This window comes from Chitinophagales bacterium, assembly GCA_020636495.1.
GTDB lineage: Bacteria > Bacteroidota > Bacteroidia > Chitinophagales > Chitinophagaceae > UBA5543.
Genome location: JACJXQ010000008.1, coordinates 807401 through 865071, shown reverse-complemented (window position 1 = coordinate 865071; position 57671 = coordinate 807401). Strand labels below are relative to the sequence as shown.

The 57671-nt window shown below is 43.8% G+C and carries 47 protein-coding genes (1 of these 47 cut by a window edge); 25 read left to right on the top strand and 22 right to left on the bottom strand.

Annotated features, from left to right (window positions below; translation table 11 throughout):
* The 3 genes in view from H6550_03810 to H6550_03800 are tightly spaced (at most 6 nt apart) and all read left to right on the top strand, a layout consistent with a single transcriptional unit that may run on beyond the window.
* A protein-coding gene (locus H6550_03810) for a dehydrogenase (protein ID MCB9045248.1) crosses the window boundary here: on the top strand, positions 1 to 615 show its 3' portion. 405 nt of this gene lie to the left of the window's left edge; only the last 615 of its 1020 coding nucleotides appear in the window; its start codon lies off the left edge, out of view; its stop codon occupies positions 613 to 615.
* Positions 616 to 621: 6 nt separating this feature from the next.
* Positions 622 to 1314 (top strand): NTP transferase domain-containing protein, encoded by a 693-nt coding sequence (locus tag H6550_03805; protein ID MCB9045247.1) that lies wholly within the window; start codon positions 622 to 624, stop codon positions 1312 to 1314.
* Between the two features lie 3 nt (positions 1315 to 1317).
* Positions 1318 to 2448 carry a glycosyltransferase gene (locus H6550_03800; protein MCB9045246.1) on the top strand — a complete coding sequence of 377 codons (1131 nt, stop codon included), beginning with the start codon at positions 1318 to 1320 and terminating at the stop codon, positions 2446 to 2448.
* On the opposite strand, the gene ruvB is transcribed toward H6550_03800, so the two are convergent.
* Both ruvB and H6550_03790 read right to left on the bottom strand, forming a co-directional pair.
* A complete protein-coding gene (ruvB, locus tag H6550_03795; protein ID MCB9045245.1) occupies positions 2440 to 3459 on the bottom strand; it encodes a Holliday junction branch migration DNA helicase RuvB in 1020 nt (339 codons plus the stop codon). The genes H6550_03800 and ruvB overlap by 9 nt on opposite strands.
* A 41-nt stretch (positions 3460 to 3500) precedes the next feature.
* Positions 3501 to 5003 (bottom strand): glycosyltransferase family 39 protein, encoded by a 1503-nt coding sequence (locus H6550_03790; protein ID MCB9045244.1) that lies wholly within the window; start codon positions 5001 to 5003, stop codon positions 3501 to 3503.
* Positions 5004 to 5098: 95 nt separating this feature from the next.
* On the opposite strand from H6550_03790, the gene H6550_03785 reads away from it, so the two are divergent.
* Positions 5099 to 6253: a cystathionine gamma-synthase gene (locus tag H6550_03785; GenBank protein MCB9045243.1), complete on the top strand. Its 1155-nt coding sequence runs from the start codon at positions 5099 to 5101 to the stop codon at positions 6251 to 6253.
* 65 nt (positions 6254 to 6318) lie between these two features.
* Here the strand turns inward: H6550_03785 and H6550_03780 are convergent, their stop codons facing one another.
* From H6550_03780 to H6550_03770, 3 genes are all read right to left on the bottom strand, one after another.
* Positions 6319 to 7062, bottom strand: coding sequence for a GLPGLI family protein (locus H6550_03780; GenBank protein ID MCB9045242.1), 744 nt, complete (start codon positions 7060 to 7062; stop codon positions 6319 to 6321).
* Positions 7063 to 7073: 11 nt separating this feature from the next.
* Positions 7074 to 9890, bottom strand: a complete 2817-nt coding sequence (locus tag H6550_03775; protein ID MCB9045241.1) for an outer membrane beta-barrel protein — start codon at positions 9888 to 9890, stop codon at positions 7074 to 7076.
* Positions 9891 to 10009: 119 nt separating this feature from the next.
* The gene (locus tag H6550_03770; GenBank protein MCB9045240.1) at positions 10010 to 13021 is read right to left on the bottom strand and encodes a serine hydrolase; all 3012 of its coding nucleotides are present in this window, start codon (positions 13019 to 13021) and stop codon (positions 10010 to 10012) included.
* Between the two features lie 286 nt (positions 13022 to 13307).
* On the opposite strand from H6550_03770, the gene mutL reads away from it, so the two are divergent.
* The 3 genes from mutL to H6550_03755 all read left to right on the top strand — a co-directional run bounded on the left by mutL (position 13308) and on the right by H6550_03755 (position 17763).
* Positions 13308 to 15143 carry a DNA mismatch repair endonuclease MutL gene (mutL, locus tag H6550_03765; GenBank protein ID MCB9045239.1) on the top strand — a complete coding sequence of 612 codons (1836 nt, stop codon included), beginning with the start codon at positions 13308 to 13310 and terminating at the stop codon, positions 15141 to 15143.
* A gap of 68 nt (positions 15144 to 15211) precedes the next feature.
* Positions 15212 to 16297 (top strand): phenylacetate-CoA oxygenase/reductase subunit PaaK, encoded by a 1086-nt coding sequence (gene paaK, locus H6550_03760; protein MCB9045238.1) that lies wholly within the window; start codon positions 15212 to 15214, stop codon positions 16295 to 16297.
* 584 nt (positions 16298 to 16881) lie between these two features.
* Positions 16882 to 17763 carry a T9SS type A sorting domain-containing protein gene (locus H6550_03755; protein MCB9045237.1) on the top strand — a complete coding sequence of 294 codons (882 nt, stop codon included), beginning with the start codon at positions 16882 to 16884 and terminating at the stop codon, positions 17761 to 17763.
* A 20-nt stretch (positions 17764 to 17783) separates the two neighbouring features.
* On the opposite strand, the gene H6550_03750 is transcribed toward H6550_03755, so the two are convergent.
* Positions 17784 to 18257: a DinB family protein gene (locus H6550_03750; GenBank protein MCB9045236.1), complete on the bottom strand. Its 474-nt coding sequence runs from the start codon at positions 18255 to 18257 to the stop codon at positions 17784 to 17786.
* Between the two features lie 2 nt (positions 18258 to 18259).
* Positions 18260 to 19222, bottom strand: coding sequence for an AAA family ATPase (locus H6550_03745; protein ID MCB9045235.1), 963 nt, complete (start codon positions 19220 to 19222; stop codon positions 18260 to 18262).
* 216 nt (positions 19223 to 19438) lie between these two features.
* Between H6550_03745 and H6550_03740 the strand changes: the two genes are divergently transcribed.
* On the top strand, positions 19439 to 19765 hold the full coding sequence (locus H6550_03740) for a nucleotide pyrophosphohydrolase (protein ID MCB9045234.1): 327 nt from the start codon (positions 19439 to 19441) through the stop codon (positions 19763 to 19765).
* A 5-nt stretch (positions 19766 to 19770) separates the two neighbouring features.
* Here the strand turns inward: H6550_03740 and H6550_03735 are convergent, their stop codons facing one another.
* Positions 19771 to 22029 (bottom strand): gliding motility-associated C-terminal domain-containing protein, encoded by a 2259-nt coding sequence (locus tag H6550_03735; GenBank protein MCB9045233.1) that lies wholly within the window; start codon positions 22027 to 22029, stop codon positions 19771 to 19773.
* A gap of 235 nt (positions 22030 to 22264) precedes the next feature.
* Here H6550_03735 and H6550_03730 point away from each other — a divergent pair, with 235 nt between their 5' ends.
* The 7 genes from H6550_03730 (at position 22265) to hpt (ending at position 31266) form a co-directional block, all read left to right on the top strand.
* Entirely contained in the window at positions 22265 to 22861 is a 597-nt protein-coding gene (locus H6550_03730) for a sigma-70 family RNA polymerase sigma factor (protein ID MCB9045232.1), read from the top strand.
* Positions 22862 to 22865: 4 nt separating this feature from the next.
* Complete coding sequence (locus H6550_03725) at positions 22866 to 24692, top strand: hypothetical protein (GenBank protein MCB9045231.1); 1827 nt, start codon at positions 22866 to 22868, stop codon at positions 24690 to 24692.
* A gap of 60 nt (positions 24693 to 24752) precedes the next feature.
* A complete protein-coding gene (locus H6550_03720; GenBank protein ID MCB9045230.1) occupies positions 24753 to 26009 on the top strand; it encodes a T9SS type A sorting domain-containing protein in 1257 nt (418 codons plus the stop codon).
* Positions 26010 to 26075: 66 nt separating this feature from the next.
* Entirely contained in the window at positions 26076 to 27536 is a 1461-nt protein-coding gene (locus tag H6550_03715) for a sodium:solute symporter (protein ID MCB9045229.1), read from the top strand.
* A 52-nt stretch (positions 27537 to 27588) separates the two neighbouring features.
* A complete protein-coding gene (locus tag H6550_03710; GenBank protein MCB9045228.1) occupies positions 27589 to 28236 on the top strand; it encodes an O-methyltransferase in 648 nt (215 codons plus the stop codon).
* A 40-nt stretch (positions 28237 to 28276) separates the two neighbouring features.
* Positions 28277 to 30715, top strand: coding sequence for a glucosaminidase domain-containing protein (locus H6550_03705; GenBank protein MCB9045227.1), 2439 nt, complete (start codon positions 28277 to 28279; stop codon positions 30713 to 30715).
* A gap of 8 nt (positions 30716 to 30723) precedes the next feature.
* Positions 30724 to 31266 carry a hypoxanthine phosphoribosyltransferase gene (gene hpt / locus H6550_03700; GenBank protein MCB9045226.1) on the top strand — a complete coding sequence of 181 codons (543 nt, stop codon included), beginning with the start codon at positions 30724 to 30726 and terminating at the stop codon, positions 31264 to 31266.
* Position 31267: 1 nt separating this feature from the next.
* Here hpt and H6550_03695 read toward each other — a convergent pair whose 3' ends face one another.
* The 3 genes from H6550_03695 to H6550_03685 are packed head-to-tail and all read right to left on the bottom strand — an operon-like array spanning position 31268 to position 34355.
* On the bottom strand, positions 31268 to 32263 hold the full coding sequence (locus H6550_03695) for a carbohydrate kinase (GenBank protein MCB9045225.1): 996 nt from the start codon (positions 32261 to 32263) through the stop codon (positions 31268 to 31270).
* Complete coding sequence (locus tag H6550_03690; GenBank protein ID MCB9045224.1) at positions 32260 to 33684, bottom strand: amino acid permease; 1425 nt, start codon at positions 33682 to 33684, stop codon at positions 32260 to 32262. The genes H6550_03695 and H6550_03690 overlap by 4 nt, the downstream gene beginning before the upstream one ends.
* 26 nt (positions 33685 to 33710) lie before the next feature.
* Positions 33711 to 34355: an OmpH family outer membrane protein gene (locus H6550_03685; GenBank protein ID MCB9045223.1), complete on the bottom strand. Its 645-nt coding sequence runs from the start codon at positions 34353 to 34355 to the stop codon at positions 33711 to 33713.
* Between the two features lie 658 nt (positions 34356 to 35013).
* Here H6550_03685 and H6550_03680 point away from each other — a divergent pair.
* The 3 genes from H6550_03680 to H6550_03670 are packed head-to-tail and all read left to right on the top strand — an operon-like array spanning position 35014 to position 38104.
* Positions 35014 to 35973 (top strand): T9SS type A sorting domain-containing protein, encoded by a 960-nt coding sequence (locus tag H6550_03680; GenBank protein MCB9045222.1) that lies wholly within the window; start codon positions 35014 to 35016, stop codon positions 35971 to 35973.
* 6 nt (positions 35974 to 35979) lie between these two features.
* On the top strand, positions 35980 to 37020 hold the full coding sequence (locus H6550_03675) for a c-type cytochrome (protein ID MCB9045221.1): 1041 nt from the start codon (positions 35980 to 35982) through the stop codon (positions 37018 to 37020).
* Complete coding sequence (locus tag H6550_03670) at positions 37007 to 38104, top strand: c-type cytochrome (protein MCB9045220.1); 1098 nt, start codon at positions 37007 to 37009, stop codon at positions 38102 to 38104. Before H6550_03675 ends, H6550_03670 begins: the two co-directional genes overlap by 14 nt.
* A 78-nt stretch (positions 38105 to 38182) precedes the next feature.
* Here the strand turns inward: H6550_03670 and H6550_03665 are convergent, their stop codons facing one another.
* From H6550_03665 to H6550_03650, 4 genes are all read right to left on the bottom strand, one after another.
* Positions 38183 to 38983 (bottom strand): energy transducer TonB, encoded by an 801-nt coding sequence (locus H6550_03665; GenBank protein ID MCB9045219.1) that lies wholly within the window; start codon positions 38981 to 38983, stop codon positions 38183 to 38185.
* Positions 38984 to 39041: 58 nt separating this feature from the next.
* On the bottom strand, positions 39042 to 39632 hold the full coding sequence (locus H6550_03660) for a biopolymer transporter ExbD (protein MCB9045218.1): 591 nt from the start codon (positions 39630 to 39632) through the stop codon (positions 39042 to 39044).
* Between the two features lie 31 nt (positions 39633 to 39663).
* Positions 39664 to 40329, bottom strand: a complete 666-nt coding sequence (locus tag H6550_03655; GenBank protein MCB9045217.1) for a biopolymer transporter ExbD — start codon at positions 40327 to 40329, stop codon at positions 39664 to 39666.
* 94 nt (positions 40330 to 40423) lie between these two features.
* Positions 40424 to 41260 carry a MotA/TolQ/ExbB proton channel family protein gene (locus H6550_03650; protein ID MCB9045216.1) on the bottom strand — a complete coding sequence of 279 codons (837 nt, stop codon included), beginning with the start codon at positions 41258 to 41260 and terminating at the stop codon, positions 40424 to 40426.
* 271 nt (positions 41261 to 41531) lie between these two features.
* On the opposite strand from H6550_03650, the gene H6550_03645 reads away from it, so the two are divergent.
* The 4 genes from H6550_03645 to H6550_03630 are packed head-to-tail and all read left to right on the top strand — an operon-like array spanning position 41532 to position 44581.
* Positions 41532 to 42083 (top strand): inorganic diphosphatase, encoded by a 552-nt coding sequence (locus H6550_03645; protein ID MCB9045215.1) that lies wholly within the window; start codon positions 41532 to 41534, stop codon positions 42081 to 42083.
* A gap of 25 nt (positions 42084 to 42108) precedes the next feature.
* On the top strand, positions 42109 to 42474 hold the full coding sequence (locus tag H6550_03640) for a sulfite exporter TauE/SafE family protein (protein ID MCB9045214.1): 366 nt from the start codon (positions 42109 to 42111) through the stop codon (positions 42472 to 42474).
* A gap of 44 nt (positions 42475 to 42518) precedes the next feature.
* Entirely contained in the window at positions 42519 to 43952 is a 1434-nt protein-coding gene (asnS, locus tag H6550_03635; protein MCB9045213.1) for an asparagine--tRNA ligase, read from the top strand.
* 17 nt (positions 43953 to 43969) lie between these two features.
* Positions 43970 to 44581: a hypothetical protein gene (locus tag H6550_03630; protein MCB9045212.1), complete on the top strand. Its 612-nt coding sequence runs from the start codon at positions 43970 to 43972 to the stop codon at positions 44579 to 44581.
* A gap of 42 nt (positions 44582 to 44623) precedes the next feature.
* On the opposite strand, the gene H6550_03625 is transcribed toward H6550_03630, so the two are convergent.
* Positions 44624 to 46579 carry a gliding motility-associated C-terminal domain-containing protein gene (locus H6550_03625; GenBank protein MCB9045211.1) on the bottom strand — a complete coding sequence of 652 codons (1956 nt, stop codon included), beginning with the start codon at positions 46577 to 46579 and terminating at the stop codon, positions 44624 to 44626.
* Between the two features lie 89 nt (positions 46580 to 46668).
* Positions 46669 to 48084: a sodium:solute symporter family protein gene (locus H6550_03620; GenBank protein ID MCB9045210.1), complete on the bottom strand. Its 1416-nt coding sequence runs from the start codon at positions 48082 to 48084 to the stop codon at positions 46669 to 46671.
* 219 nt (positions 48085 to 48303) lie between these two features.
* Here H6550_03620 and H6550_03615 point away from each other — a divergent pair, with 219 nt between their 5' ends.
* Entirely contained in the window at positions 48304 to 48798 is a 495-nt protein-coding gene (locus H6550_03615) for a hypothetical protein (protein ID MCB9045209.1), read from the top strand.
* A 76-nt stretch (positions 48799 to 48874) separates the two neighbouring features.
* On the opposite strand, the gene H6550_03610 is transcribed toward H6550_03615, so the two are convergent.
* Positions 48875 to 49897 (bottom strand): hypothetical protein, encoded by a 1023-nt coding sequence (locus H6550_03610; protein ID MCB9045208.1) that lies wholly within the window; start codon positions 49895 to 49897, stop codon positions 48875 to 48877.
* A 118-nt stretch (positions 49898 to 50015) separates the two neighbouring features.
* On the opposite strand from H6550_03610, the gene H6550_03605 reads away from it, so the two are divergent.
* Complete coding sequence (locus H6550_03605; protein MCB9045207.1) at positions 50016 to 52061, top strand: tetratricopeptide repeat protein; 2046 nt, start codon at positions 50016 to 50018, stop codon at positions 52059 to 52061.
* A 14-nt stretch (positions 52062 to 52075) separates the two neighbouring features.
* Here the strand turns inward: H6550_03605 and H6550_03600 are convergent, their stop codons facing one another.
* Positions 52076 to 52798 (bottom strand): DUF4386 domain-containing protein, encoded by a 723-nt coding sequence (locus tag H6550_03600; GenBank protein ID MCB9045206.1) that lies wholly within the window; start codon positions 52796 to 52798, stop codon positions 52076 to 52078.
* A gap of 129 nt (positions 52799 to 52927) precedes the next feature.
* Here H6550_03600 and H6550_03595 point away from each other — a divergent pair, with 129 nt between their 5' ends.
* The gene (locus H6550_03595) at positions 52928 to 54142 is read left to right on the top strand and encodes a permease (protein ID MCB9045205.1); all 1215 of its coding nucleotides are present in this window, start codon (positions 52928 to 52930) and stop codon (positions 54140 to 54142) included.
* A 285-nt stretch (positions 54143 to 54427) separates the two neighbouring features.
* On the opposite strand, the gene H6550_03590 is transcribed toward H6550_03595, so the two are convergent.
* From H6550_03590 to H6550_03580, 3 genes are read right to left on the bottom strand one after another with little or no spacing between them, the layout of a single operon-like run.
* Positions 54428 to 56179, bottom strand: a complete 1752-nt coding sequence (locus H6550_03590; GenBank protein ID MCB9045204.1) for a hypothetical protein — start codon at positions 56177 to 56179, stop codon at positions 54428 to 54430.
* Between the two features lie 56 nt (positions 56180 to 56235).
* Complete coding sequence (locus H6550_03585; GenBank protein ID MCB9045203.1) at positions 56236 to 56619, bottom strand: hypothetical protein; 384 nt, start codon at positions 56617 to 56619, stop codon at positions 56236 to 56238.
* Positions 56620 to 56646: 27 nt separating this feature from the next.
* Positions 56647 to 56982, bottom strand: coding sequence for a hypothetical protein (locus H6550_03580; protein MCB9045202.1), 336 nt, complete (start codon positions 56980 to 56982; stop codon positions 56647 to 56649).
* Positions 56983 to 57671 lie beyond the last annotated feature (689 nt).

The window sequence follows — 57671 nt, the reverse complement described above, 5'->3', positions numbered from 1 at the left end:
TATGACATCGCACATATAGCATATGTTATAGAGCGCGAGGAACTATCTATGGCCGGCGGTAAACAGGACCAGTACTCAGCTACTTTCGGCGGTATCAACTTCATGGAATTTTACGCAGATAACAGGGTCATCGTAAATCCGCTACCTGTAAAAAAAGAGGTGTTATTCGAACTCAGCAACAACCTGGTATTATACTTTACATCAACCAGTCGATTATCATCTACCATCATTGAAGCACAAACACAAAACGTACATAATAACAATGAACGGTCAATCGAAGCAATGCACCAATTGAAAAAGCAGGCCGAAATGATGAAAGAGGCATTGCTGAAAGGCAAAGTGGATGAGATAGGCCCTATACTGGATTTCGGGTTTCGCTATAAAAAACAAATGGCCGAAGATATATCTAATAACCGTCTGGATGAGATCTATGACACTGCATTGCGCTACGGCGCTACCGGCGGCAAAATAAGTGGTGCCGGCGGAGGTGGGTTCATGATGTTCTATTGCCCGGGCAATGCACGTCATTCAGTGATCAATGCTTTACAAAAATACAATGGCGAATTCCGCCGGTACCAGGTAGCAGAACAGGGACTATTCAGCTGGAGTATATAAAAAACTATGGAGTGTATCATATTAGCAGGAGGAATGGGCACGCGACTACAACGTGTAGTTGCCGACCGGCCAAAGTGCATGGCCCCGGTCAATGGGTCGCCGTTCCTGCATTATATGTTTGACTACCTTGAACAGCAAGAGTGTACACGCGTTATTCTGTCTCTGGGCTATAAACATGAACTTGTTATTGAATGGCTGCAAACACAGAATCGCCCGTTCACAATAGACTATGTAATAGAACAAAAACCATTGGGCACAGGTGGTGGTATTATGCTCGCCCTACACAAAGCCACACACGAATATGTAATTGTATTGAATGGCGATACAATGTTCAGGGTAAACCTTACCCAGCTGGTAAAATTCCATAAATCGAAACACGCTGTTAATACACTGGCATTAAAACGAATGACAAATTTTGACCGTTATGGCGTTGTTCGGCTTGATGAAAACAGTCGGATAGTGGCGTTTGAAGAGAAGAGAGAATATGCCGAAGGGTTGATCAACGGAGGTGTATACGTGCTGAATAGAAATGGGCTACTAAAAAAAGAAAAGCCCGAAACATTTTCCCTGGAACGGGATTATTTTGAAGCTACAGTTGCAGAAGGAAATATGTACGGGTTTGAGTGTAATGAATATTTTATTGACATTGGCATACCTTCGGACTACGAACAGGCGCAAAAAGACTTTGAAAGCTTTTAGACAATGAACATTGTAATACTCGGGTCGGCACATCCGCTGCGTGGTGGCGGTATCTCAACCTTTAACGAAAGGTTGGCGGAGGTATTGCAAGAGCAAGGGCATAAAGTGATCATCTACTCATTTTCATTACAATATCCTTCGTTCCTGTTCCCCGGCAAATCGCAATTCACAGACGAGCCCGCACCGGCAGGATTAGTCATAAAAAGCGTTATCAACTCCATAAACCCGCTTAATTGGATAAGTGTTGGCAACAATATAAAAAAAGAAAAGCCTGACCTGGTCATTGTGCGTTTCTGGCTCCCGTTCATGGGGCCCTGTTTCGGTACTATACTCAGGCTGGTAAGAAAAAACAGGCATACTAAAGTGGTAGCTATTACTGACAATGTCATTCCACACGAACATCGCCCCGGCGATTTGCCTTTTACCAAATACTTCCTGAAAAGTGCCGATGCTTTCGTGGCCATGAGTAAAGATGTATTGAAAGACCTGTCAACACTAACGTCAAAACCATCAGTATTTAGTCCGCACCCGGTATATGATAATTACGGACCTGCTGTGAGTAAAGAAGAAGCCTGTAAACATTTAGGGCTCGATTCCGATAAAAAATACATACTCTTTTTTGGTTTTATTCGCAAATACAAGGGAATGGATATACTGCTTGATGCCATGAAAGATGAGCGCATCAGGCAGGCAGGTATCAGGCTTATTGTTGCGGGAGAGTTTTATGATGAAGAGGCCCCCTACCGGCAACAGATAGTTGACAATGACATTGCAGGCAGTATTCATTTATTCACCTCATTCATCCCAAACAACGAGATACGGTATTATTTCTCAGCAGCAGAGCTGGTAGTTCAGCCATACAGGAGTGCGACTCAAAGTGGCATAACGCAGGTAGCATACCATTTTGAAAAACCGATGGTGGTAACCAATGTTGGCGGACTGGCAGAAGTAGTACCTGATGGCAAAACAGGATTTGTGACTGCACCCGACCCTACAGACATAGCCGATGCGATACTGAAATTCTTTACCCCCGGCTCATTGCCTGACCTGCAACAAAACATAGCCCGCGAAAAAGAGAAATATAGCTGGGATACTTTTACAGGTAATCTTTTTGATATTGTTGGGTTAAAATAAACTACCGTCACCTCCCTGTTTCCTGTTCAGGTGCTTGTATGCTTTTTCAGTTGCTTCCCTACCTCTAGGCGTGCGCATAATAAAACCTTCCTGTATCAGGAATGGCTCATATACCTCCTCGATAGTACCCGCTTCTTCACCCACTGCCGTGGCTATATTGTTGATACCGGCAGGGCCCCCCTTGAATTTATCTATCAGCGTGATGAGTATCTTATTATCCATCTCATCCAGTCCGTGACTGTCTACATTAAGCGCACGCAGACCATGTTCTACTATTCCGAGGTCTATCACACCATTACCCAGCACCTGTGCAAAGTCGCGCATACGGCGCAGCAGACCGTTGGCAATACGTGGTGTTCCCCTGCTGCGGCCTGCTATCTCCATAGCGGCGTCAGAAGTTGTCTTAACACTTAACAAGGAAGAGGAGCGCAGTATGATCTGCTGCAGGATATCCTTGTTGTAGTACTCCAACCTTGACTTGATTCCAAAACGGCTGAGCAAAGGAGAGGTAAGCAATCCCGAGCGTGTAGTAGCACCTACCAGTGTAAAAGGATTGATGTTCAACTGAACAGAACGGGCTGCGGGACCTGTATCTATCATGATATCTATTTTGAAATCCTCCATGGCTGCATACAGGTATTCTTCTACCACGGTACTCAGCCTGTGTATCTCATCAATGAACAACACATCTCTTTCTTCAAGACTGGTAAGCAGACCTGCCAGGTCGCCCGGCTTTTCGATTACCGGCCCACTGGTCTCTTTGATGTTTACATTCAGCTCGTTGGCAACAATTCGCGACAAAGTGGTTTTTCCCAATCCCGGGGGGCCATGAAACAAAATATGATCCAGCGCCTCACCACGCAGATTAGCTGCTTTGATAAATATGCGCAGGTTCTCTATCAGTTGCGGCTGACCCGAAAAATCCTCGATTGACTGCGGCCGTATACTGTTCTCGTAATCCCTGTCCTGTGGACTCAGATTATCATCAGGCCGTATGTGAGTGTTGCTCATTGGCTAAAATTAGCTAAATATTTTGGTCTGTAAATTGGGTATTATGGCAAAGGCTTCAACCTAAGTACCGTATAAGTTCCATAAGTACATTCACCGGTTACTAACCCTTTGTTTTTAACCTCCTCAATTACTGATTTATACCCATCGGCATAACCGTCCGTTGAACATAGTAACATGTACTCTGTACTCTGCTTAGCAGCAAATTCATAAAATTGTTCGGGGTTTAATGACCACGGTGTATTCTCAACGTTACCGTTTGTCGCTTTACCCATCCTGTAATAATATTCATACAGAGTAGCAGGCGTTGTTACCAGCAGTTGCATATCCTGTGGTTGTGCATTGATATAAGCCAGGCATGGCCTTATATCGCGTCCGGTGTCTTTAAAATGAGAGATGGAAGACACAACCGTACAATACAGAACATACGCAATGGGTATCAATGAGAAAGCAAAAGGTATTCTTTTTCGTAACAGTTCAACAATTGCTGTAATACCAAACGACATTAGGATAATAAGCGCGGGCAACAAGTACAAGTAGAAACGGTAATATAATGGGTACAAATGCAGCATTGACAACACCAGGTGCAATACAACAGGTAATATAACCAATGCAACAACCTCTTTGTTTCGTTTTACTACAGCATATATCAATGCCAACACAAACAGACCCGCAAGGGCATAATAGAAATACCAGCCTTTACTGAACATGAGCATGGAATCAAAAAAAGCCTGGTCGTACAGACCGCTCATGAAATCAGCAAACGATGAGCTGAAAGGGTCGGATGGAAGAAAATGTTCCTGCCACAGCAACTTCATAGATGCTGAATATGGATGTTTGTATATGAACGTAAAGAAGTTCAACACAAATACAAATGCCCACGATCCAAACATGTAGGCGATATTAGTTATCACCTCTTTATCAAACTTTCCGTTTACCCTCTTCAGATACTTACCACTGACAAGAATATATATACCTACACACGCCAGCACAACATGCGAAGCATTAGCTGTAAGCATAGCCAGGCTACCTGTTAGCGCAAGCAGGGCATACCTGTTTCGTGTCACAAACCTGTGTGGCGACAACAGCACATATATCAGCAGTATATAAGATGACAGCTCTATGGTATATGGTTTCAGCTCTGATGAATACTGTATAACAACAGTGTTGAAAGTAAGTATGGAAAATGCGATGATTGCGCTGAGCCGGCTTTTAGTTAAATATTGTACCACATAATAAAACAGCGGGTAGGACAATAATGACACAAAGAATGGGAAACTCCTCAACACCACCTCGCTGAAACCGAAAATACGTGTAACCGTTTCGGTAATATATAGAAAGAGGATAGGTGCTACCTGGTAATGGTCTAACGGAATAGAGAGGTCTTTATAGCCAAAACAAATGAAATTCAAGGCCAGGTGGGCTTCATCCTCCCACAGTGGCCTGCCACAGAAATGCTGGTACAACCTTAGTGTAATACCCGCCACCGCAATCACGATGAACAGTATATTATACCATCTATCCGCCTTGTTGTATGCAGGATTCAAACTTTGGCCGTTTAGGCGGTAATGATACAAAAATCGGCTCTTTCATTATCCTGCGTGATAGAAATAGTTACCTTTGCTGCGTCAAAAAAAGTAATATGGATAGTAAAAATTATAAGATAGGTACCAAGATGATACATGCGGGTGTGGAGCCGGACCCGACAACCGGGGCTATTATGACACCCATTTATCAAACTTCAACATACGTACAGGCCGCGCCGGGCGACCATAAGGGTTATGAGTACTCACGTACACAAAACCCAACCCGCCATGCGCTTGAGAAATCGCTGGCTGCTATTGAGAATGGTAAGCACGGGCTTTGCTTTGGCAGTGGTATGGCGGCAACTGATGCGGTTATCAAATTACTGTCTCCCGGCGATGAGGTGATCGTTGCCAACGACCTGTATGGTGGTACATACCGCATCATGACCAAAATATTCGTCAACTACGGTATCAAGTTCCATTTCATTGACATGAGCAATGTTGACAATATCAATGCTTATATCAATGAGAACACAAAAATGATATGGTCGGAAACACCTACTAACCCGATGTTGAACATTGTGGATATAGCCGGCTGTGCAGCTATTGCTAAAAAGAACAACCTGCTGCTGGTAGTGGATAATACTTTCGCCACTCCTTATCTGCAAAACCCGCTCGACCTGGGTGCTGATATTGTTTTACACTCTGCTACCAAATACCTGGGCGGCCACTCAGATGTAGTATTAGGTGCGTTAATAGTAAATGATGACAACCTGCAGGAGCGCCTGGCATTTATACAAAACAGTTGCGGTGCCGTACCCGGTCCTCATGATAGCTGGCTGGTACTACGCGGCATAAAAACCCTGCACATACGCATGCAACGCCACTGTGAGAACGGTAAGGCTATTGCAGAATACCTCCGCTCGCACCCCAAAGTAGCTAAGGTGTTATGGTGTGGCTTTGAAGATCACCCTAACCACGAGATAGCGAAGAAACAAATGCGCGGTTTTGGTGGTATGATGTCATTCATTCTGAAAGATGATAACGTAGATGCAGCAACAGAGGTACTGAAGAAAACAAAACTATTCGCTCTGGCAGAGTCACTGGGTGGTGTAGAATCGCTATGTGGACATCCTGCCAGTATGACGCACGCTGCGATACCGCGCGAAGAACGTATCAAAAACGGCCTTGCCGATTCGCTGATTCGCCTGAGCGTAGGTATAGAAGATGCTGACGACCTGATAGAAGATCTGAAGAATGCAATAGGTTAATACACCTCACTGATATAGTAAAAAAGGCTGCCGATTGGCAGCCTTTTTATTTTAAGTTCAAACAACTATAATAACGACCACCACACTGCCCTGTCGGCAAACTTGCCCCAACGTTGTAAACTGGTACTGAGTGTGGATTGCATTTCCTTTTGTGTTGTTTCCTTGCCTTTTTTGGGAGGTACCAACTCTTTTTCATCCGGTTTTATGTACTCTACTTTAGATGCTATCCATGTAGTGTGCAGGCGAGGCACAGCCACTTCCATGATCATACCGGGTAACATTCCAAACATTTCCGGTCCTCCGCTGGCAGGTATGTCCTCCGTATAAAAAGCGATGACATATACACTGTCGTACATCACACCAACGGCCTTGCGACATTTATATTCAGCTATAGTGCGCACCTCATCTTTTATGGTCCACTTGATCTTGCGCATAGAATCTTTCACCAGGAACTTTTCTTCGTATACTTGTTTTTGTGCTGTTACATTGCCCGTAAGAAAATCAGTATATACTATATTCTCAGCAGCAGGAGTACGGGCAAACCAGAAATTGACCGTCTGCTCTGATTCTTTTCCCGGCTTGTACAAACTGTGCTTGGGAGTAAAGTACAAATCAAAATAATGTACGTTATGAACCGGTATCTGCGAGCGCATTTTGTTGATCCACTCTTTATCCTCGTCGTCCATCTGATCGATCATGCGATGCAGGTTAGTACTACGTACATACTCAATTTTCCCTTCCTGCGTATGCTGTGCTTTAACCTCTGTTACAGTCAGTAATACAAACAATATGATATATAGCTTTTTCATAGGGCAGTTATTTAATTCACGATGAAATTAGCGGCATTGTTCTCAGGAGTGGCCCCGGCAGACATTTTGGTAAAGTTCCATATCAGGCTTATCAATCCATACCGGCGTATTGTGTTATAGTTATTCTCTGTTATCTGGTTGCTGCTGGCATACCTGCTGAAGCCTTTGTTCTGGTTAAGTATATCATAAGCCGATGCGCGTAATTCCAATTGATCGTTCTTCAGGAATTTCTTTGACAGGTAGGCGTTCCAGCGTAGCACATTATTGTTCCTGTCGAAAACAACTGTTCGCTGCCTGACATACCAGTTCACATCAGTACCGATCTCAAATTTCAATGGTAATTCTACCGATATATTGAGGGTGTTCTCAATAGTCCAATAACTGGTAGCCTGTGTGCTGATAGTAGCCTTATTGTCGTTATAGGTATAGTCTGTATTGAATTCAATATCTATTTTCTCATCTTTCGATTCATAACCGCCATTCAGCCCTACAGAATACATATTGTAGTTACTGACGTTCTTCACACCGTTTACCATATTGTTGGTCCTGTTGATGCTGGTATTGAAGTTACCACCTATTCGGGCATTCAGTTTTGTTATCCTTTTCCCTATTCCGCCACCTGCATAGCCGCTATAGTTCCCATCTACGTTTATATATTGGTAGGTACGCCTGCCGAGATTGTCAATACTTTCCGAACGGGTTATGGAATTGTCAATGAGGTTAAAACTACTGTACAGGTATATCCAGCGCCCGCTCAGTACTTTATAATCATTCGCATTCAGGCTGAATGTATTCCTGAACTCCTGCTTCAGGTTCGAGTTACCTATAGCTACATTATTGGGGTTGGTATTATCCTTTAAAGGTTGCACCTGCTGTATGGTAGGCTGTCTTGTATTACCATAGTAGTTGAACCGGATACTTGTTTGCTTGCTGATCTTGTAACGTAGCATTGCTTTCGGAAATAGGTTGACAACACCATAGGAAAAAGCTGTATCTACCCTGAGGTCACGTTGTGTAAAGTTCGTATTGGCAGCTGAAAGCCCTGTTGAAAAGTCTACCTTCTTGTAGTCCCAGTTCAGGTTCGTTCCGCCTGTATGCGTTACAATATTATAAGCATAGTTGTTGCTGTATACAGAATCCAGTTCATTATACACATCAGCATTGGGATTGGCTTTGTTGTATGTAGCCCGTTCAGATGAACTATTGTTCACTGCAAGCTTATACTCTACTGATACTGCCATTGCTTTGGTTATCGGCTCTGTATAAACAGCGTTACCGCCCAGCGTAAGTGCTCCACTTGTGTTTTGCTTTTTCTGGTCAGTTGTTTCTACTACACCACCGTTTAACGCTGAGATATTAACCGAATTCAAAAATCCTGTACTTTCTGACTCTTCATACCTCTCTGACATGGTAACCAGGAATGTCCTCCTCTTTTTATTGAATTTCTTCTTCCATGTCAGCGAACTGAGTAACCGCTTTGTTGTGGCGTCATTGTTGGTCAGCCTCGTATTATCTAACGTAGTATCACCATCACCATTCATATTGTATTGGGTGAACTTAGATTCGTTGCGGGAGTTGGTATAGTTTACTGATGCAGTTAGCTTCAGGGTAGACAAGCTGTCGGTCTTCCATTCATATAATCCATCTACTTTATGTCGTTGCCCGGTTTTGAATTCATCTTCCGACTGATCACTGAATTGTTGCGAGTTGGGCAATATAACCTGTGCGAATGTATTGTCAATTGACTCTATGTTCTGTTTGGCATAGCGGTAATTACCTGACAGGTGATGTTTGTCTTCATTCCATTTATCAGAATAATGTAGACCTCCTGTCCATGCTTTGGGGAAACCGCGGCCGTTGTATTTACCGCTCCAGCTTTCAAATTCGTCATTTGAACTGGTAGTATACATTACACCATCTTCAAAACTAGTGTTGTCATCACCCCCTCCATATTTGTCCCTGTCTTCCCAACCAAGGCCTATTTTGCCTGTATTAGCCACAATACCAAAAGCCGATACTTTTTTCTTCCCTTTAAAATAGTTCATCATGGCCTGGTTCTCAAAATAATTCTGGTCGTCACCTGCTCCGCCGCCGGTAGCTACCTTACCAAAATAGCCCTTCTTCATGTTGTCCTTCAGTTGCAGGTTTACCGTTCGTGTCACTTCACCATCATCTATTCCTGTAAATTCAGCCTGCTCACTCTTTTTATCAAACACCTGTACCTTATCTACAGCTTTGGCCTGTAAACTTTTTGATACAACAGCAGGATCATCCGTAAAAAATTCTTCACCATCTACAAGCAGTTTTTCTACTTTCTGGCCATGTGCCTGGATATTACCATCTTTATCTACCTGCAGGCCCGGCAGTTTTTTCAGTAACTCCTCAACAGTAGCGTTATCTTTCACTTTAAAGCTATCTGCTACATATTCTACCGTGTCTCCTTTTATCTTTATCGCTGCAAACTGGTCGGTGAATACAAACTCCTTCATCAGGTGCGTACGCGACACCATAGGTATCTCTCCAAGGTCCAGTATTTGATCTCCTTTTACTTCTATTTTATCCACGTAGTCTGCAAAACCGGGAAATACGCTTAGCAGGATATACTTTCCCTTGCTGCCAACAGCCAAGGAAAACGAACCGTCGGGCTTTGTACGGGTAAAAGACTCTAAAACAGAATCTTCTGCATGTATCAGTGTAATGCTTGCATTGTTCAGGTTATTCATGTTTACGGTATCGGACACCACACCCTTTATCGTATAGGGTTGTGCAGTAGCTACGGTTGATAAGGCTACAGATAGAACAGAGAGTAGTAGTAAGCGTATATACATGGGTGTTGTTTAGGATATGTTGACTTTACCATGACAAATAAAGGCATATTCTATCTACTTCCATGAAATAAAATGTTAAATATCCTTAACTGTAAGGGGCAGATAAAGGGGTAATTATACTAATGAACCTTTGCCATTTGTTCTTTTTTCACATTCGCCCTGTTCCTGTTCACAGGAATACCTAATGCTTCGTAAATGTAGTCCTGTGCTACGGTACGGGTAGACTGGTGATTGATCTTTTTATTGTCTGCAGAAGGATTTACCCTGTTGGATAAGAACACGAATACTACGCCAGTTTCAGGGTCGGCCCATGCACATGTGCCTGTAAAACCCTGGTGCCCGAATGTATAACCGCTGCACCGCTCTCCCGCCGGTCCAGCATCATATGGATCTGCATCCGGTTTATCAAAGCCTAATCCCCTGCGGCTTAATCTTGAATTGTATGCTGTGAAATAGGCAACAGTCTCTTTTTTGAAGAAGCGCTTGCCATTGTAGGTGCCGCCCTGTACCAGCATCTGGAAAATCGCTGCCACATCATGTGCATTGGCAAAAATACCTGCATGTCCGGCCACCCCTCCAAACATAGATGCCCCCTGGTCGTGCACGTACCCCCTGATTGTCTGCATACGGAAGTACATATCGTTCTCAGTAGGTACGATAACAGAAGAAGAGAATTTGCTTAGTGGATTATAAGTAATCCTTTTCAGGCCCATTGGTTGATAGAAATGTTCATCAACATAAGCGTCCAGTGTTTTTCCTGTCAGCTTCTCAACCACTGCCGCAAGAAAGTAAAAGTCAAGGTCGCTATACACATACCTGCCTTTATTCTCCAGTGGTACAGTCAGTATGGTCTTCCATATCGTATCCCTGTAATCTTTACGTATATACAGGTCTCTTGCAACCGGTACTGAGAAATTGGCATCAGCCTTGTTGCTGTATATAGCTTTGTCAGGCTTACCATTACTATCCAGGGTCTCTGTATAGAATGGTATCCAGCTTTTCAGGCCTGCCTGGTGTAGCAGCAGGTCACGTATCTGCAGGCGTTCTTTATCTGTTCCCTTCACCCAGGGCAGGTAATAGCTTAATGTTTTATCCAGATCCAGTTTACCCTGGTCATACAATTCCATTACAGCAAGCGTAGTAGCCAGCACTTTGGTAAGAGACGCCACATCATAAATAGAGTTGGTATCTACCTTGATACTCTTGTATGCATCATAGTAGCCAAATGCCCTGTTGTAAAACACCTTACCGTTCTTAGCCGCCAGTACCTGGCAACCCGGGAATACACCGTCTACCACACTACGCTCAAGGAACAGGTTCAGCTTATCCAGCGCATCCCTGTTCACCACGCCCGCATCCTCTATAAAGTAGGTCGGCTCCAGCATGTCAACCACATTGTCTTTCGTTGCCTTAGGTTTTTCAGCCAGCAGTTTTGGTGCGGTTTCCATCACCATACCATCACAAGGAGTAACCGGCAGCTTGCCATTTGCAACGGTTACTCCCAGCATCACACTGGCCATTACCTTTTCAGACTGCTCATTATCTTCATAACCTGTAAATACTGTTCTGAAGCTACAGAAGTGCTGCAGCAGGTAAGGGTTACCCATCAGTACGAGTATCACATTCTTCCTTGCCTGCACCTGTTTCAGGAAAGACATCTGTTGCGCATCTAATCCATAACGGCCACCTGATGAAGGATAAAAACCCATATCGTGTACCGCAACAATACATATATCTGTAGCAGATGCAGCAGTAACTAATGCATTTACAGCAGCCGTTGAAGAACCTTTAGGCAGCCATTTTGCTTTGATACCCGTCAGTTCTGTTTTCAGTTCATTATACAAGTCGGTAGAACCACTGGCATTTACACCGATATAACTCACGGTACCCGACTTGCGAATGAGTTTATTTACCAACTGGTTCCTGTCGCGCACAAAAGTGGCTGATGCTTCTGACATCTGGTATATCAGTTCGTCGGTACTCCTGTTCAGGTCGGCAGTTGCATTCTCTACTTTTACATCTTTACGGTTGGCCAGTCCGGCCCTGTATTTGGCAGCCAATATCTTCTTAACCCGCAGTTCCAGCTCCATCCTCGATATCTTATCCTCATTAATAGCAGCCTGTATCTTGTTGATAGCTGTTGGTACATCCTGCGAGAAAAGCAATACATCATTACCTGCCATAAACGCCCTCAGGTCCACATCCCCCGGCTCAAAGTATTTGGCTACACCCTGCATGTTCAGCGCATCGGTAAACACCAACCCTTGAAAACCCATTTTGCTTTTCAGGTACACATTAATGGTATTACTTGAAAGTGTTGTAGGAATATGTGGTTCCTTTTCCAGTGCGGGTATATCCAGGTGCGCCACCATCATGCTCTGTACACCCGCGTCTATCATCCTGCGAAAAGGGTAAAACTCCAATGCTTCCAATTGTGCCAGGCTCTTATTAATAGTTGGCAGGTCTTTATGTGAATCTGTTTCTGTATCGCCGTGCCCGGGAAAGTGTTTGGCACAAGCCATTATACCATTATCCTGCAAGCCACGCATATAAGCTATACCCAGCTTAGCTACCCATTCTTTATCCTCACCAAACGACCGAGCATTGATGATGGGATTCTTTGGGTTGTTATTGACATCTACTACCGGTGCAAAGTTGATATGGACACCCAACCTTTTACACTGTGCAGCGATGGCTTCGCCCAACCTGTATGCCAATGCTGTATCCATAGTTGCACCTACCATCATCTGGCGCGGCATATCGCGCACGCCTGTAAGCCTCATACCCAGTCCCCATTCCGCATCCATACCTATCAGCAGGGGTACATTGGCCATCTGCTGGTATTTGTTGTTCTGTTTTGCCTGTGCTTCGGGCGTGCCCTGCATGAATATCAGTCCCCCTACCTGGTGATTGGCCACTAGTTCGGTAATAGCGTCTTCATTATAGTCTCTCCCCCCGGAGTATGCTGCCACCATGAACAACTGGCCTATACGCTCCGTTTCACTAAGAGCATTGTACACACTATCTACCCACCTGCTTTGGGCGGCAACTTTCGTCTGCGCCAAAGCAGTTCCATTAATAAGAAGTATCCATAAAGCAGCTAAACCTAATATACGTATCGGGGCAGTCATATCAACAAAGGTAACAGATTGTTTTACAAGCTATAAAGCTATGGAATTGTACTGTCTTTACATAAACGCCCCCATTACCGGGACGGGGGCAACTCACGCACCGTTTACCATCATAAGCAAAACAGCTTTACACCAACCATTGTCAGATCATTTTATACAAATTTCGTTTATTTACCTCCCTTCTTCAATCACCTGTATCAACTCAACCCATGATTTTCATCAGTTTGGTATAAGTTCTTAACTTGGCGGCTTTAGTTTTACCTTTGCTAAGATCAATACCTGAATCGTGCCGGATATCATCCACTTATTGTCTGACCATATTGCTAACCAGATAGCTGCGGGAGAAGTGATACAGCGCCCGGCGTCTGCTGTTAAGGAGATGCTGGAGAACGCCGTTGATGCGGGAGCTACTGATATTCAACTCATTATCAAAGATGCCGGTAAAGAGTTGATACAGGTGGTAGACAATGGTGCAGGCATGAGCCCCACCGACGCACGTATGAGTTTTGAACGTCATGCCACCTCCAAGATCAGGGATATCAATGATCTGTTCTCTATCCGTACTATGGGTTTCAGGGGCGAGGCGATGGCCTCTATTGCTGCGGTAGCGCAGGTAGAGATGAAGACCATGAAGAAGGATGCCGAGGTAGGCACACGCATAGTTGTAGAAGGTACCGAGGTGAAGCTACAGGAGCCCTGTGGTACCCCTCAAGGCACCAGCATCAGCGTGAAGAACCTGTTTTATAACGTGCCCGCGCGCAGGCATTTCCTTAAAAGCAATACGACGGAATTCAGGCATATCATAGATGAGTTCACACGTGTAGCTTTGGCGCATCCCGGCATAGGCTTCAGGCTGTTCCATAATGGTTCGGAGCAGTTTCATCTTAGTGGCGGCAACCTGAAAACAAGGGTGGTAGAGCTGCTGGGCAACTCATATACTAAAAACCTGGTACCTGTAGAAGAGCAGACTGAATTCCTGAATATATCCGGTTTTATAGGCAAGCCAGAGGCTGCAACTCGTACCCGCGGCAACCAATATTTCTTTATCAACAACAGGTTTATCAGGAGCCCCTACCTGCATCACGCGGTAGTGAATGCATATGAAGGCCTGATAGAAAAGGAATCATTCCCTTTCTATGTGCTATTCCTGGAAGTAGACCCTGCCCGCGTGGATGTGAACGTGCACCCTACAAAACAGGAGGTAAAGTTTGAAGATGACAGGATGATGTATGCCTACCTGAATGCCGCCGTGAAGCATGCACTGGCCAAATACAATATCGCCCCATCACTTGACTTTACGTTGAACCCCGAGATACAGCAATTATCATCAGTACAGCTACCATCTACTGACGCTATAAGAGCAAAGACAGAACAGGGCTACCTGAGCAATACTTTTTCCAACAAAGGGCAGGCACACATCGTAGAAAAGAATGACAGCCTTAAACGCTGGAAAGAGCTGTACGAGATAGCCAATACAACTCCTGAATCTCAACCGGAAACAACGCCGGAACAAGGCAGCTTACATGCAGATACCGCCATACCACGTATAGAAGGAGCTAACAATATCCTGTTTGTGCAGGGTAGTATGCTGGTTACAACTGTTAAGTCGGGCATGATGGTGATACATATACGCCGCGCACAGGAACGTATATGGTATGAGCGCCTGCTGGAGCAGTGGAACAATGGGGAAGCACCGTCTCAACAAGTGCTTTTCCCTGTATCATATGAATTGTCGCCACAGGACGCAATACTACTCACAGAGGCACTTACCGACCTGGCGCGTCTGGGTTTTGATATTTCGCCTTTTGGCAAGAATACCTTTGTGGTACAGGGCATACCATCAGGATTGCCTCCCGGTGAGGAAAAGAACGTGCTGGATGATGTTGTGGAACAACTCAAACACGAATCGACAGATATAGCAGGCAAGAGGACAGAAAAGCTATTATCTAATGTAGCCAAACGCCTGTCACGCAATATATCTGCCATATACCAGAAGGAAAACCAGCAGGCACTGATAGATGAACTATTCGCCTGCAGCCAGCCCGAATACACTACCGACGGTAAGAAGATATTCACCATGATGCGCAAAGAAGACCTTGATAAATTACTTGACGGGGCTTAAATGTCTTATATGACATTTTTTTGCTTACTTTTGCGCCACATTTTTAAAAACCATCGTAGATACGAGAGATGTCAGTGAAGTTTCATTCGTTAAAAGTGAAGGATATAAGGCCGGAAACGGCAGATTGTGTTTCTGTTGCTCTTGAAGTACCTGAAAACCTTGTAAACGATTTTGCATTTACACCGGGTCAATACCTGACCTTTCGCAAAGGTGAAGGTGCTGATGAGATTCGCCGTTCTTATTCAATATGCGCCGGCCCGAATGATAATGAATTGAGGGTAGCTATCAAGAAGGTAGAACAAGGTAAATTCTCTACCTATGCCAACGAAGAGCTGAAGGCCGGCGATGTGCTGGATGTAATGCCCCCTATGGGCAACTTCGTGGTGAAGGGCAAAGAAGTAAAGCATAAACATTACCTGGCCATTGCCGCCGGTAGTGGTATCACCCCTGTGCTGAGCATTATGAAGTCGTTGCTGGAGGGTGATAATGAAACACAATTCACGCTGGTATACGGTAACAAAAGCAGGGGCACCATCATCTTCAGGGAGGCTATTGAAGCGCTGAAGAATGAATATATGCAACGACTGCGTGTGTATCACGTATTGAGCAGGGAGAGCATGGATGTTCCGCTGTTCAATGGTCGTATTACCGCCGAAAAATGCAAGGACCTTTGCAATAAGCTGATAGATATCAATACTATTGATGAGGCTTTCATCTGCGGACCGGAAGAGATGATCTTATCCGTTCGCCAGCAGATGATAGACCTGGGCATGAATGCTTCACAGGTACATATGGAGCTATTCACATCGCCCGACCAACCTAAGGCTACACACAAGCAATGGGTGAAAGAACATACCGAAGATACCGGCAAGATGAGCAAAGTAAGCATCACGCTGGACGGTACCACCTTTGACCTGGACCTGCCGTACAACGGGGATAGTATACTGGATGCCGCACTGAAAGTAGGTGCCGACCTGCCTTTTGCGTGCAAGGGTGGTGTATGCTGCACCTGCCGTGCCAGGATAACCGAAGGTGAGGTAGAAATGGAAGTAAACTACGCACTGGAGCCTGACGAAGTAGAAAAAGGCTATGTGCTTACCTGCCAGTCGCACCCAAGAAGTGAGCGTGTGGTGGTAGACTTCGACCAGCGATAGTATTATCTTCGGAACATCTGCATTGAGGCTAATCAATACCACCTCACCTCTTCAGCTTTACTGAGCTTTCCGTTCATTTCTTTTGCCCCTCCAAAAGAAACGAACCAAAGAAAAAGAGGCCTAAACCATAAGCTTCAATGGTTTCGGAAGTCTCCCTGATGGTACCACATTACTACTGCGCTGCCCGACTTCAGAATTGCTACATTACACATTGTTATCACAACACACATCGTATGGGTTTGAATATCTGAAAATAAAGTAGTGTACCAGATAAAGAGTTCTTTTTTGTTCCTGAAAGACTGATTTTGTTTCCTGAACAGGGGATTTTGTTCCCAATGTGCCTACCGGTATAGCTGTATAAGAAACTGACTATCAGCCAATAGTGGTATTTTGTTTCCTTTTGTTTCCTAAAACAGAGAAAAATAAAAAACTGTTTTCATGATGTCAAAGAACTCTGTTCAAACGGACAATTTGAATAAGACAAATATACGTAAAATAAACGTAATTTACTAAGATTTATTCTTAAAAGAACACATGCCGATACATAATAAAATATCCTATCTTTATTATATAATGCATGGCCTGTGAAACACACTATTACATTCATTCTCTTTTTACTGTTTACACAAATCCTGTCTGCACAAAAGATCCGGTTTACTGACAGTGGAAATGTATGGCATGAAGGATTCAGTGATATGTATACTTGGGGAGTTGGAAAATTTGAGATTCAAAAGGACGTTACTATTAATGGCATAGTGTACAAATCATTCACGACGCCCGGCTTTTTCGTACGAAATGATACCACAACCCAACGTGTATACATGCTCAAAGGAGGTGTAGAATACCTGTTGTACGATTTTTCTTTACAGGTAGGAGATAGTATACACTACCCCAATGGTACACATTATGTAAGCCGTATCGACTCTGTGCGATTGGACTCAGTATGGTATAAAGTCTTCTATTTTAATGGTGTATCCGGTAGTGGTGGCTGGCCATATGCTGTTGTAGAAGGGATAGGGTGCATAGATGGCGTACTATTTCCGTTGGAAAATTACCATAATGTAGAGGGACATTCATGGCTTGTATGTTTCCACCACAATGGAAATAAAACAAATGTTACTCCGCCTATACCTTATGGCAATCCAGGTGGCTACAAATTTTTTACTAACACAGATTCCTGTTATGTAGGCGTAGCGACATTAAGCAAAACAAGTCACGGATCTGTGACCATATCACCTCACCCTGCAACCGTTATCAGTAAGATCATTCTTCCAGAAAACCTGCAAGAAGGTACCATTAGTATCTTCAATACGATCGGACAAGTTGTCAAAACGCTGTTCATCTATCATGCACAAGCCATACCTGTAAAAGAACTGCAATTGAATACGGGAATGTATTATTACAGGATTTCTGACAACAAAACAGGACAGGTATGGCAAGGAAAACTATTCTATAAAGGAGAGTAGCTATATGCTGAACAATGTTGTTACGAATTTTCCACCCCGAATTGTTTAAGGTGGTGCCAGCTATGTTTGTGTAACAGTTGCACCCACTCTTCAAAATTCAGGTGGCCGAAGAAAGGGTTGGTAACTTTCTTATCCGGGTGATTGGCGAATTCGTGGAAAAAGTTCTCTATCTCCGTTTTTAATGCTTCCAGTGCACGGGGAATGTCTTCGTATTCCAGTGGTTCAGGCTCATTGGGCAGCAACTGGTTGGGGGTGTTCTCCCTGAATGGTTTTTCACTCATCATAAAAGCATACATCTTTGGCAGGTGTTCTTCTGCCGTCAGTATGGTTCTGTCGTATTTGCCCGCCGCCTCCATAAAAGCGTAGCGCATATGCTCTATCATCTGCTGAGCATTCATTTTGCCCCAGCGCGCAGGCTCATTGGCCTTTATCGTACCCAACAGAGGTACCAGTTTATTACGAAGAAAAGATGCTTTCTCTATTATAGTGCTCATGACTAAAACAGTTGTTTGATGAGTTCTTCCTGCCCTATGCCTTCGGCCTCGGCCTTGTAGTTGCGCACTATACGGTGCCGCAGCACCTCCATAGCCATTGCCTGTACATCCTCAATATCAGGCGAGTATTTGCCATGCAACAGTGCATGGCATTTGGCACCCAGCACCAGGTATTGAGAGGCACGAGGCCCTGCGCCGTAGCCTATATACTTTTTAGCCACTTCGGGCGCTGTAGCACTGGCCGGGCGGGTTTTGTGTACTAAAGATACTGCATATTCCAATACATTATCAGGTACAGGAACACGCCTTATCAGCCCCTGGAAATACATGATCTCTTCCGCATTCAGCACCTTGGGCAGATCTATATCCTGCACACCCGTAGTGTTGCGCACTATGGCTACCTCCTCTGCATGGCTGGGGTAGTCCAGTGTTATGTGAAACATGAACCTGTCCAGCTGCGCTTCGGGCAGCGGGTAGGTACCTTCCTGTTCTATCGGGTTTTGCGTAGCCAGTACAAAGAAAGGCTGCGGCAGCTTATATATCTCACCCGCTACGGTTACATTACGTTCCTGCATGGCTTCCAGCAGCGCCGCCTGTGTTTTTGGGGGTGTACGGTTGATCTCATCTGCAAGGATAATATTAGCGAATATGGGGCCTTTCAGGAATTTAAAAGCCCTTTGCTCGTTGAGTATCTCCGCACCGATAATATCGCTGGGCATCAGGTCGGGGGTAAACTGGATGCGTTTAAAAGAAAGATCCAGCACATCGGCAACAGTCTTTACCAGCAGCGTTTTTGCCAGTCCCGGTACTCCCACAAGCAAGCTGTGGCCATTACAAAGTATGGAGATAACCAGTTTATCTACTACGTCATCCTGCCCTACTATTACTTTGGCGATGGATTTTTTTATGGTATCAAAATGTACTGTGAGTGCTTTTGCCGCTTCCGTATCTGATGTGTATGACATTCTTAGTTAATTCAAAATTTAAAAGTATCAACCCAAAACTTATAAGCTATAGCCCTGACAGATACTTTTTGATCATAAAGTAAGTTCTTCTTTTTTGTGTAAACTAACAAATTAGCTCTAAGCCAAACGTTAAAAATAACCCTATACGGGGAATATTTGACTATTATCGTGATAGTTACGACTTTTAACTAATCACTAATTACCAAGACAATGGAACTGACCATCCGCGAAGCACAGCAACAGGTAGATGAATGGATAAAAAACGTAGGTGTCCGCTACTTCAGCGAGCTGACCAACCTGGGCATATTAATGGAAGAGACCGGGGAACTGGCCCGGCTGATGGTACGCACTTATGGCGATCAATCGTTCAAAAAAAGCGATATGGGCAAAGAGCTGGCAGATGAAATGGCGGATGTGCTGTGGGTGCTGATATGCCTGGCCAACCAGACCGGGGTAGACCTGACCACAGCCCTGAAAAACAACATGGATAAAAAAACAAAACGCGATGCCGACAGGCATAAGAGTAATGAGAAGCTTAGCTGATCTTATTATCTCATCAGCACCACATCTCCTTTAAAGAATTCATCGGTATCGCTGGTGTTGTGCACTTTTATCATAAAGTAGTAGGTGCCCACATCACAGGGTTGTCCCTTATAGCTGCCATCCCACCTGTCGTGCAGTTGATTGGTTTTGAATACCACCTCGCCAAACCTGTTGACAATAATAAAGTTGAATGTCGCGGTTTTGCATTTCAGTATCGGTCCGAATTTATCATTCAGTCCGTCGTTGTTGGGGGTGAATGCAGTTGGTGTTATGGGGTTACAATCACACACTTTAAAATCTACAAGTGCTGTATCATGAAAAGTTCCACAGCGGTTCTGAACCGTAAGTGCATAAATACCCGGTTCGGTTGCAGTAACCAGTGAATCCATAGTTCCGGTAGGGCTCCAATAGTATTGGCTATTCAGTATTGACCCCATACCTATCGTGTATTCTTCACCATTGCACAGTGTTGAGTCCTTGCCTATATTAAAAGAAGACTCCGCATATTTCACATCAATGCTGTCTTTAAAACTACAGCCACCGCGTTCTATCTTCAATGAGTAAGTTCCTTTTTCTTTGATGGTAATAAAACTATCCAACGAGGTTGTACTCCACATAAAAGTATCAGCATCGTCGGGGGCTGTTAATATATATTCATCGCCTGTACAGAGTATGGTATCTTCTCCCAAGTTGAAAAATGCCTTTGTATTCAAAGACACTGATATAGTATCGCTGGCCAGGCATGCGCCCGAATGCACCGTTACGTAATACATACCGTCACGTATTACCGTAAGGCTATCAGCAGTTGTGCCGTCCTGCCAAAGGTAGGTTGTTGAGTCACCGCTTAATCCTGCTTTCAGCAACAATTTATCACCATAACAAATAGTTGTGTCCTTACCAATGTATAAGGGTAATGTGGTCATAGATACATTATAAGTATCTGTTTGCTCCAGGCAGGAGAAACTGGACGTTACCCAATAAGTACCCTTCCTGTCTACTTTGTAAACGTTTTGCGTGCTGTTGTCCTGCCACAGGTATTTAAGTGCCCCGGGCAAGCCCTGCAGATGCAACGTATCACCATAACAGAAAGTACGGTCAGACGTAGTATAAACCGTATCCAGGCTTTTAACTTCCGGGTAGGTTACAGCCGGTGGTAATGATTGTCTTGAAGAAGTTCCCGGTGCTAAAGTGACAATACCGGTGGCGTATACGCAACCGGGGAAAGCAGCATTGGTATTGCTGATACGGTCTATCGCTGTCAACCCGTTGTTGGCCACATAAATATTATTATCGGGGCCCATTTGCAATAATGATATCGATTTGCCGGAACCTGCTTTGTAAACCGTTTTGCGTGATGCCGTTATAGCTGCCAGGCTAGGTTGCGACAGGTCGTATTGCAACACCTCTCTATTCCTCAGGTCGCTTATATATACCTTGGTACCGTCTTCAGAAAATTCTCCGCTATAATAGTTGGCAACGGTAGAGGCGGCGTCCAGCAATTGTCCGTTGCTTATCACACCGGTCTTTTCATCAAAATCGTGCCATGTTATTATACTATAAGTGCTGCCGCTAAAAGGAAGAGACGTATATTCTGTGTACAATATCTTTTTTTCATCAGGCGAAGCCTTGATGCACGCGAGCGTATGTGCCACATAAGGATATGGCATTTGTGATATTACTGCATTGGTATCTATTCCTGACCCTGATATCCGGTAGGCGTAGAATTCGTTCTTTACTTTGGATGACAAAAGCAGCCAGTGTCCGTCGCAGGTAGGCACTGCCGCCATACCTTCTACAAAATCCTTACCAAGCTTAATTTTCTTTTTACCGGAAACAACATCGCCCAACCCACCGTTCAGCTTCATATCTACTACTGAATAAAACAATGCCCCTTCAGAAATATCCTCCGGATCCATTGCAAAAACATAATACTTGTTACTGTCATTTGTAACCGGAACGATGGCTACACCTCTCATAGCACTGGAAAAGATATCATTTCCGATAGCGTTACCGTTGGGCATCACATTATGTTGGCTATTCCATATCCTTACCCCATCAGTATAAAAAAGTAAAGCTCCCGACTGCCTGTCGCTCACGGTAGCACATGCCTCAAAAGCATTAACGGATGATTTGTATGATGCAGGGCTGCCACTATTAAAATCGATCGCTGCACCATTACCAAAACACCAGTTGTTGTTCTGCCGTTGAGCAAAAGCCGTGATATGCAGGAAAATAAGTATAACCGTTACAGGTAATTTTCTCATCACTCGAATTATAAGTCCGCGAAGATACCAACTTTAACAGGTGTTCTATGGACACACTACAAAAAAGCCAGATATCAACTGATAATATCAGGATACATGCCACACGCATACAACACTTTTTATATATACTTTATTGTATCAGAAAGCTTTTTCTGAATACTAACAAAAAGTTAGTTTTATACGTCTGTATATGTAAGGTAAGCCTGGCGCATATGACATAAAAGAAAAATAACATTTGACACTCTGGCTAAATAACAGGTCTCATTCGTCTGAAAAAGACGGGGATCAGTCGGTATGGGAAGACACCCAACTGCTGATACAGGAGTGTATTGCCCAGAACCGAGCCGCCCAGAAGGCGCTATACAACAAATACGCACCACAGGCATATGCCACTATAAAAAGATATACCAAACATGATGAACTGGCAGATGAAATGCTTAATGATGCCTTTTTTAAGGTGTTCACCAAAATAAGCAGCTATTCTGGCACCGGGTCGTTTGAAGGATGGATAAAAAAAGTGGTGACCAATACGGTGATGGACCATTTGCGCAAATATGTAAAAGACCAGCAAGTGTATCACGCTGCCGAGATACCTGAAGAGGTATATATGAGCGATGACATAGTAGGCAAGCTGTCTTACAAAGAGTTGCTGGCCATTGTGCAGGAACTACCGGACACGCAAAGAATAGTATTCAACTTATTTGTATTTGAAGATTATAAACATAAAGACATATCAGAAACACTGGGTATCAGTGAAGTAAATAGCAGGTGGCATCTGAATGATGCCCGCAAACGATTAAAGGACAAGATCAACTCAATAATGAAGCGATAACGTTATGGACGGACGTAAAATAAATATCGATGAGTTTTTCGACCGGGAGATGGGCAACCACGCCGAAACGCCGCCCCCTGCAATATGGGATGCGCTGGAAAAAAGGCTGGATGCACAGAACGGAAGAAAAAAGGTGTTCCCCATTTGGTGGTTCTGGGGAATAGGAGCGCTGATACTGGTATCAGCCACTGTAATTATGGCCGGTTATCTATATAACAGCGGCGGAAAACTTATGGCTGATAATCATGCTACACCACTTAATGATAAGACTTCTGCTGAAGATGCGGATGTTGCTCAATTCGTCCAAAATAATGAGCAGCAGGCAGGCAACAGTGTAAATGAAGATAATATACCATCACACACGGCCAACAAAAAAAATATCTCAGAACCACAAACAACAGGTAACACAACAAATAGTAAACAACGTACCGATAATAATAAACATACAGAGCAAAATACAGCCCCTGCCCTCAGCAGCAACGACGTTGCTGTAACTCACTCCTCCAACCATCAGAACAACTCCGGGCGCAACACTGCGCCTGATACCCGGGGCAGGCAGCAAGACATTATGTCTTTAATGCCACAACAGGCGATGAGCAGTATTGCTACGCCTGTTGCCGCCGTCACCCGTTCTATGCAGACCGTACCCCTGCCGGCAGTGCCATTGGCTACCGATAACAATACGGACCCAACACAGGAAGCAGGTACAAATAACAAAACAGGGCAGACAAAAAAGGCTAAACCGGCCATTATTCCACCGTCAGAAAGCATAATGGCCTCGGTAAACCCTGCAGATGCATTTTCGGCTACACAGCCACTAAACATTCCTGCAGCATCGGAAGTGATGGATATGCCTGCAATATCGCCGGAATCTATAACTGAACAGTACAGCTATACTGATACAGGCAAAAAGAAGAAGCTCTTTATCCCTGCAGACTCATCAGGGAACGAACTGAGCGAAACCGTAGCGCCTGTTATTACAAAGAAAAAGAAACCACTGCCGCTTGACTTTGGTATAAAAGCCGGGTATTCATTAGGCTTCAACCAGTCGTGGAGAGCCAATAAATGGGCAGTAGCTCCATATCTTGAATACAGGCTGCCTTCCAACTTCTCTGTCATACTGCAACCAACTTTCCATATGGGCAATGCCACTACCGGAACATTTGCCAATGGCATACATGACTATCATAAAATAACCAGCTCTACCTTCGACTCTACCAGCCGCCTGGTACGAGGGGCCGTAGACAGCAGTATATTAACCCCTAACCCGCCGGATACTATCTTCCGCACCTACACATACGGGCAGGTATACGATTCCATACATGTAGGCAAGAAAATAACCGGTAAACAAATGTGGGATATTGAATTGCCGTTGATGGTAAAATACCAGGTGAACAAGACTTTTGCCTTCATATTAGGCGGATCAGTGACATACAGTTCTGTACTACAGACAAAAGAGGAAATGAACCGTTTTACCAACCTGGGCAAGCAATACACTGAAAATATTGACCCTGCAACTTTCTATACCACAGTACAAGGGCAACCTGCACCTGACGGCCCTGCCCCTAAAAGCTTCAGCGACCTGTTTACTTATAATACTGATGAGTATACCGGTTATGACCTTGACAAAGAAACTACGTATAGTAATTTCTTCAGGTATGGGTTTATGATCGGAGCGTCAGCGTCGTTCGGAGAACGTTGGATGGTGGATGTTATGGTTCATAAAACGGGAGTAGATAAAAATTCTGTACCTGATAAAGAGTTACAAAAGCTATATACTCAACCTTATATGAGGATCACTATAGGGTACCGGTTGTCAAACAGGCCATAAACACTAACACATGCGCACGACAAGGCGTCTTATATAGTATGAAAGCATAATAACTGAACGATGAAGAATATATATATACTCATATTGTTACTGTTGGGTACGGGAGTAGTTTACGGGCAGAGGACTGTCATCTCAAAGGTTAAAAACACGAACGGCGACAGCCTGGTAGGGAAGGTAGTTTATATGTACCCGGACACCAACCAGTCAAATCCTCCGTTCCAGCTCATTCAGCAAAAGACAGATTCATTTGGAGTAGCCAGTTTTCAATTACCCTCAAATGTTTCAACAGGTACCGTTTTTTATGTATCTACGCTTGATTGCGATAGTGTATCCTATAAAATAAATACACACATCTACGCAGGCAATAACATCAACAGTCCCCTGATAGTATGTGTTACACCACCCACCAATTTTAGTGGCTATGTATACCTCGGTGATGCCAGTAAGCGACCCAAAGTAAAAGACGCACAGGTGTACCTGATAAGCAAATGCGGTACTATGCTGAATTATATTGACAGTGTTGAAACAGACACGAACGGGTACTATGCTGTAGATTCTTTTCCGATACAAAGTACAGGTTGCGAAGTGATCATGCGGGCAGCCTTAAAAAGTACCTCTGCCGACTACAAAAAATACCTGCCGGCTTATCATAAAAACAATAGTAACTACGACCTGAAATGGTCAGGAGCGAGAGACATCCCGTTGCAAGTGGCAAGACAAGGGATCAATATTATATTACCCGAAGCCATCAATCCAACAGGCGGGCCTTCCACTATTTCGGGATATGCCAAAGACAGTCTTACTAACAATCGCCTGCCCGATAAGATCATGTTTGTAACAGACATGCAGGATGTGACCGTAGATTATACGTTTACAGACGCGAGTGGCGAATATGCATTTACCAATCTGCCATTTGGTACTTATAAAGTATTTGGCGACGTATGGGGCAAAGACAATATTGATTTTATTGCTACGATAAATGCGAATAAAGTAAATATCCTGAACCTTGTATTTATTGAGAATTCAACAGAATATAAGGGATACATCGCAACTTCTGTTGCGGGGCGGAACGACCTGGTAAATACCATAAGCATCTTCCCTAACCCGGCACGTGACAGGATATACATCAAAGGTGCAGATAATATTCCGGGACAGAAGATCGTCGAGCTCACTGATATTACAGGTGCTAAAGTGTACAACTCAGTATACACTGCCGGCCAGCCGGTAACCGTTCCTGTTATGTCACTACCTGCAGGTGTCTACATTCTTAGGCTGAGTACTGAAACGGAAACAGCAGTGTTCAGGGTAGCCAAATAGTCAGCTGATACAAGGCAATAACTGTTACCTGTTTACTTGCTTTTTGCCTATTTTCACGGCATGAGTATGTCTGCAATATTACTGGTCATCATCTTATCTTATTTTGCCCTGTTGCTGGGCATAGCCTTTTATACTTCACGTGGTTCCAATAACGAGTCGTTTTTTATAGGTAACCGCAGCAGTAAATGGTGGGTGGTAGCCTTCGGTATGATAGGCACTTCCCTGTCCGGCATGACATTCATTTCGGTACCGGGCACAGTAGGCTCAGCAGGCTTCTCCTACTTCCAGGTAGTAATAGGCTACTGGCTGGGATACTTTGCCGTTGCATTTATCCTTTTGCCCATATACTATAAAATGCAACTTACCTCTATTTACAGTTACCTTGATGAACGACTGGGTACTGCATCCTACAAAACGGGAGCCTTGTTCTTTATCCTGTCGCGTACATTGGGGGCCACACTCAGGCTGTACCTGGTCATCAAAGTACTGGAGCTGTTCGTGCTGAAAGACATGGGTGTATCTTTTGAATTTACAGCTGTATTGATACTCGTCCTGATATTGCTGTACACATTCAAAGGTGGTGTAAAAACTATTGTATGGACCGATACACTGCAAACTACATTTATGATACTGGCACTACTGGTCTGTGTTATATACATCATGAATGATATGGGACTGAGTTTTTCAGGCACATGGGCAGCTATGACCGATAAAGGTTATACCAAAATGGTGAATACAGACATCATGTCGGGTGGCAGCTTCTGGAAAAGCGTACTGGGTGGTGCTTTCATTACCATAGGCATGACAGGACTGGACCAGGAAATGATGCAAAAGAATATCAGCGTAAGCAACCTGAAGGATTCGCAGAAGAATATGATCACCTTCTGTTTCATTCTACTGATAGCCAATTTCATATTCCTGTTGCTGGGCGGACTGCTCTATTTGTATGCAGACGTAAAAGGTATCAGTGCTGCCGGCGATAATATCTTCCCTTTCATTGCGTTGAAAAGTGGTTTGCCATTCTTCATCACCATATGTTTTATGATAGGTTTGATATCGGCACTCTTCCCCAGTGCCGACGGCGCTTTAACAGCGCTTACCTCATCGTATTGCATAGACATATTGGGCATGAAACGCCGTACTGACTGGGACGAAAAAAAGAAAAGCAGGGTAAGACTTATCGTACATAATACATTCGCACTCGTATTTCTTGGCTGTATATTCTTCTTCAGAGAAGTAGATAACGGTTCGCTTATCAGCACGCTGCTGGCTGTAGCAGGATATACTTACGGACCACTGCTGGCATTATTTGCATTCGGTATCTTCACAAAACGCAATGTCAATAATAAGCTGGTGCCTTTGGTTTGCATAGCAGCACCAATACTGTGCTATTTACTGAAACAGAATGAAGCCTACCTGTTAGGTAACTATAAGATAGGTTTGGAGTTGTTGCTCATCAATGCAGGAATTACTTACCTGTTCCTACTGGTTATATCAAAAAAACAACACTCTGTAGTCTCTGAATAGTTCCTTAATTTTGTGGTGATACATACAAATTCATCCAAAATCGAAGCATTTTATGGGGCGTTTTGAGCATTCACCAAACATTAACAATTACGTAGAAGCCTTCACTTCACCCGAAGATCCTGTTCTCGCAAAGCTGAACAGGGAGACCAATATGAAGGTACAGTTACCAATTATGCTCTCCGGGCATTTACAAGGTGCTGTGTTACAGGCAATTAGCTTTTTGCTAAAACCAAGGCGTATTTTGGAGGTAGGAACATATACAGGATATTCTGCCATATGTCTGGCCAAAGGATTGACAGAAGACGGCCACTTGCACACCATCGACGTGAACGAAGAGTTGAGAGACATGTGTTTTCGTTATATTTGTGAAGCAGGATTAGAGGAAAAAATCACACTGCATACAGGACAAGCTGAGAAAATTATACCGGGGTTGGACGAAATGTTCGACCTGGTGTTCATTGACGCAGACAAAGTGAACTACGGTCTTTATTACGACCAGGTGTTTGATAAAGTGCGCAAAGGCGGCTTTATACTGGCTGATAACGTACTGTACGATGGCGAAGTGGTATTGCCTGAAGCTGAACAAAGCAAGAATGGCAAAGCTATACACGCTTTCAACGAAAAGCTGCGCGATGACGACCGTATAGAGCAGGTGCTGCTACCTATACGCGATGGTATAATGATAGCACGAAAAAAGTAAAAAAATAAAAACGGAGTAAAAAACACAAAAAACCAAGTGTATGAAAAAAATGTTCGTAGTATACGCCCTGCTAACCCTGGTGTATACGATAAACACCGATGCACAAACAAGGAATAGTGACAACATTCAGCGTTATATAGAGCGTTACCGTAGCCTGGCCATGAGCGAGCAGCAACGCACAGGAATTCCTGCCGCCATAAAACTCGCGCAAGCTATACACGAATCAGGCGCAGGTACCAGCCCGTTGGCGGTACAAGCCAACAACCACTTCGGTTTAAAATGTAAATCTGACTGGACGGGTGCTACTTTTTTGCATACCGATGACAGGCGAGATGAGTGTTTCCGTAAATACAATATGGATTTTGAATCTTACCAGGACCAGTCTAATTATCTTAAGTCTAATCCGAGGTATGCTTCTTTGTTCCAACTATCTGTAACAGACTATGCTGCATGGGCCTTTGGCCTGCGTAAAGCCGGCTATGCAACAAACGCCCAGTATCCGCAGTTACTCATAAAACTTATAGAGGATTACCGCCTGCAGGAATATACTTATGCAGCCATGGGCAATACAGGGTTAGTAGACAACAATGTAGCTTCGAATAATAATTCGCGCAGGAACAACAGGTCACAACAACAATACACACAACCAGCAGAAAACAATTACTCCCGCGATACCCGCGATAGTTACAATCGCTACAACTACAGCAATAACAACAGCTACAACAACAACAGCAATAGCTATAACAACAATTACGGTAATACTCAGCCCGCTGCACAGAGTTATGGCTACAACCAACCTGCTTCTTCAGGCATGACTACTACCACATACGATAACAGTCAGCCCGAAAGAGTTTCTAAATACATCGACACAAGGCCAAGGGAAAGACACACTGTAACCCGCAGCAGGCAGAACGGCAGAGAAGTAGAAACAAGAGTGGATAATACACCAAGTACCGTTGTAAAGATCAACAACCTGAAAGCGATATATGGAAAGAAAGGTGATATGCCTTTGCAATATGCCGTACGCAATGGCATACGCTATGAAAAATTCCTGGAGATAAACGACCTGAAAGAAGAGCCCTTGCCGGCAGATATGCCGTTGTACCTGGAGCGTAAACACTTCTGGGGTATTAGGCCAATGCACCTGGTGAAATATGGTGAGGTAATGATAGAGATCGCACAGAAAGAAGGTATACAACTGAAATACCTGCGTGACCTGAACTACATGGAAGAGGATGAAGAACCTGTACCGGGTGTAACCCTGGAACTGCAGGCACAGGCAGGCAGCAAGCCTAATGTTATGAAGCGTGAAGAATCGCCCGTGTATGCGCAACTTTCCGGCAGCGACCAGGAACAATACCAGGGCGAACCGGACGAAACATACTCAAATAACCAGCAATATACACCACCGGTATCTACCTTCCCGAAAAATCCGGCTCCTGTATACACAGAGGAAAAGAACATCTTTGAAAAGATAAAGGAAAGGAGAGAAGAAAGAAAACTGGAGAAAGAGCGCGAGGAAGCTGCACAAAAGCAGCAGCAACCCGTAACACAACAGCAGCCACAGCAGCCCGTTCAGCAACAGCAGCAATCACAACAATCTAAATACATACAGAGAACACCTGCACAGCAGCAAACTCAATATGTACAAAGAACGCCTGCACAGCAGCCAGTAGAGGAACAATCCAAGTACCTGCAGGAAGAGCCCGTACAGCAACAGCCTGTGACACAACAACCTCAATACCAACAACCGGCTCCATCATACAACAGGCAGCAATATTCATACAGCAGCAATACAACCAACGTTAAACCCAACCCGGCAGCACAGCAGCCTGTAGAAGAAAAATCTGCACGCGAACTGAGAAAGGAAGAAAGAAGAAAAAAGAAGGAAGAAGAGGAACAGCAACCGGTAGCAGCTAAACCTGTGCAGCAACCCCAAAAACCTAAAACAGAACTGGATATGCTGAAGGAGCAGTTTGATAATGTTATATATGCTGACAACGGTAACGGCGGACGACAAAACACGCAGCGTTACCAGCAGCCGCAACAACAACAACCCCAATATCAACAACAGCAGCGCACACAACAATACCAGCAAAACAACTACAACAGGCAGCAACAATACCAACAGCCTGCGCAACAACAATATCAACAACCACAACAGCAATACCAGGCACAACAATCGCAATACCAACAGCCTGCGCAGCCGCAATATCAACAGCAATATCAGCTGCCGCAACAACAATACCAGGCACAGAACCAGTATCAGCAACCCGCATATCAGCAACAGGGCCAGCAATACCAGGCACAACAACCGCAACAGAATTATGATCCAAGCAAATATTACCTGGTAAAACGAGGCGATACTGCTTATACCATTGCCAAAAAACATGGTATTACTATCAGGCAATTGATGGACTGGAACGGGCTGGATTTTGACGCTATAAAAGAAGGGCAGAACCTGCGCGTGAAACAGTAAATTTGCGCATGGGTAGTATCATTCTCAATGATAAAACGTTCGAGCCATACATCAGCAAAGAACGCATTAATGAAAAAGTAGGCGAATTAGGCAAGCAGATAGAACAGGACTATACAAACAAGAATCCTTTATTTATCTGCTTGCTTAACGGCGCTTTCATCTTCTCCGCCGACCTTTTCCGGCAAATAAATATCCCTGCTGAAATTGCATTTATTCGTGTCAGTTCCTATGCCGGCACTCAGTCAACCGGCAATGTCACTATACAACACAACCTGGAAGCCGGTATTGAGCACAGGCATATCATACTGGTTGAAGATATCATAGACACGGGAAGAACATTACATGAATTGATACCGCATATTACTTCTGCCGGTCCTGCATCTGTAAAATTAGTATCGCTGTTGTCAAAGCCTTCGGCAAGAACACATCATGTACATATTGACTATACCGGCTTTGAGATACCTGATAAATTTGTGGTTGGATACGGAATGGATTATGACGAGCAGGGTCGCAACCTACCTGATATATATGTGCTGACCGGGGAAGAATAAGCTATTCTCCCAGCAATCTAACACATTCTTCCATCAACCGCTTTTTGTTGATCGGCACTACACCAACATCCTCGCACACCAGTCCACCTGCGATATTAGATACCTTAGCCATAACAGAAGGATCCTTTGTGAGTGCATAAACAATAGATGCGGTAGCAATAACGGTATCACCTGCTCCTGATACATCAGCAATACTCCTCAGGTGCGATGGTAACAGTTCAGAACCGGAATTGCCATAATATACCCCTTTTTCTGACAGGGTAACGAATGTGATATCATGATGCAATGCTGCCTGCAACTCTTTGTGCACCTTATCCATATTTGCCTTGTTTACATTGCTCAGCGGAATGTTCAGGCCTTCGCGTACTTCTTTCAGGTTAGGCTTAAAAATCGTCACTCCTTTATAGGAGAGGAAATTCTTTTTCTTCGGGTCTACCGCCACTACCATCCCAATTTCCCGGCAATGGTTGATCGTCCTTTCTATCACGTTCTCTTTCAGTACCCCTTTATTATAATCTTCAAATATGAGTACATCCGGTTTCTGCATTTGTAGGTACTTCAGCAGTTTGTCTATAAAAGGATGTTCATCTTTCGTGCTCAGCTCTTCGGTGGTCTCATCGTCCATACGCAGTATATGCTGGCTGCGGCTCATGATACGCGTCTTGGTAGTAGTGATACGGTCGTTGCCCAGCATCAGCAGCGAGGTATCTATCCCCTCATGCTCCGCCATATCTTTCAGTTGGTGTCCTTCATGATCTTTGCCCACTACACTGGCGAGGGTTACTTTTGCACCCAGCGCTTTGCAATTCATCGCCACGTTGGCTGCACCGCCCATCCGGCTCTCCCGTTTTTTCAGCATCACTACGGGTACAGGTGCTTCCGGCGAAACACGGTCTACATCACCCCACCAGTAGTTATCCAGCATCACGTCGCCCACCACCACTACGTGCAGGTCACTCATCTTCTTAAACAGCCTTGTCAGTTCTTCTTTCTTCATTTGGTTTTCAATCCACGCTTATTCAGGTAATAATATACCGGCACGCCCAATAGTACAATAAATAATCCCCAGCCTGCGGTGCTGGTCCTGTCTTTCAACAATACCAGGCATATAGCCGCAGCCATGATGATATACAATATCGGCACAACGGGATAACCGAATGCTTTATATGGCCTTGGCAGGTCGGGCTGTGTTTTGCGTAGCTTGAATATACCTGCAATGGTCATGATGTAGAAAAGCAATGCCGTGAATATCAGGTAGTCCAGCAACTGTCCGTAGGTACCGCTCAGGCACAATACCGATGCCCATATACATTGCATCCACAAGGCTTTGGCAGGTACGCCTTTACTGTTCAAGTGACCTGCTGATGGTATAAAGAAACCATCTTTGGCCATGGTATAATATACCCTGGCACCGGATAGTATCAGACCGTTGTTGCAACCGAAGGTTGATACCATGATAAGGCCGGCAATAATAGCCGCTCCCATACCCGAAAATATTTTTTCAGCCGCTGCTACTGCAATACGGTCGGCAGGAGCATTGGCTATTTCGCTTATGGTCAGTGTATTCAGGTACATGAAGTTCATTGATACATACAATATCGTTACCACAAGTGTGCCCAGGAAAAGACTGAGACCGATATTACGCTCAGGCTTTTTTATTTCACCGGCTATAAAGGTCACGTTATTCCATGCATCGCTGGAGAACAGCCCACCGACCATAGCTACACCCAGCCCCGCAACAAGCGCCATACCTGATAGACTTTGACGGGTGATCGCTTCAGGAGTGAAATCAAGTTTCATAGCAAACCACGGGTCACTCCAGTTGTCCTTCCACGCCGCACCATCTTTGAACAACAATAACCCGAATATGATCAACCCGATAAGAGCCACAACTTTGGCGAATGTAAAAAAGAACTGTATCCATTTACCATTCTCTACCCCACGGCTATTGATGTAGGTAAGCAGGAATATACTGGCTATACCCAGCATCTGGGCAGCAGAAATAGTAAATGAACCTATGGTCAGCAGGATATTATCTTCGCCCAGTGCGGGAATGAAGTAGCCTGTATATTTAGCAAAAGCCACACCTACCGCCGCAATAGTACCTGTTTGTATGACAGCAAAGAACGACCAGCCATACAGGAAACCATACAACTTGCCGAAAGCTTCGCGCAGGTATACATACTGCCCGCCAGCCTTGGGAAACATACCGCTCAACTCGCCGTAGCTAAGTGCAGCAGACAATGTGATGAAACCTGATATCAGCCATACGGCTATCAACCAGCCTGCACTACCTACATTGCGGGCTATATCGGCGCTTACAATAAAAATACCGGAACCTATCATTGAGCCTATGACGAGTAAAGTACCGTCGAGCAGGCTTAACGACCTGTGAAAATGTTCTTTATTATTTTCCAAAGCATGTAGTTTTGCTTAGAAAAATACTATTTATTTTTCTTCTTTGTGTCTTTATTCTCCTTTGTAGCCTCTTTGGCATACAGTTCATTCATTCCGGCCACTACTTCATCTGTTATATCAAGCTCCTCGTTTACCAGCATGATCAGGCCTACAGACTTACTGTAAGAAAGGATATAATCGTAATGCTTGTCCTTGTTATAGTCTGCCAGGAAATTATCTAATCGTTGCTGCAGGTCTTTGTTGAACTCGTCCTGCTCTGCCAATAGTTTCTCTGTCAGGGCAGCTTCTCTTGCTTCCAGGCTCTGTTTCATTTGCTGCAGCCTTTTAGCTGTCGACTGGTATTCAGCCTCGGTAAGCGTACCGGCCTGCGCTTTACGTTCTGCTGACTGGTAATCTTGTTGAAACTGTCTCTGAGAACGCTCCAGCTCATTGCTCATACCTTTCTTACGCTCTTCAAAATCAGCTTTCTTATTTTTCAGGTATTCATACCTGGCCTCCAGGCTGTCTATGTTTACATACGCTATGCGTCCCCTGGTATCCGTGTTGGTGCTTTGCTCTTTATCAGCAGCACCTTGTGTAGCTCCGCTCTTATGTTCAGACATTCTCAGCCCGAAAAGTGCCAGAACACCCACAAATGCCAAAGTGCTGAACAGTATTGATAAATTCTTCATGTACGTGTTATTAGTATGTGTTGTGTATTACAGTCAACAAAAGTAATATCTTATAGTTACCGTATGTATAATTGTTTCTTAAAACTTTTGAAAACGGCCATTATTTTCAGGTTATAGCCCGACGCGTAAATTATGTGTCGCAAAGACATTTATTTTATTATTTAGTATATTCGTATTGCATTAATGAAACATATACTTGTCATATTAGTAGCTTGCCTCTACCTCTTAGGACTTACGGAAATTTCTGTATCCTTTCATCATTGTGGCAAAAAGCTTAAATATGTTACTATTAACAATGGTAAGGACAAGGTTTGCTGCGGCAAAAAAGGGAAAAAATCACACTGTTGCTGCACTGATAAGGAGGTAAAGTACAACATTGACGACCAGTCAATTGCAAAAAAACTGGCGGTTTCGGCCAAATTTGTAGAAAAAGTACTCAATAATTCTTTTTCATATATACAACCTGGTCAGGTACTACAACGGCTCTTAAGAGTATTTCCTATACCGCACCCACCTCCTTTACTTTTCGGTAATCTCCGGAACCATCTTGTGAATTGTGTTTTTCTTATTTGATACTAAAGAATAGTATTCATCTTATGCATGCCTTTATTGATATAGGTATGCAATTCTGTTCATTATTCTTTAAAATCAATTAATTATGAAAAATATTAATATTTTACTACTGCTGCTATTGGCAGGATTTACATCCGCATTTGCTCAAACTCAAGTTGAATTACATATAACTCACAAACTTAGTGGAGGAACATTTGCGTTTAATAACAGCACAAAAAATAATCTTGGTAATGATTTCAATGTTACCCGGATAGAATACTACATATCCAAGATACAGATCAAACACGATGGCGGCATGACCACCGATGTGGCTAATCACTATATACTGGCAAATGGTAGCCAGGATGTAACTGACGCACTCGGCTCTTTCAATATTACCAATGTTGAAGAGATATCATTCTATATAGGTGTAGATACGCCTATCAATCATGCTGACCCGTCGTTACAATCAGGTCCGCTTGCTCCAAAATCACCGTCTATGCACTGGGGCTGGGCTTCAGGTTATCGTTTCGTAGCCATGGAAGGTAAATCAGGAAGCGGTATGAACCAGACATATGAGATACATGCATTGGGCGATCAGAATTATATGAAAACCAGCATTACTACTACCGGTGTAATGAAAGGTGGTAAGATCATCATTGCACTGAATGCTGATTATACAAATGCACTGAAAGGTATTGATGTATCTGCAGGATTGATAGCACACGGCGATGGCGCTGATGAGGTGAAGTTGTTGAATAACTTCAATACAGGTGTATTCTCACCAGGTTTCCCGGTTTCTGTTAACAATGTTGCAGCAGTTGGTGAGGAGGTTAGTATTTATCCTAATCCCTCTTATAACCACAATGTTTCGTTTGCCTTTAATAACCTGCAAAGCACAGCTGATGTATTAATTACAGATATACAAGGCCGTACTGTGCAACAACTGCATGTAGCTGCCGGTACTGATGTTGTCAATGTACAGCTGCAAAATAGCGGGTTGTATTTTGTAAAAGTCCTGTCTGCAGATGGCAGTACAATAAACAGGAAAGTACACATACTATAAGCTATTATGAGACAGGTTCGTCTTATAATACTATTATGTATTCCTTTTGTAACCTTGTTCTCTGCTTCTTGTTCTAAGAAGGAGAACAAGGTTACAGGGGTTGTTATGTCATCAAGTGACGTTCCTGCGTGGTTTCCTGCTATCCCGTTCCCGGAAGAGAATCAATACTCAACAGAGAAATGGGAATTGGGTAAACAATTGTTCTATGATAAGAGATTATCAAGGGACAATACAATAAGCTGCGCTTCCTGCCATAAAGCAGATATTGCATTCAGCGACAACATCGCCAAAAGCATAGGTGTCGGCGGGCTTCCAGGTAGACAAAACGCCCCAACTCTTGCAAATGTAGCCTACCAGCCTTACTACACGAGAGCAGGTGGTGTGGCCACATTAGAGATGCAGATATTGGTGCCGATACAAGAGCATGACGAGTTTGATTTTAATATTGTAGATATCGCAACGCTGCTTAATGAGATACCTGAATATGTACAAATGAGCAGGGAGGCCTTTGATCGTGATCCTGACCCGTATGTAATAACACGTGCCATTGCCACATTTGAAAGAACAATGGTGAGCGGCAATAGTCCATATGACAAATACGAGCACCGTGGAGACAGGAGAGGTGTTTCTGACGCAGCAGTACGTGGTATGAAACTATTTTTCAGCACGCGAACCAATTGCAGCAGTTGCCACTCAGGATTCAATTTTACTGACTATAGCTTTAAGAACAACGGGTTGTATACAGAATATGCAGACCCCGGCAGGCAGCGGCTTACCGGCAAAGCAGAGGATAATGCATTATTCAAAGTGCCTACACTCAGGAATATTGCCTTGACAGCTCCATATATGCACGATGGTTCGCTAAACAGTCTTGAAGAAGTTGTTAAACATTATAACTCCGGGGGCAGACCACACCTGAACAAAAGCCCCCTTATACAGCCCTTGGGGCTCACTATGCAGGAACAGAAAGATCTTATTGCCTTTCTGAATACACTTACTGATGTAGAATTTATTAACAACAAAAAACATTATTATGAAAATAAATAAAAGCCGTTTTCTAAGTTTATCTATCCTGGCCTTCTTGCTTTTAACACAATGTAAGAAAGACCCGGAAGTACCCACAACTGAGGATGTAACATTCGATCAGACTTTATACGATTTCAACCCGGGAAAATTTCCTATGCCGGTTTTTAACGACAACCCGCCAACCGTGCAAGGGGTAAAACTCGGGCGTATGCTTTTTTATGAAAAGATGTTGTCACAAGACGGCAGCCTGGCCTGTGCCGGTTGCCACTTGCAATCTCATGGGTTTACAGATACTGCCCGTTTTTCTATCGGCGTACGCGATCTGCCGGGCAAAAGACAAGCCATGAGTGTATTTAATACAGCATGGCATACTAATGAGTTTTTCTGGGATGGCAGGGCACACCTGCTGCGCGACCAATCTCTGAAACCTATACAAGACGAGCTGGAAATGAACGAAACCCTTGATAACGTAGTAGCCAAGTTATCGGCAAGCGAGATGTACCGGAACCAGTTCTTCCGTGCATTTGGCAACGAGGAGGTAACTCCTGAAAAAATGTCGCTGGCAATGGAGCAGTTCATGAATACGATCATCTCCAACCAATCTAAATATGATAAATATCTCGCCGGGGAAGCAACACTGACCGCAGAGGAAGAACACGGCAGACAACTATTCTTTATGGAATATAATGAGTTTTTGCCTAACCAGTCGGGTGCTGATTGTGCGCACTGTCATAGCGGATTCAATTTTGCGAATAACAAGTATATAAACAATGGTCTTGATGCAGAAGGCATGGCTATGGACAATGGTAGAGAAAAAACAAGCATGATGATGTCTGACCGTGCAAAATTCAAAGTACCCTCATTGAGGAATATTGAATTGACGGCGCCTTATATGCACGATGGCCGGTTCAAAACGCTTGAAGAAGTAGTAGATCATTATAACAATGGCATTAAATCTTCTGCTACGCTCGACCCGGCATTGCAAGCCACAACCAATACAGGATTGAGGTTGTCCCAGAAAGATAAATCTGATCTTGTGGCTTTTCTGAAAACGTTGACAGATAGAACATTGGCTACAGATGAAAGGTTCTCTGATCCATTCTGATAGACCAGGTACTTTACACAATAAAAAAGCAGTCACAAATACGTGACTGCTTTTTTATGAAATATCTGTTATATGCTGTTACTCAAGCTTGAATGTCACCGGTAGTGTGTAGTAAACTTTTACGGCACGTCCGTTTTGTTTACCCGGTTTCCACTTAGGGAAACTCTTAACCACACGCACAGCTTCTTCTTCAAGGCCTCCACCCAAACGGCGGTTGCCTGCTACTTCAACGCCTGAGATAGAACCATCTTCATTTACGACAAACTTCACAGCAACACGGCCTGAGATACCACTCTCTTTGGCCACCTGCGGATACTTGGTGTTTTTCGCCATGTACTCATACACATTATACGGAGGTTCCGGCATCTGCTCAACATAAGTAAACACCTCAGGAGCTTTCTGTTCTACCACACCTGTACCCGGTCCCGGATCAACGATACCCGGATCCAATGCGTTCGGGTCACCTTGTATATCTTTCAGGCCTGCGCTTGCATCCTTCAGTTCTTCCTGTTCAGGCGGTACTTCATCCTCAGCCACATCTTCATCCTTCTCAATTACCGGCGGTGTGAACTTAACCGTTGGTTTCACCGGGGGAGGAGGCGGTGGTGGTGGCGGTGGTGGTGGTTCGTTAGGGTCAATTGGTGGCGGCTCAGCCAGTACCACTTCCTGCGTTATAGCCTCCCTTTGTTTCTCGGCAGGCTTCAGTTTTGATACTATAGCTGCAGCAGCAACCACTACGCCTATACCCAGGATGATGAACATAGACCTCATCATACGCTTAGGATAGTTCTTGCGCAGCTCATACGCACCGTAAGCTTTGTTACGGCCCTCGAAAAGAATATCGAGGTAGTCGCTGTTCAGTATTTTATTAACATCCATTTTCAGTAATGTTTTTATTTATTATGATGCGGAAAGCGCTGCAATTCCACAACTGTTATTATTGACCGTTGGCCTGTTCGGTTTCATGGATAAATTCCCTGTCCACATCAGTGATATCTACTATGGCATATACCCTGATATCATTAATGGCCATTTCATCCAGTATGTTCACCATATCTTCGTACGTACTATTAGAGTCGGGCTTTATCAGGATAGTTGTTTTGTCCTTTTCGCCCAGTGCTCCTGTACGTTTCAGGTCGTCCACCTTTTTCCTCTTGTCAATGATCACATCCCTGATGCCATCCTGTGGTTTGAAGGTGGTTACCTTTACTTCAGGAGCAGTTTCCGGGTCTGTACCCATACCCTCGTAGTAATATACCCTGTGCTTTTTGCTTAAAAGTATGGTCAGGGCTGTACTTTCCTTGATCTTGGTCTCGTCCTCCTCCTGGATATTCTCATCCTTATATGGCATGTTTATCTCCATTGTCTTTGGTTTAGACAATGTAGTTGTAAACATGAAGAACGTGATCAGAAGGAAACCCAGATCCACCATCGGCGTCAGATCCACACGGGTGGATAGTTTCTTCCCTTTCTTGACCCCCGGGCCTTTCTTCTTGCCACCCTTGTCGGCGACTTCCATTTCTGCCATGGAACTAAGCTTTTAAGTATTTACAAATAGTTTATTGTTCTGTAGTCATTCCTTTCATCACCTCGTCATACTTGGCGGTACCCGGAGGTACGGCTTTCAGACCGGTGATCAGGTTGAACTTGAATATCTTCCATCCTTCAAGCGTACCTATCACTTTCTTTATGTCAGGATACGATGCTTTACCATCGGCCTTGATAGTTATACGTAGTTTGGGGTTGGAATAACGGGCCTCTTTTATCCAGAGCGCCAGCTCATTCTTTTCAGAAGTCACCGTAGTATCTGTTGGTATTCCCGGTACGGTCTTATCCATTTCTCCCTGTACATCCGGCTTGGCGCCCAGGTATGATTTCAACTGGTTGAAAGGTACACCTATTGAAGCGCCGAGCGTGAAGGCATTCTTCTCGTCGGCAGTCAGGTTCAGCCCTTTCATTTCATCCAGTTTGTTGATCAGGTCCTGGCGTACTACCTGGTTATCTATCGAGAAAAAGATACGTCCGCTGGGGTCAACTGTTATCAGCATGATGTCCGCATCAGGCAATGGTATTTCCGAAATAGAATTCGGGGTAACTACCGTCACCGGCTCATCAGGCTTGAATTGTGTAGCCAGCATGAAGAACGTCAGCAGCAGGAACGCAACGTCACACATTGCGGTCATGTCCACATTCGTACTCTTGCGAGGCATTTTTAATTTTCCCATCTGTATTGTTCTACACTGTTCAATTAATAAGATTCAGTTTCATGCATTTTCCACGCATCCACTCAATCACGATTTACTATCAGGCAGATAACTATTACTTATAGTTAGCTACGAAGTTTTGGGTCAGTGTGAAACCGCTTTCATCAATACCAAATGTGATACCATCTATAATAGTGGTAAAGAAGTTGTATGAAATGATCGCGATAGCTGAAGTACCGATACCCAGGGCTGTATTGATCAAGGCCTCAGAGATACCTGCTGCCAGTGCAGCACCATCAGGAGCACCTGCTGTTGCCATGGCCGAGAAGGCACGGATCATACCCAGTACTGTACCGAACAGACCTACCAGTGTAGCTACCGATGCGATAGTAGACAGGAATACCAGGTTCTTTTCCAGGACAGGCAGTTCCAGTGCTGTAGCTTCTTCGATAGACTCCTGGATAGCAGCTTTCTTCTGCTCAGTTTCCAGCTCGTGGTTGTCTATCATTTCGCGGTATTTCAGCAGACCGGCACGCATTACATTACCTACGCTACCTGCTTGCTTGTCGCACTCTGCAACGGCTGCATCCAGGTTCTTATTAGCCAGGTGATACTGTACTTTACGTACAAATTCAGTAGCACCCATTTTTCCTTTAGCTTTGAAAATGGTCATTGCACGCTCAAATACATAATAGAATAATGTAAGAGCTGTACCCATCAATATAGGTACTACGAAACCACCCAAAAACATATTACCCAACATGTTCTTAGGCTTGTGCATCTCCTCATCCAGGAAGTTGCTCGGGCTACCTAACACGAAAAAGAATATTAATTCTGCGATAGCTATCATAGCCACTATCACCAAAAAGTTCTTCAAAAGATCATTTGAATTTTTTGGTTGCCCTGCACGTGAACCTTGCGACTTGCTTCCGGCTGATTTTACTTCTGCCATAATTCTGGTTTTTATTAGTTTTTAGTTTAGTTTACTAATTTAATCAATATGTTGACGAATGCTTGCAAAGATAGATGGTCGTTTTAAAAAATCAACTTGGGTATGTAATTTTTCTCATAAACTTAATAGAGACTTACACACCCGTGACATTGCAGCCCTGCAAACGTTCTTTTAACAACGAAATGTTTGCCAAGGTATTGTTTTTTATTAGTCATTCTTAGTCCCTTTAGCGATTTTAACATTTACCTTTGCAGCCTAAACTTAAATACAGATGAATTTCAACCCCTGGCACTCAGTGAGTTATGGTGAGAATGTGCCTGAAACAGTTACAGCAGTAATAGAAATACCCAAAGGATCCAGGGCCAAATATGAGCTGGATAAGGAAACCGGGATGTTAAAACTGGACCGTGTATTATACTCTTCCGTGTATTACCCGGCCAATTACGGCTTTATCCCACGCACCTATTGCGACGATAAAGACCCGCTGGACATCCTCGTATTATCACAAATCACCATGCACCCGATGAGCCTGGTGGATGCTAAAATAATAGGCGTGATGCGCATGCTGGACCAGGGTGAGGCTGATGATAAGCTGATAGCAGTGGCTATTAACGACATGAGCGTGGCACATATTAATGATATAAGTGAATTACCTTCACACTTTATTGATGAGCTGCGCCACTTTTTCGAAGAGTATAAGACACTGGAGAATAAAGTAGTGAAGATAGAAGAGTTTGAAGGGCAGCGACTGGCCAAGAAAATACTGATGCACAGCATCAACGACTATACCGCTAAATTCGGTACAGAAGAAGAAAATGAATAAACCAAAAACTACACATAAAATGAGCATAGGTTATATAATAGGCATACTGGCGATAGGTATGCTGGCAGGCTTCATGTCAAGCATGGTAGGTATAGGCGGCGGAATAGTTATTGTACCTGCTATGGTGTTTATATTCGGTATGTCTCAAAAAATGGCACAGGGAACATCCCTCGCTATGTTGCTACCCCCTATTGGTATCCTGGGTGTTATCAATTATCACAAAGCCGGGCTGATAGACATGAAAGTTGCAGCAATATTATGCGTGTCTTTTGTACTGGGCAGCTACCTGGGTAGTAAAGTAGTGCTAGACCTGGATAGTGTGGTAGTTAAGCGGATATTCGCCATATTTATGATCGTAGTTGCTGTCAAATACTTATTTTTCGATAAATAATTCAATAACATAAACCACCGCCGGGGCGGATGGACCACAGTTTTATGAAACGTACAAAGATAAAAGAGGTACTGCTGAGTGATAAGGCAGATTATGCCGTGAACATAAAAGGATGGGTACGCTCATTCCGTAACAATAAGTTCATCACTATTAATGACGGCTCTTGTATGGACAGCCTGCAGGTTGTGATAGACAGCGAGCAGATGGATGAACAATTGCTGAAAAATATTACAGCAGGCGCAGCCCTTAATATCAACGGACAAGTAGTAGCCTCGCAGGGTAAAGGACAAAAGGTAGAGGTAATAGCAACAGACGTAGAATTATACGGTGCCTGCGACCCTGAGTCATATCCGCTGCAACTGAAGAACCGTCCCAGCCTGGAATACCTGCGCGAGATAGCGCACCTGCGATTCCGTACCAATACATTCGGGGCAGTATTCCGTGTACGTCACAGCCTGGCTTTTGCCATACATAAATTCTTCAACGACCGTGGTTTCGTGTACCTGCATACACCTATCGTTACAGCAAGTGATGCGGAAGGAGCGGGCGAAATGTTCAAGGTGACCACCTTACCTTTTGACAATACGCCGAGAGACGAAGACGGCAACGTGGACTTTAAGGAAGACTTCTTTGAGCGTGCTACCAACCTGACCGTCAGTGGACAACTGGAAGCGGAACTGGGTGCGATGGCTTTGAGCGAAGTATACACCTTCGGACCAACTTTCCGTGCAGAGAATTCGAATACGGCTCGTCACCTGGCAGAGTTCTGGATGATAGAACCGGAAGTAGCATTCAATGATATACATGCCAATGCCGACCTGGCTGAAGACCTGCTGAAATACATCATTCAGTATGCATTGGATAATAACCGCGACGACCTTGAGTTTCTTGCTGAACGCCTGAAAACGGAAGAAAGCCAGAAACCTGCCAACGAGCGCAGCGAAATGGGCCTGTTAGAAAAGCTGGAGTTTGTGCTGAATAACAAGTTTGAACGCATCACCTATACCGAAGCGATAGATATCCTGATGCAATCGAAACCATACAAGAAAAAGCAATTCCAGTACGAGGTGAGCTGGGGTATAGATATGCAGAGCGAGCACGAGCGCTACCTGGTAGAAAAGCATTTCAAGAAGCCTGTTGTTGTTACAGATTACCCTAAAGACATCAAAGCCTTCTACATGCGCCAGAACGATGACGGAAAGACCGTTGCCGCTATGGATATACTGGCACCGGGCATTGGCGAGATAGTAGGTGGATCGCAACGTGAAGAACGCCTGGACAAGCTTACCCAACGCATGAAGGAGATGCACATACCTACCGAAGAAATGTACTGGTACTTAGACACACGTCGTTTCGGCACAGTGCCGCACGCTGGCTTTGGTCTTGGCTTTGAGCGTATGGTATTATTCGTGACCGGCATGACCAATATTCGCGATGTAATACCATTCCCGCGTACACCGGGCAATGCGGAGTTTTAATGTCGATAACAACCTATATGCTCAAATTAACTCTCACTTCTATATTGATCATATCTTCAGCCTGTGCTCATGCGCAGGCTGAAGCTTTCATATATCCTAAAACCATAGACTATATAGAAAAGACACCTGTTGCTTCAAATCTTATCATTGAGCCCAGAAGCAGGGGATCGATAATTGCAGGCGGTGGTGCTGAATATAAGATATACAGCCCCTATGACAATAACATCAACAAGAAGCTTAAGAAAGAATACTTCCTGGTAGAGCGTAATGACAGCCTGTTTGTTAACTGCCATTACCTGAGAGACAAATGGTATTCACTCTCCTTTTTCAGAAACGAGCGTTATATATTTTTTGTATCCGGCCCATCAAGCCTTATGAATAATAACGGTGCAGTAGTAGGAGCAGGCCTGATGTTTGGCTTGGTAGGCGGAGCAATGGCAGGTATGGCACAGGCCGGGGCAAAATACAATTACGTAATAGACCTGGTAAACAGGAAATACTATTTTGCTGACCCCAAATACATGAAAGAGATATTTGGCGATACAGAACTTTACCAACGCTACAGGAAGGAACAGTATCCGTATTCAACAGAAGTGTTACTTAAATACCTGGAAGAGTTTTATCAGTAGATCATTTCATAAAACAAAGCCCCGCAGTCGCGGGGCTTTGTTTTATCGTATCAATATGATGTCTCCTTTAAACTGAAAATGTTTGTCTCTTGGCCCCGTCAGTTGCAAAAGGTAATAATAAGTACTTAATTCTGCCCGCTGACCTTTATATACCCCATCCCAGGCTTCGCCGGGTGTAGTACTTTTAAACATGACCTCACCAAATCGGTTAACTATAATGAATTTGTATTCAGTTACGTTGCAATCCAGTATCGGTTTCACTTTATCGTTCAGCCCGTCGTTATTAGGCGTAAATGCATTGGGTACGAACGGTTCACACTCGCATTTTTCATAGCTTACGTCTACGTGATGAGTAACCACACCACAAACTGGATTTGATATGGAGAGCTCATATCGGCCGGCCTCTGTTACCGTATACATAGTATCAGTACTGCCATCCTGCCATAAGTAGCTTCCTTCTATTGAATCAACTACGAGGGTAATGGTCTCCCCATTGCACAGGAATGCATCATTGCCCAGGTCAAAATCAATACTCACGATCTTCACATCAGCGTCAAGCTTCACTTCGCAACCGTTATTGCTGGCCACAAGGGTGTAAGCTCCGGCATTAGCCAGCGTACTGTTGTCAATTGAGACTGATGATCCACCGGAGGAGAAACCTCCCGGGCCCGTCCAGGTATATGACAGCCCCGGCATATCTGCAATAGCTGTCAGCTTGAGTGTACTATCCACGCAAATAGGAGAATTATTGGTTAAGCTCACCACCGGGTAGCGCGAAATAGCTACTTCAACACTGTCAATGGATGTACAGTGGTACACAGAAGCAGTAACAATATAATATCCGTTGTTGGTATCGGCAGCACCTGCTATGGATGGTGACTGTAACGTTGATGTAAATCCGGCAGGCCCGGTCCATTTATAGTTGACATTGCCGGTTGAAGTGGACACATCCAGGTTGATCGCATCACCTTCGCATAATGGCATTCCAACCGTTGCTGTAAGATCCTGCGGGTGCACCCCGATAGTAATATCTTTCAAACTTTCTTTCGATGCATACTTAGGTTTGCTGGAAAGCAGCCTTATCCTGTATTGCGTGCCGGGGGCAATGGTCAATGGTATTTTGCAATGAATAACGCCATTGGTTTTAGAGGTATCTGTGCCTACTATATTCGTGGTATCGTTGGTAAAATTACCAGTCGGGTCTGAGAGTTGCGCAGAGAATACATTTCCCGAACCAAAGACACCGGGCGATGAAACAAAATATTGCAGATCAAAAGAATCGCCGGCACATTTCAAGGTGTCAGGCATGATAAAATTTACCGAATCAGATGGCTTAACTACTACAGAGTCGAAGTAATAATAGGACGTAGTGCCGCTACCCACCTGCTGTGTCACTACAAGACTGGGATCTTTGAATGAACCTATGGCGATATTGGTATAAGCCGAATCCGCTACGAAGGTCTTAACCAGGCGTACCCAGTTCATGGTATCAGCATAAGCACCATTGCCTGAGAATTCAACCTGGGGTACTACCTGCATCCGCGTAGTAATAGTATTAAATGTTGGCGCACCTATGTAAAAATAAATACCAATATCATCTACACCCACTGCGCCATAAATATTAGCCAAAGACACTGATATGGACACCTCGTACGCTACCCCAACCTGCAAAGGGATTATAGGCCTGGTGATATACTCTTTGTACGGACTGGCTGTGGGTGTAGCATTCTGATAACCGCCCACATATGCATTGCCGCTGGCGGGTTGCTGGTAACCGAATGTGTTACTCGGTACGGATACACCTCCTGATGAGCAGGTATTAAAGTAGTCAGAGGTGCCGTTTGTCCATGACGACCAACCTGTGCAATTTGCCGTTTGAGACAGGCTGTTAGGACAAGTTGTGTAGTATTCAAAGTTACCGTTAGGCACCATGTTGACCTGGGTACGGCCAACAGAACATATTAATAACATGAGCCCGCAAAGAAGGAATTTATTCATATGTGATCCAGTTATATGATAAATATACACATTTTTTTGGCCTGTTATGTATTCCAGCTTAGCAAACTGAATACAACACATATACTGACTTATTCTTTATCAAACAGCTGATGAACTATTACATAACTCAATGCAGCCGCACTCAGGCCGAATATATTAGCGTCTAACCCCCATGGCAAACTGACACCTGAAATAATGAGCGAGATGGTAAGCACACCGCCAACTACCATACTAACGAACGCGGGCTGGGGGTAACGCTTTTTTACAAATACCGCTGCCAACACAGGTACACACAGGCCGGACACCATAAACGAGTAGGCATACAACATCAGTTGCAGTACATTCTCCATAACCGATGCCAGTAGTATGGCAAATACGCCAATGGCCAATGTGCTCACCTGCGAAAAACGAACCACCTGCTTGTGTTGACCTTTCATACCGCGAGGCACAATGTCGCCTACAACGCTGCCGGAAGCTGCCATCAGGCAGCTATCAGCCGTCGAAAGCACAGCCGAAAAATATGCCGCCAGTACCAGTCCTGTAAGTCCAGCGGGGAGGATATTCTTTATAAGCATGGGCAATCCCAGTTCACTGTCCGCTATCATACCACCGGGTACTACACCTTTCTGTATCGCCACATTAGCCAGCATTCCCAGCAACACACCCGTGAACGCCATAAAAGGCCATTCCAGCACGCCTGCTATATACCATGCCTTACGTGCCGTCTTCACATCTTTACAGGCAAATATGCGCTGGTATAAGGTCATACCTACAAACCAGATGGGTACTACTGTTACCGTCCAGTTGACGATATCCTGCCAGGTGATATTGGCGAGGCTGAGCATATCATCGGTCAGGTAAGGACGGATACCATCCATACCACCAAGGGCTATCCATGTCATGGGGATGGCGATGCCCATCAAACCTGTCAACAGTATGATCCATTGTATCGTATCGGTATATATCACAGCCTTCATACCACCCATCATGGTATATCCTACGGCTATAGCTCCCATGATCCACAACATCTCCTGCGTGCTCATTTCCGGAAATGTGGCGGAGGTAAGTTTGGCGCCCGCCAGCAATTGCGAACTGGTGAAACCTGTATAACCCACAATGCTGATGATTGCCGCTACAAAAGCCACACGCTTATCATACAGGAAACCAAACACCTGTGGCAGCGTAAGAAAATGTTTGCCGTGCGACTTCTGCCAGTCAAATACCTTGGGTATCAGCAAAGCAGCACTTATCCATGCGCCTATCAAACCGGTAAACAACAACCATGAACCTGACAAACCCATTGTAAAGCCCAAACCACCCAGCCCGATTGAGAAACCGCCACCTACATCTGTAGCTACAACGCTCAGACCTACATGGCCGGGTTTCATGTCGCCACCCCCGGTGTAGTAATCGCGCTCATCCTCGTTGCGGTGCAGGAAATAAAAACCCACTCCAAGCATCAGCAAAAAGTAAACAGCAAATATGACTATGTCTATCCAGGCCATGGACAATTATTTTCTATCTGTTAGCAAAACCGGCTGCTGCAACACAAAAGATATACAACGGGGAAAATGAAATCCCATTAAGGAAGTGCAGAATAATAACGCAACCGATGCAAAGATAAAAAAATGCAGCAAAGGGGTTAATAGAGCAGGTGTAGAGGTCTTAGCAACAAAATTATCTATGTACATTTATTCCTGAATAGCAGGACACTTATACATTCAATGTTACAGTCATCCACTTCAGGTAGTATCTATAACAACACAGTTGATGAGTTGACACGCACCATGACCAGGGATGGGTATCGTGTATTAATAAGTGTTGCCTACCCTGAACCAGGGACAGACAAACACATCATATGGGTGAACAGCGCAAAAGGTAAAGCTTTTAAATATTCCTGGTCCGCTGTTGCAGATGAGCCGGCATTATGGACAGCAGAATACAAAGAAGGATGGCAAGCTACTGACGTGGAATGGGAATTTGTATACAACGTATACTGCGGTGACTATGAAATGACCAGCGAAGAGCAACAAGAAATTGTGGACACATTCATACAGGTTTACCGTGCAAATAGTACACAAAAAAAGTCAGTACCCGCTAAACCTAAACTTGAAGCCGGCCTTGGCAAAACAATAACCAAAGCTGTAAGCACGGCAGCCGGTGTTACTACACTCCTTGGCTTGCTTAAAATCATCATAAGTTTAGTGGGGTGCAATTGAGATAATTCGCTATTCACAAAAAAGGGAGCCACATTTCGGCCCCCTATATATATACAAGTTACTTTCTGCTTATGCGTTAATCATCGGTTGATATGGGGCGATTAGGATTAACAAAGTGCAGCATCATGCTTATCCAGCCATCGTTGTATGACATGGTACTTATACCACTGCCGGGCAGTGTTTGCCATCCCAGCGGTACAGATAACTTTTTAGCCAGCACGGGGTCATCCATCGTCAAAATATTATCAACTGTGAACTGGTAATAGTCTATCGCTGTTATCGCATCCGGGAATAGTCTCCTTGTATCCGTCCCCAATGAATCAATATTATTAATATTCATGAACACCTCAATATACATATCAATAGTGTCAGTAGCCGGGCGTTGCAAATTAGTATGTATGGTACAATGGCCGGGATTGATCGTATTATCATCATTGTACCCGATGGAAACTGCCCTGCAATGCCCCTCGCCCATTACATCAATAAAATCAACACTGATAACCTGGTTATTCAGCGCCCCGATCGGTGTCAACGTAACACAATTGGTTGTGGGGTCATTGTTAACCCAGGTGGCAAGGATGGGGCAATGATTGTCTATGGTAAATGGTTTCGCCAGGCCTAGTGCTTCCATCGTTGCATCCTCACTCGTGTACGGCATGGCCAGTGTGAGCACACCTCCATAATCACCGGTTACACTGTGTGCTCCATTGGCAATTTTGATGAGCGAGTCTTTGAACTCACTGTTAAAAGAGGATATGCTATCCAGGTTGATCTTCATCTGTATAAAGCCGGGCTTGTCGATAAAAATAGTGTCCCTCATTGTACTACCTCTTGAGCTTATACCGGTTGTTATCTCGCAGATGCCTGCACCGGGGTCACAAAACCTTGCTTTAGGCCTCATAACTCCGAATTCAATACCGGCGGCAGTAGCCGTAGTTCCTGCTCCGGCTACATTCAACTGTTGCATGAGAAAAGCAGGCCGGGATATCTCCTGCTTTTCGCCTGCATTATCCTTTGTTTCATTTTGCGCGTCGCCACAAGCCGACAATACAACGATAATGCTTAGGCTGACAAACCATGAATACCATTTATTTTTCATTGTTGTGTTAGTTTTATGATTAATAAAGACTGTTACGGATAGAGGCAAAGAATGTTACAGGTATTGATAATTTAATATTACAAATAATATTATTAATTTCCGCATATAGCCGTACAGGATGCGATTATTTAAACAACTGGTATTTCTTGCAATTATCTTAACTGAGATAGGGTCAGCCAACCTTGTGCATGCACAAAGCAAGAATGAACAGTTCATCGATTCGTTAAAAAAAGAGATCGGTACTGCCCCGAACGACAGTAATAAGGTGAAAATGATCGACAATCTTATACTTTCATTGCCTTGTGACGAACGATTGGCATATGCCCGGCAGGCCCTGGCCATCTCAGAACAAACTCACTGGCAAAAAGGTGCTTATATCTCTCTGCAACTGTTAGGTATAGTCAACTGGGTATGCCTGAGCAACTATACAGAATCAATTATGTATTACGAAAGGCTGGAGAAGTCGGCACAAAAAAATAGTGATGTACAATGGCTGAAAAGAGCCTATTCAGGCCTGGCCCATATATATAAAGACCTCGGGCAATACAGCAAAGTGATTTCGCTCTATCATAAGATCATAGAACTCGGGCTGACCAATGATGAGCTGTTGGGCAACCTGAGCAACCTGGGCCAGGTGTACAACGAGTTGGGTGATTATCAAAAAGCAGTACTGGCATATGAACAGGCGCTCACTTTACTGAATGACACCATCCTGGCAGACAAGAATATACCCGATGCTTTCATGTTAACAAAGGCAGGTTTACAGATAACTCTGGCCGATGTGTACATTGCCATGCAGGACTACGATAAAGCGCTTGCCAACTACAACCGGGCACTGGCTACCAACAAAAAACTGAACATTTCTACCATACAGTGCATGGCTGGTATTGGCATAGGGAAATGTTATGTATTGAAAAATGAAGCAGACAAAGGCATTCCTTACCTGGAAGAAGCTCTGGAAGATGCAAAGAGGCTGGGTGGAGAAGAAGATGTGCTGAATTCTATGGCCAATGCTTATTACAAAACAGGCAATACGGGGCAGGCATTGAAATACTGCAGGCAGGCCATATCAGTAGCTACACAAAAAAACACTCGCCCCGCATTGGCGCACGCCTATATCATCATGGGTAAGATATACAACAGTACCCACGACCCCGCAACAGCTGTTCAATACCTGCAACAAGCTGTAAGCATCACACGCGAAACAGGCGCCCGCGAAGAAGAAAAAGAGGCCTGGGAGCAATTGAGTATAGCATGGACAGCCATGCACCACACAGACCGTGCATTTGATGCCTACAAACAATTCATAGCCCTGAAAGACAGCCTGTATAGTGCCAACAAAGCCAAAGAAATGACTCGGCTGATGATGCAGGGTGACTTTGACAGACAACGTGCTGCAGACAGTGTGCAGCAGGCAGCCTCCAAAGTTCGTGCTGCGCAAAAGCTCCGCCGTCAGAGAAATTATACGTATACCGGCATTGCCGCTGTGCTGGTACTGTTAGGGTTCTCATTCGTAATAATGAAAGAACGCAAAAAATCAGATAAATTGTTATTGAACATATTACCGGTACATGTAGCTGATGAACTGAAAAGCAAAGGTGATGTACAGGCAAAACGCTTTGACAATGTAACCATACTGTTTACCGATTTTGTCAGTTTCACAACCGTGTCAGAAAGACTGAGCCCGGAAGAACTGGTGGCTGAGCTACATGCCTGTTTCAAGGTATTCGACGATATTACACAACGCCATGGCATCGAGAAAATAAAAACAGTAGGAGACGCTTACCTCGCGGCAGCAGGCCTGCCGTCACCGGATGCGCAACATGCTGAACATACAGTACAGGCAGCCATTGAAATAAGAGATTTTATGGCACAACGAAAAAAAGAAATGGGCGACCGTACATTCGGAATTCGTATAGGCATCAATACAGGAACTGTAGTTGCCGGCATAGTGGGGGTGCGTAAGTTTGCCTACGATATATGGGGCGACTCTGTGAACACGGCGGCAAGGATGGAACAGAACAGCGAGCCGGGAAAAATAAATATTGCTGAGGCTACTTATCAGCTGGTAAAAGATAAGTTCGACTGCTCCTTCCGTGGTGAGCACAGCGCCAAGAACAAAGGGCTTTTGAAAATGTATTTTGTTCTTGGCGCCAAAGCATAATGCGTGGTGCAGTTTTAAAAGCCATAACCCGCAAGTCTTTTTGTATTCACACCCTTTAGCAGCAACCAGAAGGTGAAACCTAATTCACCAACTACTGATACTGCCAGCAGGATATTCACTACCACTGCGATACTATCCAGGCCGGTAATATTCATCATGCTATGTCCTGCATAACCCGGGCTGCCCGTAAGCATCAGCAACCCCAACCATTTAGGATAGTAACCACACTTTATCACCAGCCAACCCAGCATCACTAAATGAAGTGCAAAAAACAACGGCCATATATAAATGCCGTATTGGTGAGCCTCGACCAGGAACATACAGGTGGCATTCAACTGCTCTTGTGTGAATGTGTCGGTATAGCCTGCCCCCTTGAGTATCATCAACGGTAACAGGTAGTTGAACAGGTTGATACCCATGACGATGGTCATCGCTATACGTGCATAGGCAGCTATGAGTGAAATGGTGCGGTTCACATTCCTGAACATTTGGTACAGCATAGCCGTAAGCATCACCTCCATAATCATGACCATAATATCACCCGTGATACCGGAAAGGTACAAGCCCTGTTTCGAGATGATATTGGCGACAGTAGCCTGTGCATCACCGGTCACTACTATCTGTGCAGGTACATACCCAATGCTGTACATGCCGGCTATGGCAATAAGTAAATAAAGCCAACCTGCTGTCCTGGCATACTTTACAGGGTTGGCTATTGTGTTAATTGAAGTAGTCATTGCTCTGTGTTTTAGTTTGATAGGGCAAAGGTATTTCTGCCCGTTTCGCCATTCATTGACTTTGGGTAAGAAATGAAACATTGAACATAACAGCCCCGGCGGCGTTATATATACATAACGCAACTACACATGAAAGATCTAATCAGCAAATGGGGAGAAGCTGCCTACACATCTGTCGGCTTTTTCTGGATGGCATTATGGGCGTTCATACTCGGGTATCTCATAAGTAGTATCATACAGGTGTTCGTTACCGAAGCACGCATGCAAAAGGCTATGGGACGGTCCGGCAAAAAAGATATACTACTGGGCACTTTTTTCGGGTTCATCAGCAGTTCGTGCAGTTTTTCAGCACTGGCCACTACTCGCTCCATCTTTCAAAAAGGTGCCAGTTTTATTTCATCCATAGCATTCCTGCTGGCCTCTACCAACCTGGTCATCGAGTTGGGTATCATCATTTCCATATTCATGGGCTGGCAGTTCCTGGTGGGCGAATATGTGGGTGGCATCCTGTTGATACTGTTCAGCTATATACTGGTGCGCATCATAAAGCCGGACAAACTGGTAGCAGCCGCACGAAATAAGCTGGATGATAACACACAGGATGATGAGCTACCTGCAAAACAAAAGTTATTCTCCGCCGAAAGCTGGGCTAAGGTGGCAAAACAATTCAACATGGAGTGGCAGATGGTATGGAAAGACGTGACCATAGGGTTTACCATTGCGGGTATCATTGCCGCCTTTGTACCCGATGAGTTTTTCCGCACCTTGTTCATCAACTCAGGAAAGACCGGCGGCGACTATTCATTTTTTACACTGCTGGAACATGTGCTGGTAGGGCCTGTTGCTGCATTTTTCACATTTATAGGGTCAATGGGAAACATTCCCCTCGCGGCACTGCTGTATGGCAAGGGGGTGAGCTTTGCAGGGGTGATGGCATTTATCTTCAGCGACCTGGTAGTACTGCCTGTATTAAGGATCAACGCAAAATATTATGGGTGGAAGATGTCGTTGTTCATCCTGTTCCTGTTGTTCGTATCACTGGTCATCTCATCCTTATTGCTGCACTACGGGCTGGATATATTTCACCTGCTGCCGCATAGCGGCGCTGTCACTATTATGCAGAAAGAATATTTTCAACTCAATTACACCTTCTTCCTCAATATCGCCTTTGCAGTAGTGGTGCTGGCACTGGTATTTTTGCCCGGACATAAAGGAGAACAACACAAGGTGAACCATATGCATCACCACAACAAAAGCAGCACTACCGATACCATACTGAAATGGTTGGCAATAACATGTATGGTTTGGTTGATAACAGGTATGGTGTTGAAGTATACAATATAACAGTAAATATCCTCCGGCTCCAAAGCCCGTGATTATGTTGAAGTAGTCATTTTTCCTGTCTTAACGTTTGACAGGGCAAAAGTAACACACCGAAAAACCCACCCATTAACTTTTAATAAGAAATGGCGAGGGTAGAGAAAACATTTGTCTTAGCTAGACGCTCTGACCAGTAAGTCTTTCAACCAGATGAAAAATATTTAATTGGGAAGGCACAAATCAGGTGACTCGCGCACTTCCCATTATCCTAAAAACAAATTCGCCTAACGAACTAATAATTACGTATGACTATAATTGTATGTACTTTGTAAAACTTATTTTAGCAATGCCATCATATACCTTTGTAACGAGTGCCTTATCTTGTGTACAGCTTATGGCATATTTATTTTGCTTATTAGTGCTATTCGTCTTATCATCAATTTTATATATCGAAGATGTTCTATCAGTAAGGTTATAATTATTCAATAGCATTACATCACGGTATTGATATAGTAATAACAATCGGTTACCCACAACTTTGAGATCCACTATCTTTGTGTCTATATCCATCCTTGTCGCATTCAAATATTCTAAGGGCGTTTGTTCTGTATTATTACTATTATAAGTATTCCTGACAATACCTTTTTTAGCCGGCAGACAAAACAATGTGTCTATAATTTTAAATTTCTTGTCGTACACCAAAAAATAACCACTGTATCCATCATGAAAGTAAAGGCGGTTGTCTTTGGCAATAAATTTAGGTCTGTAATTATAATAACCTGATTTATCATCCTTAAATTGTTGACTGAGATTACCAACTATCTTGATTGAGTCATTTCTTGTATCAATAGCATAAAACAATGGTGTATAATCATAGAAAGAATCAACAAAAGGGTTGTATGAAGCCGAATAATTAGTCGAGTCAAATCCTTTTGATCCGATTACCGGCCACCCTTTATATACAGGTAGTAAAATCATAGAATCATAGGTGTATATATTTACATGTTTTGGGAAAAAACCTTTTTTGTTCAGTTCTTCTGGAAATTTAATAGTTGACACAATGGTGGACGCAGAATCAATGCCTTTATCAATTATGCACATTTCATTAGAGTAGTCAACACTTGTGTCAGAACCTTCAACTGTCATATATAGCCGTGGTAACGAACCTATCAACTGCACTGTTTTATCATTCAGGTTCAGAATTTTCAGATAGATTACCTTCAACAGGTTTTGTTTGAGCATACTATATGTTGCAGTATCAATGTCTATTTTGGAAAATTTCTCAAATTCAGAATCGGAAGGTTCCATTTGTTTGACGAACTTGCCATTTTCATCATAAACGTAAACAGCTGATAACACATAATCCAACCATGCTATTCTTTTCGTTTCTATGTCATAATATATAGAAGATGCCTTAGATGGCATTGCTTCTTCACTTTGTTCAAGAACTATGTCCTTCACAAAACTCAATGCGTCATACGCCTGATCATTTATTACACTAGAGTCTTCCTCTTGTTTGACATCAGACAGAACTAAGTCCGTAACAGGAACAATTGTTGAATCTTCAGCAATTTCTTTAGCCAACTTCTGACTCAATTCGATACCTAAAAATGCATTAAATCTCAACAAATCAAAGTCCTCATTGAATTTATAAAAATAAGGCACCTGCAGGTGGTTAGTATTATTATAGAAATAATTGAAAAATCTCTCGGAATTATCTATAATAACATTTTTGACATTAAAATTATTGTCAGTTATATATTTTTTTGCAACGTCAGCATTTGCATAATCAACTATCATCACTATATCATCCATAGTGCAATGCTTACCGTTGATAAGGAAATTAACAAACGGTGTTATAAGTCCTTCACAACGTGGACAGTCACTCGGGGCAAAATAAATAACGTACAAATATTTATTTGCTACGGTCAGTCTCTTCTTTGTAAAGAACGAACTAACAGAATCTTTCGTATAAGCAAACGGGCTGGCTTCATATAATCCTTCTCCGTAGGAATTGATAGAAATAATTGCCAGAAATAAAATAATTATTACCTTTTTCATTGTCATGTTTTTTTTAAAAAAATGGGATAGGAAATTTTCCTATCCCATATAGATACTTACCGCAATAAGATATAGTTACCTATACTTTCACTTTCTTCAAGTTCTTCGTTTATAGATGTAACCAACTCTTGAACAATAGTTATATTAACGTTTGTCAAAGTAACACCAACCGGAATTCCGTCCTGATAATACGTCACATCGACATTATCCAAATCGTGATCCGCAACAATCTGGCTATTCCACCATAGCTTAGCCAGTTCCCAAAATGTACCTTCAACTACAGCACATGCTCCGCTGCCACTATTAGGGCATATTTTGGTGTCTTCGCCTTCAACAACTATACCTCCGCTACCATGAAACGTGTGTTTCATAGCATTTGAATCTTGATACGATAATAATGTCAAAAACATCATCGCAATTGATAAATATACTTTTTTCATAATTAGTTACTTTTTAAAATGAGTTAATTATTCTACAGGACCAAGAAGAATGAACTGAATAAGATCACCTCCAACTGTATTTTCGCCTTCAATGAGCTCTACAGGTGGCATTGCTTCCAGCTCAATTATATCATATGTCTGCTCTGTAGGCATCCCCACGTCTGTTGTAACTGTACCTGACGCAGTACTGCTTGGCAAGTCAATCTTGGCACAAGAATTAGACTGAGGCTGGTTAGGACACACTTTATGTTTTGTTCCGTCTGATTCAAGTCCACCTGAACCCATTACAGTGATTTTGATTGTTGCAAAGGCACTTGAGCCTACTAAAGAACAAAGTGTTAATACAAATAAAATTTTTTTCATAAAATTTAGTTTAAAAGTTTTTACCTACTCTGTTTAACGCTTTTCGGTTTACGCGCACAACTCCTCTTTTTTTGAACCGGTTCATCGGATACATTGCAACACAAACATCCAGAAACCTTAGAACAACCAAACCGACATAACAACTGTATTTCTTAAATACATTTTATTATAAAAAAACAATCATTTTTATTTGGTTATGTCATTATTTTGTGTAAATACCTAAACAAGCAAATTATCTGGCTTCTTACAATCCTGTTTTAGCCCCTTTTGCTGTATATGCTTTCGAAGGACATTCGTCTAACAATTCACTTGAGGTGTTTGGCTGGTACTTAGTACTACAGCTAATACCTAGTTGTTTTCCTTGGTCCAAGCATCTCACTAGGTCCTAAGATTACCGGAGCGTCCCGCTTAATCAAACCGACAAACTTTCTGCAACAGATACTCCATTAAAACAGATACTTCTTTATGCACCTTAAAGCCATCGATATCCCAAGTTTGGCAGCGCAGTAGTAATGTGGTTCCATCAGGGAAACATCCCGTCCCTTGAAGCTTAAGGGACGGGGCTCCTTTTCGGAGCTTGTCCCGCCTCATGCGGGAGTTCGTTTCTTTTGGAGAAGCAACAAGCATAGCGACTCATTGAGTCAACAGAAAAGACAAAATGAACGAAATAAAAGAAATGAACGCAAGCT

What these genes read in the sequence shown, in the direction of transcription:
- H6550_03655 (MCB9045217.1), bottom strand. Translation starts at nt 40,329, where the DNA reads ATGGGAAAATTAAAAATGCCTCGCAAGAGTACGAATGTGGACATGACC.
- H6550_03715 (MCB9045229.1), top strand. Translation starts at nt 26,076, where the DNA reads ATGTCTGCAATATTACTGGTCATCATCTTATCTTATTTTGCCCTGTTG.
- hpt (MCB9045226.1), top strand. Translation starts at nt 30,724, where the DNA reads ATGGGTAGTATCATTCTCAATGATAAAACGTTCGAGCCATACATCAGC.
- H6550_03785 (MCB9045243.1), top strand. Translation starts at nt 5,099, where the DNA reads ATGGATAGTAAAAATTATAAGATAGGTACCAAGATGATACATGCGGGT.
- H6550_03590 (MCB9045204.1), bottom strand. Translation starts at nt 56,179, where the DNA reads ATGAAAAAGGTAATAATTATTTTATTTCTGGCAATTATTTCTATCAAT.
- H6550_03645 (MCB9045215.1), top strand. Translation starts at nt 41,532, where the DNA reads ATGAATTTCAACCCCTGGCACTCAGTGAGTTATGGTGAGAATGTGCCT.
- H6550_03650 (MCB9045216.1), bottom strand. Translation starts at nt 41,260, where the DNA reads ATGGCAGAAGTAAAATCAGCCGGAAGCAAGTCGCAAGGTTCACGTGCA.
- H6550_03625 (MCB9045211.1), bottom strand. Translation starts at nt 46,579, where the DNA reads ATGAATAAATTCCTTCTTTGCGGGCTCATGTTATTAATATGTTCTGTT.
- H6550_03580 (MCB9045202.1), bottom strand. Translation starts at nt 56,982, where the DNA reads ATGAAAAAAATTTTATTTGTATTAACACTTTGTTCTTTAGTAGGCTCA.
- H6550_03585 (MCB9045203.1), bottom strand. Translation starts at nt 56,619, where the DNA reads ATGAAAAAAGTATATTTATCAATTGCGATGATGTTTTTGACATTATTA.
- asnS (MCB9045213.1), top strand. Translation starts at nt 42,519, where the DNA reads ATGAAACGTACAAAGATAAAAGAGGTACTGCTGAGTGATAAGGCAGAT.
- H6550_03660 (MCB9045218.1), bottom strand. Translation starts at nt 39,632, where the DNA reads ATGGCAGAAATGGAAGTCGCCGACAAGGGTGGCAAGAAGAAAGGCCCG.
- H6550_03675 (MCB9045221.1), top strand. Translation starts at nt 35,980, where the DNA reads ATGAGACAGGTTCGTCTTATAATACTATTATGTATTCCTTTTGTAACC.
- H6550_03630 (MCB9045212.1), top strand. Translation starts at nt 43,970, where the DNA reads ATGCTCAAATTAACTCTCACTTCTATATTGATCATATCTTCAGCCTGT.
- H6550_03680 (MCB9045222.1), top strand. Translation starts at nt 35,014, where the DNA reads ATGAAAAATATTAATATTTTACTACTGCTGCTATTGGCAGGATTTACA.
- paaK (MCB9045238.1), top strand. Translation starts at nt 15,212, where the DNA reads ATGTCAGTGAAGTTTCATTCGTTAAAAGTGAAGGATATAAGGCCGGAA.
- H6550_03685 (MCB9045223.1), bottom strand. Translation starts at nt 34,355, where the DNA reads ATGAAGAATTTATCAATACTGTTCAGCACTTTGGCATTTGTGGGTGTT.
- ruvB (MCB9045245.1), bottom strand. Translation starts at nt 3,459, where the DNA reads ATGAGCAACACTCACATACGGCCTGATGATAATCTGAGTCCACAGGAC.
- H6550_03605 (MCB9045207.1), top strand. Translation starts at nt 50,016, where the DNA reads ATGCGATTATTTAAACAACTGGTATTTCTTGCAATTATCTTAACTGAG.
- H6550_03800 (MCB9045246.1), top strand. Translation starts at nt 1,318, where the DNA reads ATGAACATTGTAATACTCGGGTCGGCACATCCGCTGCGTGGTGGCGGT.
- H6550_03710 (MCB9045228.1), top strand. Translation starts at nt 27,589, where the DNA reads ATGGGGCGTTTTGAGCATTCACCAAACATTAACAATTACGTAGAAGCC.
- H6550_03725 (MCB9045231.1), top strand. Translation starts at nt 22,866, where the DNA reads ATGGACGGACGTAAAATAAATATCGATGAGTTTTTCGACCGGGAGATG.
- H6550_03745 (MCB9045235.1), bottom strand. Translation starts at nt 19,222, where the DNA reads ATGTCATACACATCAGATACGGAAGCGGCAAAAGCACTCACAGTACAT.
- H6550_03600 (MCB9045206.1), bottom strand. Translation starts at nt 52,798, where the DNA reads ATGACTACTTCAATTAACACAATAGCCAACCCTGTAAAGTATGCCAGG.
- H6550_03770 (MCB9045240.1), bottom strand. Translation starts at nt 13,021, where the DNA reads ATGACTGCCCCGATACGTATATTAGGTTTAGCTGCTTTATGGATACTT.
- H6550_03750 (MCB9045236.1), bottom strand. Translation starts at nt 18,257, where the DNA reads ATGAGCACTATAATAGAGAAAGCATCTTTTCTTCGTAATAAACTGGTA.
- H6550_03610 (MCB9045208.1), bottom strand. Translation starts at nt 49,897, where the DNA reads ATGAAAAATAAATGGTATTCATGGTTTGTCAGCCTAAGCATTATCGTT.
- H6550_03805 (MCB9045247.1), top strand. Translation starts at nt 622, where the DNA reads ATGGAGTGTATCATATTAGCAGGAGGAATGGGCACGCGACTACAACGT.
- H6550_03780 (MCB9045242.1), bottom strand. Translation starts at nt 7,062, where the DNA reads ATGAAAAAGCTATATATCATATTGTTTGTATTACTGACTGTAACAGAG.
- H6550_03695 (MCB9045225.1), bottom strand. Translation starts at nt 32,263, where the DNA reads ATGAAGAAAGAAGAACTGACAAGGCTGTTTAAGAAGATGAGTGACCTG.
- H6550_03615 (MCB9045209.1), top strand. Translation starts at nt 48,304, where the DNA reads ATGTTACAGTCATCCACTTCAGGTAGTATCTATAACAACACAGTTGAT.
- H6550_03665 (MCB9045219.1), bottom strand. Translation starts at nt 38,983, where the DNA reads ATGGATGTTAATAAAATACTGAACAGCGACTACCTCGATATTCTTTTC.
- H6550_03705 (MCB9045227.1), top strand. Translation starts at nt 28,277, where the DNA reads ATGAAAAAAATGTTCGTAGTATACGCCCTGCTAACCCTGGTGTATACG.
- H6550_03595 (MCB9045205.1), top strand. Translation starts at nt 52,928, where the DNA reads ATGAAAGATCTAATCAGCAAATGGGGAGAAGCTGCCTACACATCTGTC.
- H6550_03620 (MCB9045210.1), bottom strand. Translation starts at nt 48,084, where the DNA reads ATGGCCTGGATAGACATAGTCATATTTGCTGTTTACTTTTTGCTGATG.
- H6550_03735 (MCB9045233.1), bottom strand. Translation starts at nt 22,029, where the DNA reads ATGAGAAAATTACCTGTAACGGTTATACTTATTTTCCTGCATATCACG.
- H6550_03775 (MCB9045241.1), bottom strand. Translation starts at nt 9,890, where the DNA reads ATGTATATACGCTTACTACTACTCTCTGTTCTATCTGTAGCCTTATCA.
- H6550_03720 (MCB9045230.1), top strand. Translation starts at nt 24,753, where the DNA reads ATGAAGAATATATATATACTCATATTGTTACTGTTGGGTACGGGAGTA.
- H6550_03670 (MCB9045220.1), top strand. Translation starts at nt 37,007, where the DNA reads ATGAAAATAAATAAAAGCCGTTTTCTAAGTTTATCTATCCTGGCCTTC.